Here is a 57,671-nt window from a genome sequence, read left to right as displayed (position 1 = left end):
TGATCGGCGGCCCCTGACGCGGGAAGGAGTGCAGGCGCTTTTCGACTACGCCGACGATCAGGTGGAGAGGGCCGTCCGTCTTGGGCGCAAGGGAGCTCTGCCTGCCTACCGCGACGCGACCGTGCTCAAGACGATCTATGCGTGGGGACTGCGGGTTCGGGAGGCTTCTCGCCTGGACGTTGCGGACTTCTATCAGAACGCGAAGGCACCGGAGTTGGGGAGTCTGGCGCTGGTCCATGTGCGTTATGGCAAGGGCAGCAGAGGGTCAGGACCACGACGGCGCATGGTCGCGAGCGTGATGCCGTGGGCCGTGGAGTCCCTGGATGACTACCTGCGCAACATCCGTCCCCGCTTTCCCGATCGATCGGCACGGCAGGCCGTTTGGCTCACTGAACGTGGTGGCCGACTGCAGCCGCGAGAGATCGAGGAGCGCTTCGCCACCTACCGGGACGCGCTCGGTTTGGACAAGGAATTGGTTCCGCACTGCTTGCGCCACTCGTATGTCACGCACCTGATTGAGGACGGCGCCGACCCGAAGTTCGTGCAGGACCAGGTGGGTCACCGCGTCGCGTCATCGACCGCGATCTACACGGGTGTCAGCACGGACTTCACCAACACGATGATGCGCAAAGCGCTGGATCGAGCCTTCGAGGCAGACGGACAGGAGAAGGTATGACATTGAAGCTGGACTACGAGTGGCACCTGCGCGAGCTCATGGCCTTGCGCGGCATGTACTCCACGACCGATCTGCGCCCACTTCTCATCGAGCGCGACGTCAACCTGTCAGCGAGCCAGGTGTACCGGCTCGTCACCGAGAAGCCAGAGCGGCTGAGCATGAAGACGTTGATGGCACTCATCGACATCTTGGGCTGCCGTATGGAGGAACTCCTCGAGCCGGTGCAGGCCACTGCACCCCTACGCAGGACAGCTGACGCGGCCGACACGGGGGAGGCAGTGGAACGCGGTGTCGGCTCCTTCCGCCCGCGCCGTGCTCGCGTCGCTCGTGATCCACAGTGACCGCCGCTTCGGCCGACGCCCCCAGGTTCCTTCTCGAACCGATGGCCACCATCGTCGATGCCGTGACGACGGTCGAGCCTCAGCTGTCCGCTGCCCTCGTGGAGCAGATCGCTGGCCAGGTCGCTCCGAACCGCATGCACCAGCGCCGACTGGCCCAGGCACTGTCCACCGACCCCACCCTGCTGACCACGGGTCGCGCCGCAGGACCGCGTCACGTGGAGTTGCTGATCAACGCTCTGCTCCCGCATGGAACGCGCCGATTGGTACTGCCCCGATGCGCAGGCTGCGGCAGGGCCACCGCTCTGGAGCACAGGGACGGAACACGTCGGCTCTGCTCCAACTGCAAGCGCAAGGCAACGGGGGGAGAACCTCGGGAGCCCTGCGCGATCTGCGGAAAGACCCGCCAGGTGCACTGTCACGACCAGGAGGGGCACCCTCGATGTCCTCGGCATCCTCCTGCCGAGGACGGAACACATGTCATCCTCGGCGCGCTGGGGCAGCTCGACACCGGCCTCGATGAACAAGCCGCCATAGCCGCCATCAACGAATCGCTGCCGCGTGCACACCAGCGACGCAAGGCCGCATCGGAACTGCGGCGCCGTCCAGACCTGCTCACCGGTGAGGGCGCCCAAGGCTCCCCAGCCGTCATCGCCCTGATCGATGGATTGGTCAACGCCGGAGCTGCGCGTATCGTCCGTCCTCCTTGCGCCATCTGCCGGTCGGTGAAGCCCCTGAAGTTCCGCAGTGAGCAAGGCCGGTGCTGCCGCCGCTGCTACGAGGCGGGGCGCGACCAGCCGTGCAGCCGCTGCGGCCAGACCAAGCACGTCGCGACGCGCACGCACGAGGGAGAACCCCTGTGTTACCCCTGCATGCGCCGCGATCCCATCAACATGAGCACCTGCTTCGTATGCGGTCGCCTGTGGCCATGGACCGTCAAAGACGCTGATGGCCACTCCGTGTGCGGGTCGTGCTGGCGCCCGCCGGTGACAACCTGCTCGATCTGTGGCCGAGAAAAGCCGTGCCACTACTCCAGCTCCGATGCTCCACGGTGCGCGGCCTGCGCCACACGAGCCGCGCATGCCCCATGCTCGCGCTGCGGAGTTGTCAGGGCTGTTTTCGTCCGCCTGGAGAACGGCGACGGATTGTGCGAAGCCTGCGCTCGACGTCGTGAGCCATGCGTCGTATGCGGCTGCACGATGCGCGTCTACGGCCGAAACGCCGCCGGCGCGCTCTGCACAGTCTGCTATCGCAAGCATCCCTCCTCCCAACGTCAGTGCGTCCGATGCGGGCGACGCGATTATCTGCACCACTTCGGGCTCTGTACCTCCTGCGCGGCTCCGCGGCAGTTGCACGCCGCCCTGACCAACCGCGACGGCCAGTTGCGCCCGGACCTTGAACCTGTCTTCTCAGCGCTCGCCGACTCCAAGGCTTCGTCACTGCTGCTCTGGCTTGCCAAGCCGCTGCCGAGGCAGATCCTGCGGACTCTGGCTGAAGGAACAGGCCCTGTCACGCACGCCACCTTGGATGCCCTACCGGAATCCAGGGCCGTCACCTATCTGCGGGCGGCCCTGGTCACCACCGAAGTGTTGCCTGCACGCGACGAACAACTGACCGCGCTAGAACGCTGGCTGAGCACCTACCTCCAGCACGTCATGGATCCGCAGGAACGAGCGCTCATCAACCGTTTCGCCACGTGGTCTCATCTCAGACGCCTCCGACAACATGCCCGGCGGCGCCCCATCACGCGTGGGCAGTGCCAGACCGTACGCCATGACATCCACGCCGCGGTTGCTCTTCAGCGCTGGCTCCAGCAACGCGGGCACAGCCTGTCGACCTGCGATCAAGCTCTGATCGACGAATGGCTGGCGAAGCCAGGGCGAAAGCACAAGCAGGTCAGGAGCTTCCTGATGTGGTGCGCCTCGCGAGGCCACGCCTCCGCGCTGCACATCCCCCCCGCGGGGAACAACCCGTGGTGTGGAAATGCTGACCGAGCAGGACCAGCGCTGGCGCATCAGCAAGCGCCTACTCCACGACGCAAGCCTTGCCCTGTCTGACCGGGTCGCCGGCTGTCTCGTCGTCCTCTACGGACAACCGGTGTCCCGTATCGTCCAACTCACGACGGACAAGATCAGTAGCGGGACAGAAGGCGTGCAGCTCCAGCTCGGTCCGCGCCCCGTGGAGATGCCGGAGCCCCTGGGGTCATTGTTCCTCGAGCTCGCCCGCAGTCGCCAGGGTTTCGCAGTCCTGGGGCAAAAGGAACAAGGACCTTGGCTCTTCCCAGGCGGCCGCGCTGGACAAGCGATGACCGCCAGTCACCTGACGATGCGCCTCAACCGACTTGGCATTCGCACCCGCGCCTGCCGCAATACAGCCCTGCTTGACCTTGCGGCTCAGGTTCCAGCATCGGTCTTGAGCGAGGTGTTGGGCATCTCGATCAGCGCCGCGGTGGCCTGGTCCCACGACGCCGGAAACACGAGGCTCGCCTACGCTGCGGCCGTCGCACGGAGGGATTTCCACAAGTCCGAGTAGCCGCCGCCCTCACCAGGACGCCCCCGGGAAAGTGATGTCACACCCATCATGACAGGTCAGACGGTGTTTTCGTAGGAGGAACGGCACAGGTGACCAGCCTTGTTCGGCCCTCTCCGGGACACCCAGAATCTCCGTTATGAATCACTCGGGGAAAGTCGATCAGGACGACATCGTGCGAGCGCAGAATGTGCTGCTCGCATCGGGACGCCGCACGCCGCGCGAGGAAGTCGACGCGTACCGAGTGCTCGCTCAGGTCAGCCCCGCCTCGTACCTGCCGCTCTTGGCCAGGGCGCTGCAACGGCTGAGTTACGACACCGGCTCCGGCGAAAGGCATGCAGCCTGTCTCGCGCTGCGCGAGGAGGCAGTGGCCGCGGCGCGGTCCATCGATCCGGGCGAAGCTGCCCGCCCGGATGTTCTTTACGAGGCTCTCGACACATGCCAGAGAGAGCTGTACACCCTGGGCCGACGCGCCGAAGGGCTCGCCATGCGCGCCGAGATGCTGGCCATTGCCCGTGCGCAGGCCGAACTATCCGGCGACCCCGTCGTCAAAGGGCTGCATGAGTGGGCTGCCGGTCTTTCCGAGGAGGGCCGGTATGCCGAGGCTGCCGATGCCATGACCGAGTTGGTCACAGCAATCCTGCCCGACGGGGCCGGCAGTGGGGCTCTCGCCTGGTCACTCCTGGAGTGGATCGCCGCTCTCCATGACGCTGGCCGGTCCGGCGAAGCACTCGCGGCGTTCGAGACACTCGTCAGCATGGAAGCGGCCGAAGCCGCGAATGACCGCGGCCCAATGGCCTGCCATCTCTACGCGCTCATCGGGTACGCGCAGATGCTCGACACCCACGGCCAAGGCGAGCAGGCCGCCCTCGTCCGGCAAGAGGCACTCGCTTTGCTGACGGAGTTGGCCGATACCGGGGAGAGGAGGTCCTGGAGTGGCTATCAGGCGTCGTTCTGGGCGGTGCTGCTGTCCTTCTCCGGCGCCGAAAGCGATCGGCCTGCGTCCGATGGACCGCGTCCGCCTTCGGGGGAGGCGCCCATGCAGTGGTCGCCCGATGCCAAGCGGCGCTACTTCGACAGCCGTCATGCCCTCCGTGAAGAGGTGGACACCCTCGCTCCGCGAGCCGCCGAGGATCCTGACCAGCACCTTGCCGAACTGGTCCGGCTGCATCGGGTCCTCACCGTCCGCTCCGCCGTCTACTGGGAGAACCGCACCCATCTGTTCGCGGAGCGAGTGCGCTCTCTGTTCGACGACGGAGTGGGCCTGGCCCGCAGGCTGTCTCAGCACGACCCGGCAGACGGAACGCGAACAATGGCCAGGAGCCTGATCGACCGATCGACCTTCCACACCGCCGCCGGCGAGTTCAGACCTGCCCTCGATGACTTCCGCCAAGCCCTGAGCTACCTGGGGGAGGCCGACTAGGACTTGTCCGGCCGATCATGTCCGGAGCCAGATGGTGAGGGCTGCGGCCGTGGCGGTGCCGAGGTAGACGTAACGGCGCTTGTCGTAGCGGGTAGCCACTGCCCGGTGCTGCTTGAGCCTGTTGATGGCGCGCTCGACGGTGTTGCGCTTCTTGTACCGCTCTTCGTCGAAACTGGGCGGCCTCCCGCCGCGTGAGCCCTTGCGCTGGCGGGCGGCCTGGCTATCGGTCTTCTCCGGGATCGTGTGCCGGATGCCCCGACACCGCAGGTAGATCCGGACGGGCCCGTTGCTGTATGCCTTGTCGGCGGCGACGCTGTCAGGCTTCTTGCGGGGCCGGCCCGGCCCGAGTTTCGGGACGCGGATCTTCTCCAGGACCGGCTTGAACTGGGTGCAATCCGCCCGCTGACCTGATGTGACGATCAGAGACAGCGGGCGACAGAGGCCGTCCGCGCTCAGGTGGAGTTTGGTGGTGAACCCGCCCCGTGAACGGCCCAGGCCCTCACCTCCAGCACCACCTCCACCAGGCGGGCGTACAGACTCTGCCACGGCGCTTCGTCCTGATGTTCTGGCTCCTCGGCCCCCTTTGAGCCGGGCGCCGGCGGTGGGTCGGTGCGAGCGCCCGCCGCATGCTGATGCGCCCGCACGTGGAGTCGACCGAGACGTCCCAGTCGATCTCGCCTGCGGCGTCGGCTGCGGCCTGGACCTGTTGGAGCAGACGCTCCCAAGTCCCGTCGGCTGACCACAGCCGGTGCCGTTCGTAGACGGTCTTCCACGGCCCGAACCCTTCGGGCAGGTCACGCCACTGCACGCCGGTCCGCACCCGGTGCAGAATCCCGTCGATCACCTGCCGGTGATCCCGCCACCGGCCACAACGCCTGTTGCTGACCGGCAGGAACGGCCGCAGCCGTTCCCACTCGGCATCACTCGGATCACCCCGCCCCATGCTCTATTCAACGGCTGGGACACGCCGGCCGTCACGTGGCTGGCGAGACACCTTCATGCCGGCCGCCCTGCGGCCTGGAGAGGAGGACCCGGCGCGTCGGCGGGTCGATCTTTGTGACAACGACGGTGATCTCCTCTCCGACCTCGAAGTCTTCCAGCGGACTTACAACAGGCCGACCGTGGGCTTCTCTGAAGGGGAGCAGCCCTACAATCCCGTCCCCGAGATCGACGAAGGCGCCGCTGGAAACCGTCTTCTCAACCGTCCCACGGAGTTCCTGGCCCACTGCTGTGCGGTCGGCGAAAGCCTGGAGCGGGTCGGGCTCCAGTGCCTTCAAGGACAGTCTGGCCTCCGCGTTGTAGGTGTCGAACTGGAGGAACTCGCACGAGACACGCTGGCCTACCTGAACAACATCGGTGGGAGCGTCGATGTGCCGCCAGGACAGTTCGGGGATGACGATGAACCCGACACCGGGGAAGAGCGGATGGGCAGGCCCGTCATCCAGGGCCACGAAGACCCCGAACCGTTCGATCGCCGCGACGGTGCCGGACAGGATGTCCCCGCGGTGCAGGGACTCCAGAAACGCCCAGAGTTCCGGGCTCTCAGACTGCCAATCCATACCGCCACCCTGGCACACGAGATCGTGGGCCCACCACGCCCTCGACGAGCTGCAGCCCCCGCCATGCCTCAGTAGCCGAGACCATGATCGGCCGGACAAGTCCTAAACTAGGGACCTCTCCAGGACGCGACACGGCGACACATCGACCTCGAGCAGATCGCCGAACACTGGGACGACATTCTGCGTGTGATCGGATCGATCCATCACGGTGCTGTCAGCGCACACGATGCCCTGCGGATCCTCACCCGCAACGGCAAGCCCACCAAGCTCGGAGCAGCGATCGCCTCCTTCGGACGCATCCCGATGACGCGTCACCTGCTCCGCCTCTACGACAACCCCGAGTTTCGGCGCGGGATCGAGGCACAGAGCAGGCTTCACAGAGAGCGTGCCGAACTCGCCAGGCGCATCTGTCACGGAATCCACGGGCCCTTCCCGGTCGGTGACAAGAACCCTGTCGGCGCGAAACCTCCGCCACCCGACGCCTGTTGCTGATAGGCCGCGCCTGTCGTCGCAGCGCGCAGGGCTGCCCCGGTACGCGCCGGTCGGTGTGAAGCAACCACAAAATCCCTGCCCAACAGGGCCTGTTGGGCAGTTCGGCGTCGACGCGGACCAGGCCCCAAAGCGGGCTGGGGGACGTCCGCCGGGGAAATATTGCCGCCGAGTGAACCTCGGCGGCATTTCCACGGTCTGAGATCACGGCAACGTGCCGAAGGGCCAACGACCGTAACAGCCCGGCCCTTTGGCGACCGACCCGGAAATGGAGACCAACCCCCCATGAGAGACTTTCTGCCCCGTCGCCACGCCCGCCGGATAGCCTCCGTCGGACTGGCGTCGAGTGCGGCGCTGGCGCTCGTCGTCACGGCCGCGGCAACGGCCCAGGCGGCGCCTTCCGACGAACGGAGCAAGCCCGGCATCAGGATCATCGGCGGTGTGGAGCAGTCCGACTCCGCCTACCCCTGGATGGCGGCCGTGCTGGTCAAGGGCGCGGAGAGCCCGGTGAAGCGTCAGTTCTGCGGCGCCAGCCTGATCAGCCCCGACGTCGTCATGACCGCCGCCCACTGCGTGACGGGCACCAAGGCGAAGGACATCGAGGTCACCGTCGGCCGCACGGTGCTGTCCAACAAGCGGCAGGGACAACTCCGCAATGTGACCGGCATCGTCTCGCACCCCCGCTACCTCAAGGGCGACGAGGCATATGACCTGGCGCTCCTCGAGCTGGCGAAGCCGGTCAAGGACATCGCTTCCGTCAAGCTGCCGACGGTCGGCACCGACGCCCTCCTGCGCCCCGGCGCCAAGGCCAAGGTCATCGGCTGGGGCAACACGGACACCGAGCTGCCCAACTACCCCGACCGGCTGCGCGGAGTGAACGTGCCGCTGCTCTCGCACCCCGAGTGCACGGCGACGTACCCGGGCTACAACAAGTCCGTCAACGTCTGCGCGGGCGTGGAGGGCAAGGACTCCTGCCAGGGCGACAGCGGCGGTCCGCTGTTCCGCAAGGTCTCCGGCCGTACGTACCAGATCGGCATCGTGTCGTACGGCGAGGGCTGCGGTGAGCAGGGCGCCCCCGGCGTCTACACCTCCACCAGCTCGGCCAAGCTGTGGAAGACCCTCGCGGAGTCCCCCGAGGGCAAGCGGATCAAGAAGAAGATCGGCCGCTGACCCTGGCGGCGTGCCGGTCGCAGTGGCGGCGTGACGCGCTGCCGTTGTGACGGTGCCGGGCCGGTGCGACCGGTCCGGCACCCGGTGCGTCCTCCGGGCGCGGCGTCGTCGCACCTCGTCGTGGCGGCGAGACGGTGATCCGGCACACGGGCGGGATGCAGGCACCTAGCACGCTGCGTAAACTCAAATTCGGACATCAGTTCAGCGATCGTCGAGACCCCCGGTCGCCGCAGAGGCCGGGCGGTCCTGCAATCCGGCGGGGGACACCTCAACGACATGACGACGTCGACGCTTGAACGTGAGGCTTCTCATGACCACGCCGCGGGACCTGTTGATCGTCGCCCTCGATGCGGGGCAACCCAGCCGCCCCGTGGAATCAGGTGACCTGTCGCTCGCGCTCGCGGGAGCCGAACTGATCGATCTCTTGAAGATCCCGGCCGGCCGATTGGACGGCGGTCGCATCGTGCCGGGCCACCTGCCCGCACCGGCGGATCGGCTCCTGGAGGAGGCTGCCGCCTCATTCGTTCGTCGTGAACCCTTCGAATCGGTCAGCGACTGGCTGTGGCGCAGAGGTAACTCCCTGGCCGACAAGTACCTCGCTGCCCTCGAGGCGGAAGGGGCCGTCGTGCGGCAGGGCAAGCATCACTTCCGGGGCGGCCGGAAGGTCCTCGCCGATTCACCCTCCCGAAGCCACGCGGCGGAGCGCTGGGCAGCCGCCGAGCCTGTGCTCGTCGCTCTCGCTGAAAGCCTCGGGTTTCGGGGCGAGCAGCAGACCGGAGACCCACCGGACGATGTGGACCACGTCGTGGCGACGGTGGTGGCAGGAGTCAACGACGCGCTGCAGGAACTGGAGGCAGAGCGGCAACGACGAGGTGTCGAGCAAGCCGCCTTCGACAACATCTGGCGCGGCCTCGAATGATCCGTACACGGGGCAAGTCCCAGGGAGCCGCGCAGAGATGACAACGGGCCCGCAACCGGCCCGCGTTCGTCTGCCGGAAGCCGCACAGCGAAGCCTGTTCGTCGTGATGTGGTGGCACTGAGCCATACCGCCTTTTGCGGCCACGTCCCGTGGAGATCCGCGGCCGCAGAGCAATCCCGTGGCCGCGAAACCGTGAGCCGCGCCGTCACCGTACCCGTGCCGCCCAGGCGAGGGCGAAGCGCTCGTGGGCGGGGAGCGGGACAACTGTGCGCTCGTCCGACGGGGCGGACACGGGTGCGGGGCGGGGGGCTTTGGCCGTGGCGAGCTCCTTGCGGACGGCGCGGTGGTGGTCGAGGGTCCAGGTGTTCCAGCGGCGCACGGTGCGGTCCGCCGGGCGTTCGAGGGCGTGCAGTTGGAGGTGGAGAGCGGCCGCGTCGCGGCCGACTCCGAGGGTCGTCGCGGCCTCGTCCACCAGAGCCGGGACGCTGAACAGCGGGTTCGTCTCGTACTGGCCGGGCGGGACGGGCGTGGTGGTGGACCGGTCCGCCAGTCGGCGCAGGTCGGCCATGAGAGTCGCGGGGGCGTTCGTCAACTGGTCGACGAGCGCCCGGGCGCCGGCCGTGGCCGGGTCGCCGACCGGGCGCTCGGTGAGCGCCCAGGCAATGGCGGTCGCCGCGGCCTGTACCCCGTCGGCGTCGAGGGGCTCGGGGAGCCGGCCGGTGAGCAGGGCCGTGGCCCATGTCTCCGGCAGGCCGCGATCGGCGGCCAGAGACGAAGCGTGGCTGCTGTCGTCGGTGTACGGCTCGGTGCCGAGGAGCCCGGCCCAGGCATCGGCCATCCGGTCCGCAGCAGCGGTCGGGCCGCCGGGCGCCCACAGTTGCGCTGGATCCGCAGGCAGGGCGGCCGCCAGCACGGTGCGCCGGCCGGCCGGGCCGAGGCGTCGCCGGAACTCGTCGTACGCCAATGAAGTGGCCTGGTCCGCCCTGTACGGCTTGGCGCGGAGCAGTTTGCGGTGCGCGTCGTAGTCGGCGCTGCCGGCGAAACCGTCGAGTGCCAGGGCCGCGATCGGCCGCGGCACCCCCGTCCGCCAACGGAACAGATCCACTGCCTCGTCGGGAATCGGCAGCGGACCGTGCGTGGCCAGCACGGCCAGCAGGACGGGGAGCCGGGTGGTGTCGTCGAACGGGATGGTGTGGGTCTCGCATCCCTCGGCGTCGGCGGGCACCGGTTCGGCGGCGCGCTGAAGGAAGGGGGCGAGGCCGCTGCGGACCTGCCCCGAGGCCACCGCGGCAGTCGCGCGCAGTTCGGCGATGTGCTGGTCGGGGGCGCGGCCGGTCCGCCAGGCGCTGCCGGGCTCGGCGAACGGCTGTCGGCTCCACACCTCCAGCAGGGCGGTGAGGGCCTGCCGTTGCCCGTCGGGGGTGGCGGCGACCGCGGCCCGCCAGGCCACGGCATCGATGCGGCCGACCAGCGCTGCCCACTTGGGCGGGGTGGCGGGCAGCGCGAGCACCCGGACCTCGTCGTCGATTTCGCCGCGCAGATACCGGCCGTCGGCGGCGACCGCCGTGAGCAGGGCGGGCTGCGGCTGCGACGGCTTCTCCTCGTAGGCGCGGAGCTGGGGCAGCAGATCGTGCAGTGCCGGGACGAGTTGGGTGTCTGGCACCGGGTCGGGGAGATCGACCACCGGGCCCGACCGCATGACGGCGACGCGGTGGGACAGCTCCCGTCGGCGGCGCAGCACGTCTGCCGCGAGCCGGACGGCGCGGGCGACGCCGGCCCGGATCCGGGGGTCGGTCACGCCGGGCAGGGGATGTGACTCGCTGTCGCAGCTGCTGGTCCTCGGGCCCAGCAGTCGGCGTACCGCGGTGTCGGTGACGGCGCGCAGCGCTTTGGAGGAAGCCTCGTCGCGCGGGGTGAGGAAGTGCCAGTAGGCGGGCGGCGGAACGGGCCCGGACTGCTCGCCTAGAGTCGCGCGCACCGGTGACCCGTCACGGCTGCCTGGGAAGCCACGGACCTGCCAGAGCAGCGAACTGTCCTCGGCGGCGTGGCAGCGAACCGTCGTCTCGCCGGCCAGGACGGCGTCCTCCCCGCCGAATGGCAAGCCGATGATGCCCCAGGGGCGGCGACCCCAACGGCGGCTGCGGTAGGAGGCGGTACGGCCGTCGACGGATTCCAGCACGAACTCGCGGGGCGACGGCCCGGGATACGGGGTGCGGTGGTGAACGCGGCAGCCGGTGAGCCGCCCGTCCTGGCCGAGCGGGGAGTTCACAACCCCTTGCGGCAGCCACGCGAGGATCCGGTGGTCGGCGAAGGGCGCGGTGCCGGGCGGCACTTCGGCGGGCAGGTGGAAGGCGGGCAGGGTGCGTTCACCCGTGGGGGTGCCCGTGTCCGGGTCGAGACGGGCCCAACCGTTACGGCGCTCGCCGAACACCTCGGAGCTCCAGACGGTGCGGCCGTCGCTCATCTGGTAGTCGCGGTGGCCGATGCCCTCGCGGCCGCCTGCACGAAGTATGCGTTCCCCGTCGTACCGGCCCTCGCCGTCAAAGGTGGCGAACTGATAGCCGAGGCCGCCCTGGATGCTGCCGCCGTAGGGGCGGAGTCCGTACGTCTCTTCAGGCGCGAAGATCTCGCCGGGTCGGTCGGACCAGTAGGCGCTTCCGTTCCAGTTGCCCTCGCCGTCCTCGGTCCAAGCGACGAGGAACTGGCCACCGACCCAGTGAACGGTGTGACCGCGGCCCGAATCGGGCAGCTCCAGCGAGTGGTCACCACGCCGACCGGCGTGGTCGACAGCGATGGCACGCGCGTCCCCGTACACGGTGAGCACCGGCCAGGTGCAGGTGACATGCACGGTCTCGTCGGGACGGAACTCGGCCAGAGCCTCCTCCAGCGCGGGCCATCCCAGTTCCTCGGGCAGCCCGGCGCGCAGGGCGCGGACAAGGGGTCCGGTGAGGTCGAGGGTGTCGAGGGCCTCCTCGATGCCGTCGAGTGCGATGGCGGTGGGCCGGTCGAGGAGGTCGTGCAGTTCGTCGACGGCCTCGTCGGCGGCGGCGAGACCGCCGCCGCGCAGAGCCCCGATCAGCTTCTCGACGCGGGTGTGCACCTCGGCGGTGATGCCGGGGTTCCCCTGGAGCCGGCTGATGGCCGTGCCGCCGCCGTTACGGAGCCCGGCGTGCACGGTGCCCTCCAGCCGGGGCCCGAACACGGGGTCCGCAGCCAGCGCCTTGAGATCGCGCTGCGAGTGCTCGTCCCAGAACTCGATGCCGATGGAAGGGCCTGGGTCCTCGACCGGTATGCCCTCGGCGAGGCACACGTCGACCAGGTCGGCGTCCAGGTGCGGCCATCGGTAGCGGTCCTCGTGCAGCCTGACCGGCGTACCGGCCGCACGCAACAGCGGGGCGAACCGGCCCACCAGGGCGAACAGTTCGGCAGGCATGGGCTGGCGCGTCACGCCGCCGCCGGCGACGGTGCGGTGCGAGTAGGCGGCCGAGTAGCGGCGCAGCCAGTCGCCGAGACCGCCCTCGGGGGCGATCCGGCCGTCAGCGGCTGCATCGGCGGCGCCGCATCCGATGAGCAACCGCAGCCAAGCGGCCGCGTTGTTCTTCGACTCGGGGAACATGTCGAGCAGGGCGGTGGCCTGGTCGTCGGTCGGCGGGTGCGTGGTGAGCGGGCCGACGGCCGCCTCGAGCAGCCGGTCCGGAACAGCCTTCCCGCGAGCCGCGGCCAGCAACTCGCCCAGCACCCGCGCCTCCTCCTCGATGCCGAGGCCGGCCGCACGGGCCGAGTCACGGACACGGCGGGCCAGGTCTGCGGGCAGCGCGCCGGGGGACGCCGCCCAGACCGTCAGCATGCGGACGAACTCACGGTGTGCGTCCGCCGGTTCGAGCGCACCGACCAGCCACTTCGAGTGGCCGCTGAGTTCGGTGGCGGGCAAGGCGCCGAAGCGTGCGAACAGCAACACGTTCGCCTGCCGCCAATCGGGGTCGACGCGCAGTCCGTGAGTGCGTTCGGCGGCGCGTGCCTGGCTGTACGCGCGGGCGGCGGAACGGCCATGCGTTTCCAGCAGCCAGTGGCCGATGGTGTCCCAGAACCAGGGCAGATGGGCAGCCGGCAGGTCACGGGCCACGCGCTCCATGCCGTCCACGAACCGACCGGGCTTCTCCCAGGCCCGCCCCCGGTGCCGGTCCGCCTCTTCGAGGACGGCGCGGGCGCCGGGCTCCGCGTGCGGAGCCCGGATGCGTGCCCAGTCGGCATAAGTCTCGGAGATCCGGTGGTTGGCCGGGAGCGGGACGGGAGTACCGGTGCTGCTGGTCATGACTCCGATCTTGCCAGGCGGCACTGACAGCGGGCGCCGCCCGCCCAGGCTGCGGCCCGGGGCAGAGGAGGCGAGTGGCGACTTGGTGCCCGCTGCGTCATTCGTTCGGCCCGCACCGAGGCACTCGACCGCACCGAGAATGCGACCTTCCTGGTGCGTGCGCGGCCACTGAACCACGCTGGGGCAGCGGGGGTAAGGGTCCGTGCAGGGCAGAACCAGGCTCTCTTTCGGGTCGTGGGGCGGCGGCCTTCGTGGATGTCGTCGCGGACCTCCCAGCGGATCCGCTGGCGGCGCAACCGGTATTGACGGGCGAACGCGCCTTCCACCAACCACCGTTGGGCGGGCAGTCGGTGCCGTGCTCGATGCCGCGGCGGGCGTTCAGCGACTTCACGCCGATCCCCTTGACGAGGCGGCGGTAGTTGTCGTGGTCGTAGCCCCGGTCGCCGCGTACGGGCCCTTCCCCCGAGTTGCTCGAACCGCTGATCGCGGTCGCTGACACCCACATTGCCGCAGAGCCGGCCGGTCGCGCGGGCCTCAGTCACGCGCAGGCGCTCGCGTTGGTCTCACGAGTCGCGGACAGCGCAGGGCGGCTACAAGCTCGCGGCGTGAGCGCTTGCCGACCCCTTGGCGGTCATCCTCGGCGCACTGGAGCTCGCGACTCGGTGGTCGGGGCGAGTTCGGGGTGGTGCTCGTAGGCGATGGGGCATGGACGAGGGCCGCCTGCAGCCGGCGTGAGTTCGCCCAGGCGTACCCGGGTCCGCGGACACCGCGGCGCCGGCGTACGTCGAGCAGCAGGCGGACGTCCGCGTGCCGCAGTCGTTCAGGAACGACTCGCGTCGAAGCCATGGACGCCGATCGTCACCATCCGGGCACCGTAAATCACCCACCTGCCTGCTGCTCGTGCCGGTTCAACCGGCACGAGCAGCGGAGGGCGGCGAGGTCACATCACGCGACGGCGGTCCCTTCGAGCTCGACCATCAGGGTGGGTATCGCCAGCCGTGTCACCCCGAGCATCGTGGTGGTCGGCGCCACCCCGGCGGCGCCCAACCGCGCCGCCAGCCCGCCGTAGTGCTGGAAGAGCAGATCGACGTCGGTCGTGTGGACGTTGAGTCGGACGAGGTTCACGAGAGTCATGCCGGCCTCGCCGAGCACGGCCTCCAGGTTGTCGAGGCTCAGCGCCAACTGCGCTGCCATGTCACCGGCATGCTGGGGCTTGCCGTCGCCGCTCATCGCGGTCTGCCCCGAGATGTAGAGGGTCCGTGTGTGTCCGGAGACGACCTCGCCCTGGTTGAACCCCATCTCCACCGACCACGTCACCGGGTTGACCGCCGTTCGTTCCACAGCCACATCAGCTCCATTCGATTCATTGGGAGTACGTACGTCCATCGGCTGGGCAGCCGCCCATCGTTGACGTCGTGTTGAAAGCCTCCCAACGAATCACGACACCCTTGGTCATGTATTGGGTTAACGTTCTCGCATGCGCGCGGACCGGCTCGTCTCGCTGGTGCTCCTGCTGCGCCGGCGCGGTCGGCTGTCCGCGGCCACGCTGGCCCGCGAGCTGGAGGTATCCACCCGCACCGTGCTGCGCGACATGGAGGCGCTGTCCGCAGCCGGTGTCCCGGTCTACGCCGAACGGGGCCGGCACGGCGGGTTCGCGTTGTTGCCCGGTTTCCAGACAGAGCTCACCGGGCTGAACCACGACGAGGCGCTAGCCCTGCTGGTCGCCGGATCACGGCGCGGCGCGCAAGTATTCGGCCTCGGCTCGGCGCTCGCTTCCGCCATGCTCAAGGTGGTTGACGCGCTACCCGAAAGCCATCGGGACACCGCGGCCGGCGTGGCGGAGCGATTGCTCATCGACCCGGAGACCGACCTCCTCTCGCGCCGCGTGGTCGCTGAGGAGGTGCCCGACGCCATAGTGGCCGAGGTCCGGCGCGCAGTGTTCGCCGGACACAAGCTGCGCATCCATTACGCCGCCACAGGCCAGACGCCACAGTGGCGCACGGTGGACCCGATCGGCCTGGTCACGGTACGAGACCAGGGCTACCTGATGGCCACGAGGTCTGGCGCGGACCGCACCTACCGGCTGTCCCGGATGTTGGCCGCCGAGGAGCTCGCCGAACCCGCACAGCGAGCAGACCGGGTCGATCTGGACCGGGCCTGGCAGGAACGCGGCACACAGTTTCGGACCGGCGGCGACCAAGTCACCGTGCTGGTACGGGTGGACCCGGCGCGGCGGGAGGACCTGGTGGGCACCGCACTGGCCGTCTGCGCCGAAGAAGCCGACGCAGACGGCCGGCTGCGGCTGGAGGTGACCTACCAAGATTCACGACACGCCGAATGGGCGCTGTGGCAGCTCGCCACGGACGCGGAAGCCCTGGCCCCGCAGTGGTTGCGCACCTCCCTGCGCAACCGCGCCGCTGCGATCGCCACCTGCTACGGAGCGTCACCCTGAGAGTCTTCACGCCTGGCGCGCGGACGAGGCGGCGGTACTTGTCGTGCAGCATGCGAACCCGGTGGGCCTTCACCGTCACCGACCGCAAGGTCAGCCGCTTCGAGACCGGCCAAGCCTGAACCACATCAGCGGGGCCGGCACGTGAGCCGCTCCCCGCACCGCAGGGAGCACACCTCCATGAGCCAGCCACCCTCTACCGTCGCTGCAGCCGTGTTCACGGTGTCCCGGCCGGCGAACAGGGCAGCGTGCGTGTTCACGGTGGCGGAGATGCGGAGCGGCGGAGCCGATCGAGGTGGCGGATTACCGGGGTGGCGGCGGCGCCATGCAGGAAGACGGACAGCAGTACGGTGAAGGCGACGACGGACCACAGCTGCTTTGCATGGCCGGTGAGTTGGTCGCTGTGGCCCAGCGCGTAGGCGAGGTAGTACAGCGATCCGATGCCGCGGATCCCGAACACGGCCGTGACCAGGCGTTCGCGCGAGCCGGTGTCCGCACCGAGCAGACCCACCCATCCGGCAACGGGCCGGACGAGCAGGACGAGGAGCAGCCCGACGAGGGCTCCCTGCCAGGTCAGGGACGGCAAGCCGTACACCACGAGGTACCCCCCGAGGAGGAACAGCAGGAAGACCGTCAGCAGCCGCTCGATCTGCTCGGTGAACTCGTGCAGCACCTTGTGATATCCATGGCTCCGCTCGGCGGCCCTGATCGTGCAGGCGGTGACGAAGACGGCGAGGAACCCGTAGCCGTGCAGCAGCTCGGCGGCACCATACGCCAGGAACGTGGCGCCCAGCGCGACGAACCCCTCCATGTGCTCGGAGAGCCGCAGCGATGACGGCCGCGCCCGGAAGAACATCCGGCCCAACAGCCATCCCGTGACAACGCCGACTGTGACACCGACGGCGGTCCGGGCCAACACGTCCACGACGAACCAGTCCCCGATCCAGCCCGCCCCCGGCTCCTGGCCCGCCGTCGCGATGGCGAGGGCGGCCAGCACGAAGGGGAAAGCGAGCCCGTCGTTCAGGCCCGCCTCGGCGGTCAGAGCGAACCGGACCTCGTCCTCGTCGTCCTCGGCGTCCGTGGGCTCACCCACCCGCACCTCCGCCGCCAGCACCGGATCGGTGGGCGACAGTACGGCCGCCAGCAACAAGGCCGGCGCGAGCGGCCACTCCAGCAGCAACGCCGCGACCCCGACCATCGCCGCGATGGTCAGCGGCAGACTGACGCCCACGAGCCGCCAAGGCCCCGCCCACGTGCGCCCACCGACCGGGCGGTTGAGGGCGAGTCCGGCGCCCATCAAGGACACGATGACGCACAGTTCGGTCCCGTGCTCCACCCAGAGCCGGTGTCGCTCCGGCTCGACAACCGGCACCGACAGCGGCAGCACGGCGGCAAATCCCCACGGCCAGGTACACGGCATCGGAAAGCGTCACTCGGCCCATCCTGTCCGATTCTTCCGCCCCGACACCTGACCGGACCGACCGGCCGACCGCGTTGCGCAACGGCCCAGACCATGGCCTGGGCCATAGCGCCGCGCCCCTAATGGCAGACGGTCACGGTCCATTCGTCCGTCGGCGGTCTTGATCGAGTGGAGCACGTCGAACGTGTCGGCGTCGTCTGTCCCACAGCGTGCTTTGGCGGAGTCCAACCCGGTGCTCGCCGTGCCCGGCCGCCGCCACCTCGCTGCTTCGCGCGTCGGCCAGGGCAGGTCGACGTCACGAACGTCCCGCCCCCGCAACATCCAGTGACCGGTATGTTTTCGAGTCGTTCTTCCGCCGTGTACCCCAACGGCTTCCGCACCTTGTCGCCATGCTCCAACCAGGCCAGATCGGAGTCCGAGACCTCTGGCGGGGAACCCCAGCCCGCAGGACCTGTTTCCACCAATGACTCGGGCATCGCGGATCCGTGAGACAAGCCATGGAAGCCCTCGACCACAGCCACCGACCACCGACCACCGACCACGAGAGTGGAGCCCGCCCGGCTCAGATCGGTGATATCCATCTACGCCGTTCACACGGTGCTCCCATTGCCCGGCGCCCGCTCCGCGAACACCACGAGCGCGGAATGGGGTGATCCTACGGCGCTGGTGTGCTCACGTCCGGCACGATGCGGAGGCGCTCGGCGCCGGGGTCGTAGGCGATCGCGTCGCCGGGCAGCTGGAAGTGGACCGCGAGCCGTGTACCCGCCCCGTAAGCGTCCAGCCCGGCACGGCAGTACGCCACCATCCCGGCGGGCAGAGCAGCGAGGCGCATCCAGTCCATCGCGTCGCAGAGGTCCGGCTCTGCGATCCGAGGCTCGCCCTTCCACCGTCGGACCTCGAAGAAGACGCCGGTGCGGGAGGAACCGCTCGGTGCGCGGTGGTGCACAGTGACGGCGGCCCGCACGTCCGGCGGGGCGATGACGACGCCGGTCTCCTCCAGTGCCTCGCGCACCAGGGCGGTGACGACGTCCTCGTGCGGGCCGTCCAAGTGCCCGGACGGCAGGTGCCACAGCCCCGCGGCGTAGACGGCGCCGGCTCGACGTGACAGCAGGACCTCCGGCCCGTCGCGGCTGTCTCTGCGCAGGATCAGATGGACGTCCAGCGGCTCGGTGTCTCCTTGAACACGGGCCCTGCCGTACCCGCCCGGCCATCCGGAGTTGCGTCGTGAGCGGAACGAAGCGGCATGGTCGCCACGGGTCGGCACCACGGGTGCGAGTTCGACCTGCTGTGGTACGTCTCGCTCGACGCCGACTACGCGGAGTTCCTGACGCTTCCCGCGTACGAGCAGCTGACCGGCTGACCGCCCGGAGACCTCGTCGGTCACGGCCCGCCGCCCCCGGTACCGCACGGCACCGGCGGCGGCGGGCCGTCGGCGTCGGCGGGCGCGGAAGGGGCGCGGCTTCACGGGTCGGGAGTCCCGCCACCGGCTCCGGACCGGCTCCGGGAACGTGACCGGAACCACGCCTTCCGCCGGGTGCCCCCTAGGAACAAACCCCCATGGTCGACCGTTCATCCATGCGTGGCCGCGGAGGGGGCAGGGTCCCCGAGCCTCACCCATTGCCCATGGGGATGAAGCCCCATGGAGCCTTTCGCCGAGAGGCGACCGCCCTCCGCAGTCCCTCCGAACGGCCCCGGTCGGTCCCCCCGCCGACCGGGGTCTTCCCTTGCCCGCCGACGGCGGTCGATCTGCCGGGCCGCGGACGTCACGCGTCGCCCCGCCCGGCGAGGCGGGCGGCGAACGTCCATCATCGGCAAGATAATTCCGCTGTGCTCCCTTCCCTCTCCGCGCCGGCCCCGGAACGGGTGGTCCGGCCCTTCCGCCTGCTCTTCGTCTGTACGGGAAATCTGCACCGCTCACCGTTGGCCGAGCGCCTGCTGAGAGCCCGGCTCGCCGCCTTCCCCGGAAGGTTCGAGGTGAGCAGCGCAGGCACCGTCGGCACGACCGGAACCCCGATGGACCCCCTCGCCGCATCCCTCCTGGTCGAGCTGGGCGGTGATCCCCGCGGCGCCCTCGCCCGCCGGCTGACCGCAGTCCACGTGGAGGACTCCGACCTCCTCCTGGGCGCTGCGGCGGAACACCGCGAGGCGGCCGTGCGGCTCTCCCCGCTGTGGGCACTCCGGCGGGCCTTCACGCTGCGTGAGTTCGCCCGACTGCTGAGGCCGGAGGACGCCGCAGGTGTGACGGACCCCGCCGAGAGAGCCGCGGCGCTGGTAAGGGGCGCGGCAGCGCGACGGGGAAGCGCGAACGGGGCGGACGACGACGACGTGGCCGATCCGCACGGCGCGCCTGCGGAGGCGGCCCGGGAGGTCGCCCTGCGGATCGCCGAGTCGGTGGAGCACATCGCCGCCGCCGTTACGGCCCCTCCGCACGACAGTCGCGGATGACGCCGCGGGGGCCCCGGACACGAGGCCCCGGCCAGCACACGGGGACCGGGCGAAACGCGAGAACGCGACGCCGGAACGGGCGAGGCACGGGAACGGGGCAGACTCGGGGACCGGCATGGTTCCGGAGGCCCAGCGGTCAGGCGTTGCACGGCCGGGGCGGCCGTGCCATGGCCTGCAAAGGCTGCACGAGCTGCTGGTGGAAAAGGACTGGCGGGCTTTCCGAGGGGCGCTCCACCAGGTTCAGCACCAGAGTGCGCGTGGCGCCGTGAGGCAGCTCCATGTCAAAGGTGAAGACCGGGTGGCCGCGTTCGGTCAACTGGTTCAGCAGGGCCGGTCGTCCGTCCACGGTCGCTTCGGTCAGCCGCGCTCCCCTGGTCGCGTAGTACGAGACCAGCAGGCGGTTGTCACCGGGCCGGATCGTGTAGGGCGGATGGTCCACTCGCTGCGTGACGTAGGCGGGGAGACCGGAGCCCGGCGCCCTGTTCGTCAGGCGTACGGTCACGGTCACCTCACGTCCGGCCGCCGTGCACCGCCCGGATGCCCAGTCCATGCGGCGGTCCAGGTAGTAGTCGAGTTTGGTGCCGGCCGCGTTGTTGACGACCAGTCCGGCGAAGGGACCGGGACCGTCGGGCAGCACCCCACCGAAGGGGTGCGATCTCAGCTCACGCTGCTCGGACGGATGCGCGCTCCACACCTTGACCCGGCCCTCCCGCAGTTGCCCGCGCAGGGCGGCGAACAACGCCGAGCGTCGCGTCGGATCGTCGGCACTTTCCAGCAGCACCTCCGATGTGGCACGGGCGACGTCGAGGAAGAACCGCTTTCGTTCGACGGTGTCCGGGTAGGCCGCGTAACTGGTGCGCTCGGTCAGGTCCACCACATTGCCGGCGGTGATCGAGGTTCCACCGGGAAGTCGGGCAGGGCCGGCGGCGATCAGCAGGCCCGCAAGCGCACTGGGATCGAGGGCGAACGCGCCGTCCAGCTTCTGGCCCATGCGCTCCCGCCACATGGTGGTCCAGATGCGGGCCGCGTACGGGAAATGCGGACTGACATTGGAGTTCTCCCAGACACGGGTGGGGGCGTGACGGCCGTACAGTGCGGCGTACTCGGCTCCCAGATCGACAGGCGCGCGGAGGTTCGACAGTTCGGTGTCGTTGCCGAAGCGTTCGAACCCCAGCCGGCCCCGGTCCGCGGTGAGGATCGCGAACGCACCGGGCAGCCCACCGGTGCCGCGCGCCTCCGCGGTGTTCTCGAAGACCACCAGATACCGTCGCGGACCGTTCTCCCCGAGCATGGAGGGCATCACACGTGCCGCCGCGGCGGCGTCGACGGTCGCCGGGACGATGCGGTCGAGCTGTTTGGCGAGCCGGGCCCGCGCCCGGTCGACGGCCGGCAGCCAGGTTCTGCGGGGCAGGCCGGCCACCTCGTTGCGCACGTCGGAGGCGCTGCGGGAGGCCTCGAGCAGGGCGGGGCCGGCACGGCGCAGCGCGGAGAGGTCCAGGTGGCCGCCGTCCTCCCCGGCGCCGGCGACGAGTTCGCCGGCTGTGCCCGCCAGGGGCGAGAGCACGTCGCGGGTCAACCGGTCGGCCGCCTCCGCGGCACCGCGCACGGTACGGACGGGACCACCGAGGACGGGCATGTGCGCGGCGGGATACCAGGCCGGTCCGGTCGTGAGGCGATGTGCTCTGGCCGCATGCGTCGCCGCCTGGTGCACGGCGTCCTCGGGTGTTCGCGTCACCGGCGCGGCATCCGCCGCGGGCGCCCCTGCTGCGGCATGGTGCCGCAGCGAGTCGAGGCTGCGCTGAGCGGCCAGCAGTTCCTGGCGGGCGAGCATGCCGGTGACGACGATCCAGGCGGCGCCGGCCAGGATCATTCCCGCGGCGGCGCACATCAGGGTCAGGGCAGGGCGGCGACGGCACCATCGCCCCGCTCTGCCCGCCGTGCGAAGCGCGAAGCCCTTTTCCGGACGCGGCATTGGCGTCTCCCTTCGTCGGGCAGCGTGCGGCTCACGCCGCTTCAGTACGCGCCGTCGCCGCGCGCGACTGCGGGCAGCGTCCGGACGAGGATGTTCAGGTCCGTACGGATCGACCAGGCGTGCACGTACTCCAGGTCCAGGCGGAGCGCCTCCTCCCAGCCGAGGTCGGACCGGCCGCCGATCTGCCACGGCCCGGTGAGGCCAGGCCGTACCAGCAGACGCCGACGGGCGTCCTCGCCGAACAAGGAGTCGTGCACCGGAAGCGGCCGTGGCCCGACCAGCGACATGTGTCCCATCAGCACATTGACCAGCTGTGGGAGTTCGTCCAGCGACCAGCGGCGCAGCCAGCGGCCGGCCGTGGTGACACGGGGGTCCTCCCGGATCTTGAACAGATGCCCGTCGGCTTCGTTGCGGGCGTCGAGCGCCGCCCTCATCTCCTCCGAGCTGACATGCATGGTGCGGAGCTTCAGTATGTTGAACTCCCTGCCGTACCAGCCCGTGCGCTTCTGCCAGAACAGGACGGGCCCCGGTGAGTCCACCTTCACCGCAATGGCCGCCACGAGCAGCAACGGCGCGAGCAGCAGGAGCAGGACGGCGGCGCCCACCACGTCGATGGTCCGTTTGGCGGCCAGACGTCCGCCTCGCGCCCGTCCGTGCGAAGGGGGACAGCGATCGACCGTCACTGCGACGGGTGCAGCCACCTCACCCTCTTCTTCAACTGAACGAGGGAAACATGCCCATCGCAGCGGCATATTCGCGCACCTCACGTATCGAATAGTCCATAACCGACCAATAGATGCAAACACGATGTCGGGGCAGGCCTCGGCAATGACACATCACCTTGCCGCCGCCGACCCGCGGGCGTGGCAGTCGAGAGGACCTTCATGCGTGCTGTAGTGACGGGTGGGGCCGGATTCATCGGCTCCCACCTGTGCGAGCGCCTGCTCGCCGCAGACCACTCCGTGCAGTGCGTGGACAATCTCGTGACGTCCAGCGCGGAATCCATTGCCCATCTGATGGGCAACCCGCGCTTCCAGTTCGACCGCCGGGACATCACCGGGGCACTGAGCGTGCCCGGACCGGTGGACGCCGTGTTCCACCTGGCCTCGCCCGCCTCCCCCGCGGACTACCTGAGGCTGCCCCTGGAGACGTTGCGTGTGGGTTCGACCGGCACGTGGCACGCTCTGGACCTGGCCGTCGCCAAGGGCGCCCGCTTCCTGATGACCTCCACCTCGGAGTCGTACGGAGACCCCCAGGTGCACCCGCAACCGGAGAGCTACTGGGGGCACGTCAATCCTGTGGGGCCGCGTTCCGTGTACGACGAGGCGAAGCGCTTCGGCGAGGCACTGACGATGGCGTACCGCAGGGAGCGCGGCGTGGACGCCAAGGTCGTGCGCATCTTCAACACCTTCGGCCCCAGGATGCGTCCGGACGACGGGCGGGCCATCCCCACCTTCATCCGCCAGGCGCTGCAGGGGGAGCCGATCACGGTCACCGGGGACGGAAGCCAGACCCGGTCCCTGTGCTACGTCGACGACATCGTCGACGGGCTGATGCGGATGATCGAGAGCAGCCACGGCGGGCCGGTCAACCTCGGCAATCCGCACGAGATCACCATGCTCGAGCTGGCCCAGTGGATCAGCAAGCTCACCGAGTCCCCGTCCGAGATCGTGCTGATCCCCCGCCCCCAGGACGATCCCGAGAAACGCCGCCCGAGCATCACGCTGGCTCGCGAACTGCTGGACTGGAATCCCACGACACCGGTGGAGCACGGCCTGCGCGAGACCATCGGGGACTTCCGCCGTCGCGCGGCCTTCGGCGAAGCCGCCGAGCCGAAGCGCGACCGGCTCGACCCCGGTCTGAATGCCGCAACCCGTTCCCGCCGAGCCCGATGAGCGCGCAACCCCTCACGGAAGCGGTAACGGTCCCGGTGGTCGGGTGCCTGGGCGTCCCCATCTCCGCACACACCCGAGAGAGCGCGGCCCGCAGCGTCGTGAGCCTTGCCCAACGGATCCGTGACGCGCGCCGCGCGGACCGGGTGCGGCACACGGACCGAGGACGCGACTTCGACGCCCTTCGCGGCAGTGACGTGCATCTGTGCAATGCCTACACCCTCGCCCTTGCGGACCAGGACCCGGAACTTCGCGAGATCCTTCGCTCGGCGGCGCTCAACCTCCCCGACGGGCAGCCGGTCGTCTGGGCCAACCGCCTGCTCCAGCGCACCACCGCATTGCCGAAAACGCGCGTCTACGGCCCGGATCTCCTCCTGGACGTCTTCGCCCTGAGCCAGAACACCGAGCTGAGCCATTATCTGCTCGGCTCCACGCCCCAGGTGCTGGACGCTCTCCACGGGGAACTGCGACGCCGCTACCCCGGGGCACGGATCGCCGGCACCTGCTCACCGCCCTTCCGCCCGCTGACCGACCAGGAACTGCGGCAACAGGCCGAGGAGATCCGCTCCGCCGGGGCCGACATCGTCTGGGTCGGACTCGGGACCCCCAAGCAGGACCGCTGGGCGGCCGAACTGTGCCGGACAATGCCCGTCGCGGCCGTGGCTGTGGGCGCGGCCTTCGATTTCATCGCCGGTACAAAGCCGCAGGCACCGCCGTGGATGCAGCACAGCGGTCTGGAATGGGTGTTCCGCCTGGGCTGCGAGCCACGCCGACTGTGGCGCCGGTACCTCTTCGGCAACACGCGATTCGTACGCGGGGTGGTACGCCAGGCGACTCGTCCCGTACGAGTCGACGACGGTATTGCGCTCCGTGCCGCGGCCGATCGCCTGAACTCGGGCCGACTCGTCGGCCGGGGTCCGGAAAATCCCGGCGGAGTTCCTAAGGTACGGCCATGACGAACACTGCGGTGACGCCCTCGATGGGGGAGTTGCAGGAGCGCGAACACGGAGTCGGGCACGACTACGCAAAGGGCTCACCACACATTCGGCACCACACGATTCGGGACCGGCTGATCGGGGACCTTCACTCACTGGTGCAAGAAGTCATCGGCCGGAACGGCAAATGCCACGTCCTCGAACTCGGCGCCGGGCACGGCAATTTCACCGATCATCTTCTTGCCGCCGGCGCCCAGGTCACGGTGACGGAGATGAGCGAGCCGAGCGTGCACTTCCTCCGGAGCCGCTTCCGTCACAACCCGAACGTGACCGTGCTTCACGACGACGACGGCACCGTGGCCCGCCAAGCCGAGTCGCTCGACGCCGTGGTGTGCATCTCAGTCCTGCACCACATCCCGGACTACCTGGGAGCCGTGAAGGAACTCGTGGAGCACATCGTTCCTGGCGGTGCGTTCCTCAGCGCTCAGGATCCCCTGTGGTATCCGCGCCGGTCCCGGCTGTCGCTGAGCCTCGACCGCAACGCGTACTTCCTCTGGCGACTCGGTCAGGGCCAACTCCGCCGCGGCCTCTCCACCCGCCTGCGCCGGCTCCGCGGCGTCTACGACGACACGAACGAGGCCGACATGGTCGAGTACCACGTCGTCCGCGACGGCGTGGACGAGGAGGCACTTCGGGAGTTGCTCGCGTCCCACTTCGCTGAGGTGGACGTCCAGCGCTACTGGTCCACCCAGTCGGGACTCCTCCAGGAAGTCGGCCAACGGTTCTGCCCGCCGTCGACCTTCGGCCTCGTCGCCAGGCAACGCCGCTGACTCCCGCCCACCCGTCGACAGCACCGGAGCCGCATGCACGACGTGCACCTGGACAGCGCGTACACGATGTCCCTGAGCGACAGGACAAGATCCTCCGGGTGGGGCTCGGCAGTGCGCCTGGTCACGACCGGTCTGCGAGCCGCGCCGGCTCCGGCGGCGCTGTCGGATCGGCAACGCCCGGTTCGTAGGAGGCGTCGTGCCCTGCGGACGGCCCCGAAGACGACCGCCGCGCCGTCGAGACCGTCAGGTGTCGAGGCGGCGCTCATCGTACGTACAGGAGAGGACGCGTTGACGGCTCCGACCGGCGAGGCCCCGGACACAGGCCACCGACACGAATCTCCGCGGGCCGCCCGGGATGCGCGGGCACTGCGCATCGTCCTGGCCTCGTACGCGTGCGACCCGATCCGCGGCACGGAGCCGGGCATGGGCTGGGCTTGGGCCGAAGCACTGGCGCGGCGCGGACACACGGTCGAGCTGCTGACCTGCCCTCGTGGCGACAACACGCAGCACATCGCCGAGCGCATCGGGACCCTCGGAACAGTGGGGCGGCGGATCAGGACCCACGTCGTACCCACGCCGCCGCGTCCCTGGTGGGTTCGCCTGGTACCAGGCTTCCTGCGGGGCCAGGCCCTGGAGTTCGTGCACTACGACGCATGGCAGCTGCGCGCCCTGGAGCACGCGCGCCGCCACGGGCTCGACGGAGCCGATCTGGTGCACCACGTCTCATACGGCTCTCTCGTGGGTGGCAGCGCGCTGCGCCGTCTCGGACCGCCGCTGGTTTTCGGCCCCGTGGGCGGCGGGCAGACCGCTCCGCGCAGCCACCGGCGCTGGCTGGGACCGGCGTACCTCCAGGAGAGAATGCGGGAGTTGCTGTGGGTGCGCGGCATGAGTCTGCGTCCCTCGTGCCGTGCGACGGTGCGGGACGCCGCTCTGGTCCTGACCACCAATCGCGACACGGCCCTACGAGCACGCCGCCTGGGTCGCGCCGATCCCCGGATGGTCCTCAGCGACGGCGTGCCCGACCAGTTGCTGAAAGAGCCTCCACCGGAGGCGGCGGAGCGGCCGGGACGCCCGCCGACCGTCCTGTGGGTCGGGAAGCTCACTGCCATCAAGGCTCCGGAGCTGGCCCTGCGCGCCTTCGCGCTCCTGCTGGCCGATGTTCCCGATGCCCGCCTCGAGGTGCTCGGGGACGGCCCGCTCCGCGCGGATCTGGAGCGGCTCACCGCACGGTTGGGTGTGGCCGGATCCGTGCGCTTCCGAGGCCACCTGCCCTGGAAGCAGACGCTCGGGGCCTACGACGATGCGGATGTTCTGCTCTTCACCAGCCTGCGCGATTCCTTCGGAGTGCAGAACCTGGAGGCTTGGGCCCGCGGTGTGCCGGTGGTGCATCTCGACCACCAAGGGGTCGGGGACTTCTCCGCACCGGGCGGCGCGCCGCCCGTGCCGCTCGGCGACCCCGCGGATCTGCCGCAGCGCCTCGCCCGCGCGCTCGGCGGAGTGCTCACCGACGAGGAGGCCCGCCACCGGATGTCGGAGGCCGGGCTGCGGTGGGCACGGCAGCACACATGGGCTTCGAAAGCCGAACTAGCCGAGCAGTTGTACGAGACCGTTCTGAACCGCCGCTGAATCGGCGACAGTCCCGCGCGTCCGCTCCAGGGGCCGCCTCTCCGCCCACCGCCAACCCCGCAACCGGAAAGAGCAGCAGACCGCATGCCAGCACCTGATCCGCTCGTCCTGGACTCGTCACGCCACGGGACGCCCGGTCCGACGCACAGACCGGGTACGGACGCGGGTTTCTCGCACCCCGCCATGAGGCCAGGGGCGGCGGCATGAACGAGGCACCCCGTCTCCGGACGGGCAGTACTCCGACGATCCGGGCGGCCTACCGTGTGGCGCTGGTGCACAGCTTCTACTCCTCGCGCCAGCCGAGTGGGGAGAACGCCGCGGTGCTCGACCAGGCGGAGGCGCTGCGTGCCGCGGGGCACGAGGTCACCCTGATCGCCGCCCACACCGACACCTTGGAGACGGAGCGCGGCTACGCTTTGCGCGCGGTGGTCCGGGTCGCCACGGGCCTGGGCCGGTCGCCGCTGGCCGACCTCCGCCGGTTCCGCCCCGACGTGGTGCACGTGCACAATCTCTTTCCCAATTTCGGCACCGACTGGCTGCGCCGCTGGCCCGGTGCGCTGGTGGCCACGCTGCACAACTACCGGCCGGCCTGCGCGGCCGCGACGCTCTTCCGCGAGGGGAAGATGTGCACCGCGTGCCCTGACGGAGCCCGGTGGACGGCGCTGCGGCATGGTTGCTACCGGGCCAGCCGCGGCGCGACGCTCCCCCTCGCCTGGGCAGGCCGCCGTGGAGCGGCCGCCCACCCCCTTCTGCACCGCAGCGAACGGCTGGTGACGCTCTCCGAGCGCAGCCGCGACCTGTACCTGCGGTTCGGCGTGCCGTCGCAGAAGCTGGCCCTGGTCCCCAACTTCGTCGACCCCGGGAGGCCGGCCGGACCGGAGGACCCGACCTCGGTGACACCGGGAGCGGCCGCGCGGTGGGTGTACGCCGGGCGGCTGAGCGAGGAGAAGGGCATTCTGGCCCTGCTCCGGAGCTGGCCGGAGAGCGAACTCCTCGATGTGATCGGCTCGGGACCGCTGGAGTCGGCCTGCAGGGCGGTCGCGCCCGGCGGAGTCAGTTTGCTCGGCACCCTCTCGCGCCAGGAGATCGCCGCCCGGCTGCCCGGATACACGGGTCTGGTCTTCCCCAGCGTCTGGCCCGAGCCCGCCACCGCTCTCGTCTGCCAGGAAGCGCTGGCGGCAGGAGTGCCCGTGCTCGCCCTCGAGGGATCGGCGGCGGCGGACAGTGTGCGCAGGGACGCCACGGGTGCGGTCTACGGCGGCGCCGCCGAACTGCCGCACGCCCTTGCGGCGGCACGCGAGCGCTTTCCCCTGCTGCGTGAGCGCTGCCGCCGGGTGCACGCCGAGCGGTACAGCGTACGGTCCTGGACGGTCGGCATCGAGGCCGTGTACGCACAGGCTCTGGCGCAGGCGGCTCGGAGGCCGGCCGCGGGCGTCGCGGAGCCGTCGTGCTGACCGCCGCGCGCGCCCGGCGCCGCGTCGTCGTGGTGCAGCCCTACGTCCCGGGCTACCGCACGTCCTTCTTCGACCATCTGCAGGTGCGCCTGGCCGCCGAGGATGTCGATCTGGAGGTGCTGCACGGGCCCGCACCGCCGCACCAGGCCGCTCGCCGGGACGCCGCGTCGTGTGCCTGTGCGACGCAGGTCCCCACCCGGCGCCTGCCGGCGCCCGGCGGAAGGTCGCTGCTCTGGCGCCGGGTGCAACGTCGGGCGGCCTCCGCCGACCTGGTCGTACTTGAGCAGGCGCTGCACAACCTGGAGGCGTACCCCCTGCTGCTGCGGCAGCCGATGGGGCGGCTGTCCGGGGGCGCTCCCAGGGTGACCTTCTGGGGCCACGGCCGGACCTACACCAAGCCACCGAGTCGTCTCGAAGCCGTCGCCAAGGTCGGGCTGACCCGGCTGGGTTCGTGGTTCTTCGCGTACACCGAAGGCGGAGCGGCGCATGTCGCCTCCCGAGGATTCCCCCGTGACCGGATCACCGTGGTTCGCAACTCCGTCGACACCAGGGAACTGGTCGCCGCGCGCGCCCGGGCCATGAGGCCGGGAACGGCGGAGTTCACCGAGGCAGCACTACTGCGGAAGCGGTACGGCTTGGTCGAGGGGCGCACCGCCTTGTTCCTCGGCGGGCTGGACTCGCCCAAGAGGATCCCTTTCCTGTTGGACAGTGCCAACCGCGTCGCCGCCGGACTTCCCGGATTCAGGCTGCTGGTGGCCGGCGACGGCGCGGACCGGCGCCTGGTCGAGGACGCGGCGTCGCGGCCGGGTAGCCCGGTGGTCGCGGTGGGCCACGTGGGCGGGCCGAGCGCCGCGCTGCTCGGCGCGGTCAGCGACGTGATGCTGATGCCGGGGCGGGTCGGCCTCTGCGCGGTGGACTCCTTCGCCCTGCGCACTCCCGTCGTGACGACGGACTGGCCATGGCACGCCCCTGAGTTCGAGTACCTGTCGGACGGCCGCAACGCGGTGGTCACGCCCGACGATCCGGCTGCCTACGCCACGGCGGTGATGACGCTGCTGCGCGACCCCGCACGACTGCGGGCCCTCCGTACGGCCTGTCGGGACGACGCCTCCGAGTACACGACGGAGGGGATGGCGGCGCGTTTCTGCAAGGGCCTGCTCCAGGCGATGGAACGAGACCAAGGGAATCCGAATGCAGGTACATGAAGCAGGCGTTCTCGGCAGGGCCGCCAAGGCCGCAGCGCCACGACTGTGTCGGCTGGCGAGCGGACGCCGGATTCGGCAGGGGACTCGGCTGCTCGAGATCTATCTGGAGATCCTCCAGGGGCGAGGCGCCGGAACCGGCTGGGATCTCCAGGGCGAGATCATCGCTGCGCAACGCTTCCTTCGAGATGTCGACGCCCCGGTGATCTTCGACGTGGGCGCCAACTCCGGGCAGTGGTCGAGCGGACTGCACACTGCCCTCGGAACGCGTACCGGTCGATTCTTCATGTTCGAACCACAGCCGGCCTGCCAGTCGGCGCTGGCCGGTACGCCGGTCCCGAATCAGGTGATCATCCCTGCGGCCGTGAGCAACGAGGAGGGGTCCGTGACGATCTTTGCCGACGCCCCGGGCTCGGGGGTGGCGTCCGTCCACAAGCGCCGGGACTCCTATTTCGGCGACATGACGGCTCACCAGGAGACCGTAGCGGTCACCACCATCGACCGAGAGGTCGAGAGGTGGGGACTCCAGCGCATCGACCTGTTGAAACTCGACATTGAAGGCGCCGAGTTCGAGGCACTGAGAGGAGCGGCCGACACTCTCGAAGCGCGAAGAGTCAAGACCATCGCCTTCGAGTTCGGCTCGGCCAACGTCTACTCGCGCACCTTCTTCCGAGACTTCTGGGATCTTCTCACCCCGCTGGGCTATCGCTTGTGGAGGATCTGCCCCGGAGGAGCGCTGTTTCCCGTGCCGGCGTACACCGAAGAGCTCGAGCACTTCCGCGGTGTGAGCAACTACGTCGCGTCCCTGAGAACACCGGAGCACGGCATGACGCGGATGCCCGTGAGCAGGAAACCGTCGGAATACGTCATCGGATGACGCTCCGGGCGGACGCCCGCGGAGAAGCCCCTGCGTAACCTGGTCAATGGTGCCGAGGAGTGAAGCGCCCGCGGAGATCACCGACACTTCGGCGTTGGCGACGGATCTCCACGGCTCCTGCCGTACGTTGATGTCCGTGACTGTGCACGAGAACTTGCGGAGTGCCCGCGATTCACTGTTCCGACTCCCCGGTGTGCAGCGGGCGGTCCGGCTCGCCACGATGCGCGGCTGCGTGCCGAATGCCGTCTGGAAGCGCCTGCACCCCACGGGTGTGTGGACGTTGCGCACTCCGGACGGCAGTGGTTTTCGCTATGCCAGCGACGCCGACGACATTCTGGCCCGTAGCCTCGTCTGGACGAACATGCGCCACTGGGAGGAGACCACGCACCCAGTCTTCTTCGATCTCGCCCGCCACGCCAGGGGGTTCCTCGACGTCGGCGCGTTCTCCGGCATCTACACCTTGCTGGCCTGCCGAGCCAATGCGCGTCTCCGCGCGGTCGCTGTCGAGCCCAACCCGGCTGCGATGCGCAAGCTGCGCCGCAACGTCGAAGTGAACCGTCTCCAGGACCGGGTCGTCCTCGTCGAGAAGGCGCTGTCCAGCGCCCCCGGCAGGGCAGTCCTCGGGATCCCGGCCGACACCACCGCCGCCTCCCTTCTCACCACGGAGCCCGCGGTCGACAGGGTGGAAGTCGATGTCACCACCGGGGACCACGCGGTCGGGGACCTTCCGATCGATCTGGTGAAGATCGATGTGGAAGGGCTGGAACCCGAGGTGCTGAGCGGCATGAGCCGCACCATCGCGGACCACCGTCCGACGATCATCGCCGAGTGCCTTGACAGCGCCGCCCTGGACAGACTCCGTGAAACCGTCGTCGAGCTCGGATACCGGCAGATCCGTCACCTCGGGAAGGAAGGAGTGGTAGCGGCCCCGCCGGGTTTCGTTCCTCCGCCCCGTTACGCCAACTTCCTGGTCGACTGACGTTTCTCTATCGGCCCGCAATGCCGCAAGGCCCCGCTGGGACGGCAACATGGGAGGCGAGGAGCAGCAGTGAGTCCACCGGTGGTACTGCACCTCAACAACGAAAACGCGTTGACGCGACGCAGCCGGTTCACCGGTGCCTTCCGCAGACTTCAGGCGGACCGACACCTCAGCCACGTACCGGTCGCGCCACGCGCCGAAGCGCTCCGCGGCGGATGCCGGGCCGCACTCGCAGCGTTGGAAAGCGCAGTCCTCGACTCCCGCCCCGACGTCATCTTCGTTCAGTCCCCGCACGGTTTTCCCTTCTCCTACGAGGACGTCACCCGGCTGCTGCGGCTGGCGGGCTCGCCCCTGGTCGTGTACCAGGAGGGTGACGCATGGGGCGGCAACAAGCGGCTCCCCGTGTCCAGCCGCTCCTGGCTCCGTGTGGCGGATGCCGTTTTCAGTGTCGCGGGAGGCGCGCAGCTGGCCATGCTCCGGGGCATCGCGCGCAAGCCGGTGCGATACGTGCCCCACACACTGCCCCTGGACTGCTTTCCTGAACAGGACCGGCCGGCTCCCCCGGGCGACGGCGCCGTGTTCGACGTGGTGACGATCGGCAACAGCGTGGTGCGGGCGCGCGTCCTCCCCCGTCTGCCGGGTGCCGGTGAGCGGGCCCGGGTCGTTCGCGGGCTTGGGCGACTGGGCTGTCGCCTCGGTGTGTTCGGATCGGGCTGGCACGGGCCACATGCCCGCGGCCCGGTGCCCTTCGAGCGGCAGATCGCCGTCCTCCACTCCGCACGGATGAGTGTGGGGTGGGACCATTACGGGCGGTATCCGGGATACTTCTCCGACCGACTGCCGATCTCCGGGGCCGCGGGCCGTGTCCACGTCGGGCAGGCCCGACCCGGCATGGGATGGCTCCCCGGCCCCGGGGACGGACTCCATCTCATGCGCAGGCCACGGGACGTCGTGGACCGAGTCGGCGACTTGCTGCGTTCGGAACAGCACGAGCTGGACTGGGCCGGGGAACGGCTGCGCCGCTGGGTGCGCTCACGCCTGACCGATCTGCAGTCGGTACAGTTCATGCTGGGGGAGTTCCTGGCACTGCCTTCGCCGCCCGCCGACCCGTGGCAGCAGATCGCGGCCTGGGAGGAGCGCCCGGGGTGACTGCCGGCACCGATTCGGCGGGGGGAGAACAGGCAGGGAAGGAGCCCGACCGCCCGGCTGGGGAGCGCCCGCACGCACAAGTTGTGCTCACCGGAACGCTGTGGAACTACGCGGCGGCGATTGTGGCGGCCTTCCTCCAGCTCGGTTACACGGCGTACACCGGACGCGCCGTCAGTGCTGCAGCCTTCGGCGCCTTCGCCTCCGCTCTGTCCATCACTCAACTGCTGGGCTACTTCGCCAATGCCGGTCTCGCGACGACGGTGCTGCGTTCGCGTGAGCTCACTCACCACCTGCTGGTGGCCACGGTACGCCTGGGCATGCTCAGCGGCCTCGTCTGCTTGGCCGTAGTGGAATCAACGGCTCCGCTGTGGGCCTCGCTGTGGAACGCCCCGGAGGCCACGGGGCTGCTGCGTGTGCTGGGCCTCCAATTCCTCTTTCTGCCCGTGGGGGCGGTGTGCACGGCCGGCTTGCGGCGGCTTCTTGCTCAGCGCACCGCGGTCCTGGTCGAGACGGGTTCGCAGGCCGCCGGACTACTGACCGGGACCTTGCTCCTGGAAGGCGGATGGAACCCGATGGGGCTGGCTGTCACCTCCGTGACCACGCAGTTGGGCATTGCTCTTCTCGCCGGTTTCCTGGTCGCCGGACGACTGCCACTGCTGTCCGGCCAGTCCAAGGGGCGGCCGATCCGGTTCCGCGAACTCGCGGGGAGCTCGGGGTTCCTCTCCGGTCATCAGCTCGCCCAGTACGCAACGAACACCGTTCCGTTGTGGGCGGCCGCCACACTGCTCGGCCCCGTACCGGCCGGGTACTACTCGCGGGCGGCGCTGTTCACGGGGTTGCTCCTCACCATGCTCGCGGCCGGCCTGTCCCGTGTTGCGATCCCCGCGCTGACCAGGGTTCGTGGGCAGGCCCTCGGTCACGACGATCCGTCGGACGCCCGCATCCCCGACGGCCGGGAGCCGCCCGCCGTCCGCCGTGCGGCAACAGACGTACTGCTCGTCGCCTCCGCCCTGTCCTTCCTACCGTTCGCGTTCCTTGCCGGAACCGGACCCCGCGCGCTGGAACTGCTTCTGGGGCCGGGCTGGACGGAGGCCGCCCGGCTGGTGCCGTTGCTCAGCGTCTTCTCCGCCGTCGCCGTGCTGTACGCGGTCGGGCTCTCCGTGGACACGGTGTGCGGAGCCGCCCGCCGGATGACGGTCGCCCAGGCGGCTGCGGCTGCCGCTACCCTCATCGGGGCAGTGGTGGCCACCGCCGGACACAGCCTCACGCTGTTGGTCGTGTCCGCACTGGCAGGTCAGTTGAGCGGTCTCACGGTACAGCTGTGGGCGTGGCGGGGCGGCCGCGTCATCGAGGCACGTCGCTTGTGGACCGGTTACGCGGTGCACGCAGTCCTGGCACTCGTGGTGTACGCGGCGGGAGTCGCCGTCTCCCGGATCGCCGTCGGTCGTTCGTCCGCGGCCACCGTGCTCGTGCTGCTCGCCGTCGCGCTCGTCGCGGCCGCCTGCCATCCGCTGCGCAAGCGCCTTCCGCTGTACCAGGTGGCGGCTGCCCGTGGTCTGCTCGGCCTAGAGCTGCCGTTGCCGGGATCCGGCCGTCAGCGCGGTCGGATCACACGGCCTCAGGCACGCTGAGCATTGCCCGGGTGTCTCACGCCCGGTCGGATCGCAGCTCCTGATCGCGGAGGAACACCACGTCGCACTGGAGCATCTGGCCGGTCCGGTGATCGGTGAACCCCGGCACGACCGCCATGAGGGTCAGTCCGTATCGCCGTTGGGCCATGTCCACCACCTGCGGCAGCAGGGGACCGCCCTCGTACAACGGGACGCAGGACGCCTCCAGCTGAAGGCCGCAGCAGCGTCGCGCGAGATCCTCCGCTCCTCGCAGCACGGCTTCCTCGTACCCCTGGACGTCCAGCTTGAGGAAGACGCGGTCCCTCGGACCGACCACCTGCGGCCACAGGTCGTCCAGACGGTACTGCTCGGCCTCCTGACGCCCCACGTAACGGGAGTCCGGACATGCCTCGGCATGGCGGGGAAGCATGGGCAGCACGGAACTGCTCAGCCCGCTGTTGCCGGCCACATTGAGGGTGACGGCGGTTCGCTCGTCGCCCAGGGCGTGGGGAAACACAGTCCACAGCGGGTCATCCGCCGCTCGGCGGCACAGCGCTTCGAACGGTCCGCGCAACGGCTCGAAGGACGCGATGCGCCCTCGGTACCCGAATCGCCGCAGGTTGTGCCCGTACTGGCCGCGGTTCGCCCCCACGTCGAGCACCACATCGGTGCCGGCATGACGTAGCAGCTGCACCGCGCGGTAGTCGAAGGAGCACTCCGGAAACCGATTCACATCGAAACCGAAGCGCTGGACGACTTGCCGGGCCCGGTGGAGAAAAGTCACGTACCCATTGTGATCAACAGATCTGGAATTTGTCACTGATTGCGGCATTTACACGCCGGATCCCTTTCTGTTTCCGCCGGCGCTCAACAGAGCTGTGCGGACCGGGTCCTTGACGCCGGGGCGAGCGGACGGCGCCGGACGGGGCATCAGGCCCGTGGGATCGGCGGTGCCGGGAGACGGCTCCCGCCCGAGTTCGTCGGCCGTCCGGACGCGCGCCTGCCACAGGCAGAACCCCAGCAGCACCGCCTGCTCGGGAAAGGCCGAGTAGGACACGAAGAGCACCAGCTGGCCGATCATCACCACCCGAAGGGCCAGGGTCGCGGGGCCCCCGCGGGCCAACCCTCTCCATGTCTGGATGTAGACGACCAGCAGCGCCAGCAGCCCTACGATTCCGAGACGCAGCATGATGTGCACGTAGTAGTCGTGCGGGGAGACCGTGACGAGCCCGCCCCCGATGAATCGCTCGTAGCCGGAGCCGAACGGCGCACCGATCAACCACTGGGTGAAGGTACGGGGGGCATCCAGCAGATCCTGCCAGCCGAGCACCCGCCAGGCGAAGGTGCTGTGCGTACCCTGTGTCTCCTTGAGCGAGTCCGTGAGGGCGCCGCCGATCGCGCCGAACGCGCCGGCGGTGTAGAGCAGTGCCGTCAGGGAGAGCGCCAGCACTCCCGCGCCCGCGGACACGAAGCGCTGTCCGCCGCGCCCGGGACGCAGCATCCACCAGGCCAGAGCCATGGCCGCGGTGGCCACCCAGACGGTGCGGTGCTGGAGCAGGACCACAAGAACGAAGGAGAGGAAGGCCAGCAGGTGCCTGCCGCTGACTCGCCATGCGACCGCCGCACCACCGTGGTCCGCAAGACCGGGAGCTTGCGGGCCGGCGGTCGAGGGAGCGGGGGCCCGCGCGGGCAGCAGCAGAACTGCGGCCTGAGCCAGTACGAGCGCCGCGGCGGCGGGCACCGGCCGGGAGTCCACCGCCACGCCGCCGGCCGCCAGATGGGCGTTGGCCGCATGCAGTCCGCGATCCGCCCAGCCGGCCACGCTGAGCAGTGCGTAAACGGCCGCGGTGGCCAGCCAGGCGCGTGTGACGGCGCGGCCCAGTGAGGCGCTCAGCGGTGCGGTGGCCAGGTACAGGGTGACGGCGAGGAAGTGCCAGAAGTAGACCCGGGAGTCGTTGCCCGCGGCCTGCAGACCGAAGCTGGCCGTTCCCCGGAGGGTGGACCAGGCGGTGAGGGCGACCATGGCCAGCAGGGCCGGCAACCCCGTGCGTGCGATCAGGCCCAGACGTGGCACACGCGCCATCGCGACACACATCGCGCAGGCGTCCAGGATGTCGGTGGGGTACACGCGCACGCCGATGTCGAGAGCGGCTGTCTGCCCGCCGGCGGCGACGACCCAGAGCTGGGTGCCCAGGAGCAGTCCGATGGCGATCCCGCAGTGCCGGGCGAACACCCATAGCAGCATCGCGACGAGCGGAAGCGCCGTGAGCAGCAACAGCAGGGTCTGCGGGTCAACGGGAAGGTGTCGCACCGTGATCCGTTCTGGGGTATGGGAATGCGCTTGAGGGATCCGGGTTCCCGCAGCCGGCCGCACGGTCAGTATCCGCCCGGCGGCGTTCGAGGTCGCTCAGGGATCCGCGGGGAGGGACGTGTGCCGATGGCGCGGCGGGGCTCCTGTGCGGCGCACGGTGGACCGTACGACGGTCTTCACGTACGGGGAGCAGAAGACCAGCGGGGCCCAGGGGCCTAGGTGACGGCGGCAGTACCGCCACCAGGGCGCCGGTGGCTGCTCCCGTACGGAGACCAGACGCCGCAGCGCGGTACGCGCGTCGATGCCCGGCTCGGCCGAAGTGCCCCGGGCTGCGGCCGAGTTGTCGTCGCAGGTGCCTACGTGTCCCGGTGCGAGTAGCAGCGGGATGCCCGCCCGGCGGGCCCGGAGGCCGTAGTCGTGGTCCCCCATGCGGTGAGGGAAGGCGGGATCCAGGTCGCCGAGGATGCGTCGGGCGGGGGCCGTGACCAGCACCGCGTTGCCGTTGCAGGTGTCGCACGGCTTCGAGTGCCGGGCGTCCGGATCGATGCGTTCCAGCGCCGGAGGGCGCAGGCGGGCCCGGACGAGGCGGTAGCCGCTGTAAGTGGTGCGGCTACCGTCGCCGGAGCGCATGGCGCCGATGGCGACGGCCGGGCGGTCCAGGGGGGCGGCGGTCCGCAGCAGTGCGGCGAGCGCACCCCGGTCGAGGATCACGTCGTCGTTGAGCCACAGCACATGGGCCGCGGGGTCCGCCCGGGCCGCGGCGATCCTGGTGCCGGTGCCCCAGTGGACGTCCGCGCCGACAGTCGCCAGATCGGTGTCGGGGAAGGCGGCCCGCACCGCGTCGGCCGTACCGTCGGCACTGCCGGCGTCGACGAGATGGACGGTGCAGCGGGTGCCGGCCGGAAGACCGGTCTGGGCGTGCACCGAGGAGATGGCCGCAAGTGTCCTGTCACGCCGGTTGTGACAGGTCATCAGGACGGCGATACCGCACGGAGCGCCGCCGGGCGGGATGCGGTCGGCGAGCACCGGGTCACCGCGCGGCCGGAGCGGGGACGGCGGGCGCAGCGGCCTGGTCCCCGGGGCGGATGCCGTGCTCGAGAACGCCGAGCTCCGCGTCGACCATCAGTCGGGCCAGTTCCGGCGCGCGCACCGTCGCACGCCATCCGAGCCGTGTCTCCGCTTTGGAGGCGTCGCCGATCAGGTGGTCGACCTCGGTCGGGCGCAGGTACCGCTCGTCGAACCGTACGTGCTCGCGCCAGTCGAGGCCGACGTGGGCGAAGCACTGGTCGACGAACTCGCGCACGCTGTGGCTGGCGCCCGTCGCGATCACGTAGTCCTCAGGATCGTCCTGCTGCAGCATCAGCCACATGGCCTCGACGTACTCGGCGGCGTAGCCCCAGTCCCGGCGGGCGTCGAGGTTGCCGAGGTGGACCACGTCCTGGAGGCCGGCCTTGATCCGGGCGGCGGCCACGGCCACCTTCCGGGTCACGAACGTGGGGCCGCGGCGCGGCGACTCGTGATTGAACAGGATGCCGTTGACGGCGTGGAGACCGTACGCCTCACGGTAGTTGCGAGTGACCCAGTACGCGTACACCTTCGCCGCCCCGTAGGGCGAGCGGGGATGGAAGGGAGTCGTCTCGTCCTGGGGCGGCGGGGCGGCGCCGAACATCTCCGAGCTGGAAGCCTGGTAGAAGCGGCAGGGCAGGTCCGTCCTCCTGATCGCCTCCAACAGCCGTGTGGTGCCCAGCCCCGTGGTGTCCCCGGTGAACTCGGGCTCGTCGAACGAAACCCGCACATGCGACTGGGCGGCGAGGTGGTAGACCTCGTCCGGCTGCACCTGCTCCAGCAGACCCGTCATGCGCGTCCCGTCGGTGAGGTCCCCGTAGTGTAGGAAGAGCCGCGCATCCGGGTCGTGCGGATCGCGGTAGAGGTGCTCGATGCGCTCGGTGTTGAAGGTGGAGGCGCGGCGGACGATTCCGTGCACCTGGTACCCCTTCTCCAACAGCAGCTCGGCGAGGTAGGAACCGTCCTGGCCCGTGATGCCGGTGATGAGTGCCGTTTTGGCGGTCACACACACTCCTTGGCTGATGAGGTTTCAAGTGGCGACGGAAGGCTCCATTGCAGGTGGGCGCCCCGGCACTTCACCAGTGTAGGGAACAATTACTGCATTTCTTATGCAATGTGGCGTTATGTCTTCCTTCGGCCCTTTCGTCGTAAGGTGGGGTACCGCCCCACCCATCACCACTCACCCCTCACTGGATCCGATCGGGGACGGACACCTTGGACCTCCGCGACTACGTACGAGTTCTCTCTCGCCGCTGGCGCGCCATCATCGTGCTGACCCTGCTCGGCGCGGCGGTCGGCGCAGTCGTCACATACACGGCCACCCCTGAATACCGGGCCACCGCCAAACTTTTCGTCTCCCTGCAGGGCGGCACCGACGCCGACACCGCGCAGCTCGCGCAGGGAAACCTCTTCACCCAGGCCCGCGTGCGGTCGTACGCCGAGGTGGCGGCAAGCCCCCTGGTGACCCGTCACGTCGTGAAGGAGCTACGGCTGGACATGTCGCCGACCGAGCTGAGCAGCAAGATCAGCGCGACCGCCCAGCCCGACACCGTACTTCTCCAGCTCACCGTCACCGACACCCGGGCGGCCAGGGCCGCCCGGATGAGCAACGCCGTCGCCGAACGCTTCACGGAGGTGATCCGCGGGCTCGAACGTCCGGTGGGCGCCGAGACGTCCCCGGTGAGGCTGAGCGTCACCGAGCCGGCTGCCGTACCCGCCGCGCCCTTCTCCCCGCGGCCCGCCGTGCACCTCGCCCTCGGACTGCTGGGCGGGCTGATCCTCGGGGCCTGCTTCGCCCTGGCGAGGGAGACGCTCGACACCTCGGTACGCACGTCCCAGGCTCTGACCGAGGTCATGGCCGGCTTCGCCGGGCCCCCCGTACTCGGCAGCATCGTGTACGACCCCCAGGCCGGCAGCCAACCGCTGGCACTGCGCGACGACATGCACGGGCTGCGCGCCGAGGGCTTCCGGCGGCTGCGCACCTGCCTGCAGTTCGTGGACGTGGACCGGCCTCCGAAAGTGATCGCCGTCACCAGTCCCCTGTCCGGTGAAGGGAAGACCAGCGTCGCGGTCAACCTCGCCGCGACCCTGGCGGAGACCGGTGCCTCCGTATGCCTGGTCGACACCGATCTGCGCCGCCCTTCGACCGCCCGTACGCTCGGCCTGATCCGGGACGCCGGGCTCACCACCGCGCTGATCAGCCGGGCCGAGGTGCAGGAGGTGCTGCAGTCCGCGGGCTCCTTCTCCGTGCTGACCAGCGGCGCGGTGCCGCCGAACCCCACCGAACTGCTGGGCAGCGCTCAACTGCGGGCCGTGCTGCGCGGTCTCGCCGAGAAGTTCGACCATGTCGTGGTGGACACCGCCCCGGTCCTCCCCGTGGCGGACGCGTCCGTCATCGCCTCCGAGGTCGACGGTTACCTCCTGGTGGTACGGGCATCACAGACCAGCCGCGATCAGATCGGCGAGGCCCTTCGCGCACTGCGGCACGTCGGTGCTTCCGTGGTCGGCACGGTCCTGAACATGGCGTCATCGAAGGAGGAGCGCGGCGCTCACGGGTACGCCTACGAGTACCGGCCGCAGAGCCACACGACCGGCCGCTTCTCCAGACTCGCAAAGATCATTCGCTGCTCCGGCCTGGCTGGACTCGTGCGGCTCGTCAGAACCACACGGTCCACCGTTCCGGCCCCGGCCCTGCCGACTCCGGGCGGAGATCCGGACACCCGCATCACCGTCCCGGGGAAGGCGCTCGACGGCGAGACGCCGCGCCCCGTGGCCGCGGAGCGGAGCGTTCAGTCATGAGCGTGATGACCTCGGAGGCGTACGGACGGACTCACCGTCCCCTGGACCGCTCGGCACGCGTGCTGGTGGCGGGAAGCCGTGGCCTCGTCGGTTCGGCCGTGTGGCGGCACCTGACGCGAGAGGGTTTCACCGACCTGGTGGGGCCGGGCTCGGCGGAACTCGACCTGCGTGAGCGCCGTGCCGTCTTCGACTGGTTCGCCGCCACCAGGCCTGATGTGGTGGTGCTCGCCGCCGCACGAGTGGGCGGGATCAAGGCCAACGCCACCCGGCCCGTCGATTTCATCTCCGACAATCTCCGTATCCAGGTCAATGTGCTGGATGCGGCACTGGAGCAGGGAGTCGAGCGTCTGCTGTTCCTGGGTTCCAGTTGCATCTACCCCAGGTTCGCCGACCAGCCCATTCGGGAGGAAGCCCTCCTGACGGGTGCCCTGGAGCCCACCAACGACGCCTATGCCATCGCCAAGATCGCCGGGATCCAGCAGGTGCAGGCGGTACGGCGACAGCACGGCCTGCCGTGGCTCTGCGCCATGCCGACCAACCTGTACGGCCCCAGGGACAACTTCCACCCGGACCATTCCCATGTGCTCCCGTCGTTGATCCGGCGCCTCGACGAAGCCCGAAGGGCGGGAGCACCTCGGGTGGTGAACTGGGGCACCGGGACGCCGCGCAGAGAGTTCCTCCACGTGGACGACCTGGCCCGGGCCTGCCTCCACCTGCTGGAGCACTACGACGCGGACGGCCCGGTCAACGTCGGCACCGGCACCGACGTGACCATCCGGGAGGCCGCGGAGCAGGTGGCGGAGGTCGTCGGCTACCGGGGGACCCTCGAGTGGGACGCGGAGCAGCCGGACGGGACCCCTCGCAAGCTCCTCGACATCTCCCGCATCACCGCGCTGGGCTGGGCGCCGCGCATCGGCCTGCGAGAAGGCCTCGCCCACACGTACGCGTGGTACGCGGAGCACCTCGAATCCGACGCCCTGCGGCAGTGACCCGCGGTACGCCCCGTCGCAGGGGGACCCACCGGGACAGACCCGGGCCGCCCGGAGGCCGGCATCGGCCTCCGTCCAGGGTCGTGGCACCGGGGAACCGAACCGCATTCCGGGTGAAGGGCCGTGCCCCGGTTGCCGGCGGCCGGCCCGTGAGATCCGGTCCAGAGGAGCATCCGGCCGAGCGAGACCGGGTGCCCTCCGGGTGGCCGCCCGGTGTTCCGGCAAATCTCAGGGCCACACGAGTGCAGCTCGTACGCCGTCCTGCCGAACACCGTGGTGCGCCTGTTTTGGACGAGCCCGTTCATGTCTATGGATCGCAGCGGTTGATGCTCATTCGATCTCTGCGGCCCGCCGAACCGCCCGGTGCACGGCAGCCACCTCCGCACCTCCGGTGGCCGGGGTGGTGCGGCTGCGCGGCTGAGTCTGACGGAGTGACGACCACGAGTGTCGGTGGAGGCGGTGCGGAGGGCGCGCCAATGTCTGCTTTTGAATACCTATGCGAACGAGGGATGGAGGGCGATAGCCGCCGGCCCCGGAGCTGCCGATCAGTTCGGCCGGGTGCCGCTCGTGGCCCGGCCGCCCAAAGGGGCCCGGCCGTCGGTCTCGTAGCCCTCGGTGCCGCCGCGGGGCCACGGCCTGCACTGGGTGCGGCAAGCAACCTGTCCTGCCAAGCGGTTCGAACCTCTACATCGACAAACAAAGATCACCACTCGTCAAGCGTCTTCCACTAAGGAGCCCGAAACCATGCCCAGACGCTCCGTAAGGCGACTCGCGGTGGCTGCCACTGCCGCAAGTCTTGTTGCCGCAGCTCCGTTGATCGCCGCCGAACCGGCGTTCGCGCAGTATCCGCCGGCCCCCAGTATCTCCATCGACGACCTCACCTTGGAGCCAGGTCAGGTCGTCGACGTCACAGCAACAGGCTTCCAGCTGGGCGAGCTGGTCCTCGCGCGTCTCGTCCCGGTGGGGCCCGCCGCCGCCGGACCGGCGGGTACGGCCGCGCTGGGCAGATCGGCGATCCCGCCGGCCTTCACGGCAGCCCGTCCCAGTGCCAGTCCCAAGCCGAGCCCCACCTCGACCTCGTCCCCCGACGGCGGTAAGCGGCGCATCGTGACGCTCGGGCAGTGGGCCGCCGACACGAACGGCGTCGTGAGCAGAAGCATCACCATCCCGGAGCGCACGCCGTCGGGCACCTATGACTTCCAGCTCATCGGCCAGACGTCGGGGCTCACTCTCTCCACTCAAGTGACCGTGGACGGGGACGGGGACGGGGACGGGGACGGGGACGACGACCACGGGCGTCCCGGCAACGGTGACGACGACGACAACGGGCGTCCCGGCAACGGTGACGACGACGACAACGGGCGTCCCGGCAACGGTGACGACGACGACAACGGACGTCCCGGCAACGACGACGACCACTCCCGTGACGACAACGGGAACGGTGGCGGTCGCGACAGTTCCTCGGACGACGGTTCCTCGAGGCCCTCGCTGGCTGACACCGGCTCGTCCGACGGAACGAAGGTGCTGCTGACGGCAACCGGCGGCCTGCTGCTCCTGGGCGGGGGAACACTGGTACTCGTCAAGCGTCGGCGTACCGCCGCTCGGCAAGGCTGAGCGGGCCGACCGCCGCACGGAAGTGCCCCGGCGAGCTCTCGGACAGCGCATGCCGTCCGAGAGCTCGCGCGCTTCCACGGCATGCGTGGGGAGCCGGCGCCGGGTGCGTGGGAACGTCCCAAGCCGTGTGCCACTGCCGGGAGCCGGCCTTGCCGCCCACCCTGCGTGAGCCGACGCGGCGACGCAGGTGACGGTGCTCGCGTCCGCCTCCCCGCGGCGGCCGCCGCGGGGAGGCGGACTGCGTCATGGGGGCGAATTCGTCGGCGAGCCGGTGGAGGGCAGCCGTCCAGGACCTGACCCCGGTGCGAGCGTGGACCCATGCGCGTCGCGTTCGTGGCCCCGGTGCTGATAGCTGCTCTGACCGTTGGGGCCCTCGTCCGTTCCTGCGAGCCGGGCGGTGGCCCCGTGGACCACGGGGAGGGCATGCACGGAGAGGCCAGGGCAGGGGTCGAGCGCTTGCGGGTCGAGGTCGTGGAGACTCTGCCCCATGATCCGCAGGCCTTCACCCAAGGTCTGGAAATGGCCCACGGCTCCCTTTACGAGAGCACGGGCGTGACCGGCCGGTCGACGATCAGATCGGGGCGTCCGGGCACCCCGCCGGCACTTCGTGCGGAACTGCCGGCGCCGTTGTTCGGTGAGGGGATCGCCGTCATGGGTCCGACCCTCTGGCAGCTCACCTGGCGCGACGGCATCGCGATCGAACGGGACGCGAGAACGCTCGCCGAGATTCGCCGCGTTCCCTACGACGGTGAGGGCTGGGGGATGTGCCATCAGCGGCATCGCGACCGGATCGTGACGAGTGACGGATCCTCCCGGCTCGCCTTCCGGGATCCCGAAACGCTCAGGAAGAAGAGCGAGATCGTCGTCACCCTGGAGGGGCAGCGGGTGGAGCGGCTCAACGAACTGGAATGCGTCGGCGACCTCGTGTACGCCAATGTCTGGCCCACTGACCGGATCGTACGAGTCGACGCCGTCACCGGCCGGGTGACGGGGGAAATCACCGTGCCCCCCTTGATCAGCGCGGCCGAGAGACGGCGCGCGGACGTCCTGAACGGGATCGCCAAGGTACCGGGAACCGATCAGTTCCTGTTGACTGGCAAGTGGTGGCCCAAGATGTTCCGTGTGAGGTTCGTGCCGGTCCGCCAGCCCCGGACTGTCACGCCGTCAAGGGGCGCGCGAGGCGTTCATGATGTCCGGCATGACCCGTCCCGGGCCCGCGGGCCGGTGTCGGCCCCCTAGGTCCTCTCTTTCGGATCTTGCCGGGCTCGCGTGCCCTGGCACCGCACCTCGCTGCGTTGTCGTCAGTCGCCGACGCTCCGCGTGGACTCCTTCCTCCGCCTTGCGATGCACGGCACCAGACCCCGCTCACTGATCCGGCCTGATCCAAAAGAGAGGACCTAGCCCCAACGCCGTTCAGTTAGGGCTTGCAGATCATTAACCCGTAGCTTCCTGCTCGGCGGCTCGTTGGTGCGCCATGGGCATTGGGTTGGAGCAACGGACTGTGCTGGCAGTGAAGTTCGAGACGATCGTGCCGCACCTCGATGAACGTCAGCGTCGTCTGCTGCTGGGGGCGGAGGCGCGATCGTTCGGCCACGGCGGGATACGGCTGGTCGCACAGGCCGCCGACGTGCGGTCGGTGGAATGCCGCAGATACAGATGGTCCGTCACGTATAGTCCCCCTCTTCGCTCCCCGACGGGTGCCGGATCGCGACCGTAAGGGGGCGGAATGGGGAGGCGCGAATGCGGAGCGGAGTGGATTGGATCGGCACCCCGAAACATCCCGGCATGCCCGTCTCTCGTCAATGGATCGGAGCGTGGGGGCGCAATCGACCGATTCCGCCCCTGGCTGTCATTCGACCGGCACCCAGACGATCACTTGCCATGGCGGCACGGGGCGGCAGGGGTGTCAAATCATGTGACACCAAACTGCACTCTCTGCGCGGTTCCTACTCAATCCCCGTCCGCCAGGGCCGGTCCGAGGTCGAGCACCTCGTCGACGAGGTCGGCGACGAACCGCGCCAGATGGCCCGCGGGCAGCCAGTCGTCCAGCGATGGCGGCAGCAGCAGGACCTGATGCGGGTCGAAGGCCCGAAACGTCTTGTCCACCACCGCCGGACGACCTTGTGGCCGCTTCTTCCCGACCGGCTCGACCTCGAAAAGCCCATCCCCGCGACTCAACCAGCATCATCCCGCACGAACGATCACGAAACGCAGGCGGGTTGCCTCTTACTGAGACACGCTCCTAGCCGGTGACTTTTCCGGTGGCGACCAGGGCGAAGTCGGCGTCGGTCGCGGGGGTCTCCACGTGTCCGTCCGCTGCCCGGCGAAATGCTCCACCTTCCCCGGCGGCACCCTCTGAAGCCACGTAGCCGTGTTCCCCAGCGCTTCCAGCCTGTCCAGGTGGGCCAGATGCTCGTGCAGATGGGAGACCGTCGGCGCCTTCGCCGGCCGCTTCAGCTCGTCGAACCTGCTGCGACCACCCGCGGGCACCCGCAACAACCCCAGCAACCGGGCGTGCTCGACCTCATCCATCCGCGACACGATCACCGCGAAGAAGTCCTCGTTCACCTCGGTCCTGATCACCGAGGCCATCTCGTCCAGCGTGGAGTATCCGGGCAGCTCCATCCTCGCCTTGACCAGCTTCTCCAGCGCCACGTTGATCAGGTCGGCCGGATTGTCCTTGGTCTGCACGGCCTCGTAGATCGCCGCTGCGGCGGCCTGCCACACCGGCCCCAACTCGGCCACCAGATCAGCGATCACGGACGTCGAAAGTCCCGTGACGCGACGCTCCGACATGATCGACCTGCGTGCTTCAACCCCCACCACACACAGACCAACGACACAGGTCAGCCGTCGTCACCGCTAATCACGCGCGAGGTCGTTAGTGGGTGGGTGGTGGGGTGGGGGTGTGTTGGTGGGGGTGGTTGAGGGCGTTGGTGAGGGTGGTGAGGTGGGGTTGGAGGGTGGTGTGGAGGTGGTTGGTGGTGGTGGGGATTTGGTTGTGGTGGTGGGGGGTGAGGTGGTGGTGGGTGAGGAGGTCGCCGGTGTGGGGGGTGAGTTGGTTGAGGAGGTAGAGGTTGGTGAGGTGTTTGAGGTGGGTGTGAGTGGTGGGGTGGGTGGTGTGGTTGAGGGTGGTGAGGAGGGCGTTGGTGGTGTGGATGAGGGTGGTGATGTGGGTCATGGTGAGGGCGGGGTTGGTGGCGTTGTTGAAGCGGGTGTGGGGGTTGGTGGTGTGGGGGGTGGTGCGGAGGGCGTGTTTGGCGCGGGTGTGCCAGATGTGTTGGAGGTGGTGGAGGAGGGTTTTGAGGTGGTTGAGGTTGGTGAGGGGGTTGGGGGGGGTGGGGGTGGTGGGGGGTGGGGGTGGGGGGGTGAGGAGGAGTTCGGCGGCGGTTTTGAGGGTGATGAGGAGGTTGTCGCCTTCGGCGGTGATGGTGCCTTCGAGGTGTTGGGTGTAGTGGGCGAGGGGGTTGTGGGGGTGGAGGGCCCAGGCGCCGCAGCGTTCGCGGCTGGTGGTGGTGATGGTGCGGGCGTGGTGGGTGGTGAAGGCTTTGGTGAGGGCGGTGAGTTGGTGGGTTTGGTTTTTGGTGGGGGGTGGGTCGGTGTGGTAGCGGGGGTTGGGGGGTGTGGGGGGTGGGGTGGGTCCGTTGTGGTGGTGGTGGGTGTGGTGGGTGAGGGTGTGGCGGTGGAGGAGGGTGAGGGCGTAGGTGGTGGCGAGGTTGTCGAGGAGGGGGGCGTGGTGGGCGCGGTGGGTGGTGAGGGGGGTGGGGGTGTGGTGGTGGGTGGTGTGGCGGTGGGTGGCGTAGTGGACGGCGATGGTGATGGCGGCGCGGGCGGTGCCGGTGGCGGCGGCGCTCATGCAGAGTTTGCCGAGGGTGACGCGGTCGATGGTGGTGAGGAAGCGTTTTCTGGGGTTGCCGTGGGTGGTGGTGTGGGTGCCGTCGGGGTTGAGGCGGTTGTGGGGGGCTTGGAGGAGGGCGGTGGGGGGGAGGCGGACGTGGGTGAAGGTGGTGATGGCGTGGTCGACGGGGTGGGGGAGGTGGCGGGGTGGGAGGGGGGTGATGTGGATGCCGGGGTGGGGGCCGTTTTCGTCGTGGAGGGGGGTGAGGAAGAGGTGGATGCCGTGGTCGTGGCCGTCGTGGGTGATGAGGCGGGCGGCGACGAGGGCGGTTTTGGGTCCGCCGGTGGTGGTGGTGTTGGGCATGAATTTGGCGGCGCCGGGGGTGGGGGTGTGGAGGGTGAATTCGCCGGTGTCGGGGTGGTGGTGGGCGGTGGTTTTGAGGTTGGCGGCGTCGTTGCCGTGGGCGAGTTCGGTGACGAGGAAGGTGCCGGTGTGTCTCAGGGTGGTGTAGGGGGTGAGGTCGCGTTGTTCGGGGTGGTCGTGGTCGAGGATGGTGCCGAGGAAGAGGTTGTAGTGGATGCCGGCGAGGGTGCCGAGGGCGCTGTCGGCGATGCCGGTCCATTCGTGGAGGGCGGCCAGGCGGCGGGGGTCGGTGGCGAGGGTGAGGGGGTCGCCGGCGGCGGTGGCGTTGAGGAGGCGCAGGCGCTGGTAGGAGCGGGCGGTGCGTTGGGTGGGGGTGAGGTCGTCGTCGTGGGTGAGGAAGTCGTCGTGGGTGATGAGGGTGCGCCAGGGGGTGTGGAGGGTGTCTTCTTCGTCGCCGTCGAAGAGCAGGTGGCGCAGTTCGCGGGTGACGGCGGCGGCGGTGGCGGCGTCGTCGGGTGCGGGTGAGGGGTCGGTCGCGGCGGGGGGTGTGGTGGGGGTGGTGGGTGGGGCGGGGAAGGCGGTGGTGGGGGCGGGGGCGGTGACCGGGGTGCCGAGGGCTTGGCCGGCCCGCATCCCCGCCGTACCCGCCGCACCTGTCGTCCCCGTCGTGCCGGCGGCGGGAGTTGCGCCGCCGGCCGCACCCGTGCTCGCGCCGGCGGGGGTGCCTGCCGCGGTGCCCGCGGCGGCGGCCGGGGCGGCACCGGGGGCGGCACCGGTGGTGGTGGGGGTGGTGGCGTGCTTGGTGAACGTCAGCAGGGTCATGGCCTCTCCGCGGAATGGTCGGTCCGGGTGAATCTGGGAAGCGCAGGGCCCCAAAGATACGTACCCACCGGTTTTATTTTCAAGGCGTATGGCGGGTTACTCCGTGATGTGCGTCACACTCACGGGCCGGGGAAGCGGCTTTCAGGGGAGGGAACCCCTGGTCGGTAGCGATCATTCCGCTTGAAAGGGACCATTGGGTACCGGTTGTGAAACCGGCAAGACGGTTTGATAGATGGGGGGTTACGGGCCGGGGTGCGGTGACCTGGGTCCCGTGCGGCCGCGGGGCTGGCCGCAGCCCGGTGGGCTGCTAAGATACGAACCCGCCGGTTTCTTTTGGGGTGGGTTCGGGTGCCGCACCGGCCGGCCCGGGCCGGCCGGTGCGGCATGTGCGGCCGGCACGTGCGGGTACGTGTGGCGTGTGCGTGCGCCACGGTGTGGTGTGTGGTCGGGTGCGGATGGATGTCGGAGGTGGTGGGTGATGGCGCGGCAGGAGCGGGCCGTGAGGACGCGGCGGGCGATTTTGGTGGCGGCGGCCGAGGTGTTCGACGAGGTCGGCTACGAGGCGGCGACCATTTCCGAGATCCTCAAGCGGTCGGGGCTGACGAAGGGCGCGTTGTATTTTCATTTCGCGTCGAAGGAGGAGCTGGCGCAGGGGGTGCTGGCGGAGCAGGTGCATGCGCTGCCGGAGCTGGTGGAGGGGGAGTTGCGGCTGCAGACGGCGGTGGACCGGGCGTTGATGCTGGCGTATCTGCTGCGCCGGGACACCGGGGATCCGATCGTGCGGGGCAGTGTGCGGCTGACGGTGGAGCAGGGGGCGTTGCGCGACGGGCTGGACCGGCGGGTGCCGATGCAGGCGTGGATGCAGCAGACGCTGGAGCTGTTCGAGCAGGCGCGGGCGGGCGGGGAGATCGGCCCGCACGTGGATCTCGAGGGGGCGGCGAAGACGTTCGTGGGCGCGTTCACCGGGGTGCAGGTGCTGTCGAACATCATGACCGGCCGCGCGGACATGACCGAACGGGTCGCGGATCTGTACCGGTTCTTGATGAGCGCGATCGCGGTGCCCGCGGTGCTGGTGCGCCTGGACTTCTCCGCGGACCGCGGGGCCCGCACCTATGAGCAGGCGATACGCCACCGCGAGGACGCCGCCCAGCCCGCCACCCGCTGACCCCCCCCGGGGCCGTCGGGCCCGGGCGCGGTGTGTGCCCGCTCTCGCCCGCCGGGTCGGCTGGGCCGCCGGGGCCGGGCGCCGGGCGTGCCCGCCCGGGGGCCCGCTTTCTGCGCCCGGTGCGCAACCGGCCGCAGTGCGTTCCGTGTTGCCCGCGGTGCTGGTGCGCCCGGGCTTCTCCGCGGACCGCGGGCCCCGCACCTATGAGCAGGCGATACGCCACCTATGAGCAGGTGGTACGCCACCGCGAGGACGCCGCCCGGCCCGCGACCCGCTGACCCACCCCCCGCCCCCCCGAGCCGCCGAGCCGCCGGGCCGCCGGACCGCCGGGCTGCCGGTCGGCCGGGCCTCGCGTATGCCGCACCCGCCTGCCCCCGGGCCGCCCTGTGCCGGGCAACCGGCCACGGCCCGTGGCGTGTTGCCCGGGTTGTGCCGGGCGTCAACCGGCCGTACCTCGTCCGGCGTGTGCGGGTGCCGTCAACCGGCTTCGGCTCGTGGCGTGTTGCCCGGGTTGTGCCGGGCGTCAACCGGCCGTACCTCCTCCGGCGTGTGCGGGTGCCGTCAATCGGCTTCGGCTCGTGGCGTGTTGTCCGGGTTGTGCGTGGGTCGCATTGGCCGCCGGGTGCGTCAGGGGGTGTGTGCCGCCCCGCCGGCTCGTGCCGGCCGTATCGCATCGCGCGCGTGGTGCGCGATCGGCTGCCCTCCGTCGTGCGGCCGGGCGGTGTCCCGGCTTCGGGTCGTCTTCTGTGCTGTGCAGTCGGCCGCTTCCCGTGCGGCTTGTGCCGGTGTCGTGCCTCTGGCCGCATCCGCCCCGGGCCGGCATCTGGCCGCGGCTGCTGTGCCGGGCCGGGCCTGGCGCGCGGGTCGTGCCGGTGACTGGTGTGTGGACGGCGTCTGTCCGCCGCGGTCGGCATCTGACGTTGGGTCCCTGGGCGCCGGCGAGGCCTTCGCAACGGGCCGTGCTGCGAGGGCCCGTCACGGTCGTTCGGTGCTCGGCTCGCGGCGCCGGGAGCCGTTCGGCGCCGCGATCACCCGGCGTGTCATCGGTGTTGCTCCGCTGCGGCGCCTTCGGTGGGCTCGGGTCCGGTCGGTGCGGGTTGCCGGCCCGACCGGCCCGAGGCTCACCGAACGCCGGGTGTCGGCCTGGTGGTGGGCGATCACCGGGGGCGTGCTGTGGTCAGGGTGTTGAGCGCAGTGGGTCCAGTTCGCTGCCGATCGCTTCCCGTAGCACGTCGTGCTGTGGCCCGGGTGCGAACTGTTCGTCGTGCCACCGTTCTCGCGGTTAGCGCCCCACCGGGGCGCCTGCCGCACCGGATGGTTGTCACGCGTATCGCGGCCAGATGCGGGCGTGCAGGAACGGGTCGGCGTTTCCCGGGATCTCCCGGTTGATCCGCCGGAAAGCCGGGTCCAGTCGCCGGCAGGCCCGCTCGGCGGCTTCGCCGAGCTGGTCCATGTCCGTCAGGAACGAGCGCCGTTTTGCCTTCGGCAGGTCCGACAGCCGCTCAACCTGCGGTTCGTCCACGAGCAGGACCGAGTGTCCCGGCAGGAGGACATCCGGCGATCACCGCGAACGCGGAACGTCAACCGCCGTATCACGGTCGGGTGCTCGCCCCGCAGAGCAGCTGCGATCCGGTCCCTGCACCAGTTGCCGGTCATGGCGGGAACCTACCTGCCGGTGAGCCAGGCCGCTCCTGGCTTCCTGGCACGGTTCAACGGCCGCGGCGTGTGCGCGGGGCGCGGCCCCGGCCTTTCGACGACCCCCCTCGGGCAGGTCCCCCTGGGGCAGGTCCCCCTCGGGCAGGTCCCCCTGGGGCGGGTTCCGGTTGGTGGTGGGGTGTTTGCTGCGGGGTTGGTGGTTCGTGGGGTGTGGGGCGGGTGGGGAGGGCAGGGTGGCGGTGTGCCGGGCGGCGTGGGTCCGTGCGGTGGGAGGGGAGTTGCTGATGGAGACGGTGGGGTGTCCGTATGCGCTGGATGTCACGGGGCGTGATCTGGCGGGGGAGGCGGCGATGCTGCGGGAGCAGGGTCCGGCGGCACGGGTGGTGCTGCCGGGCGGCATCGAGGCGTGGGCGGTGACGGGGCACGGTCCGCTCAGACGGCTGCTGACCGATCCGCGGGTGTCCAAGGACGCGCGGCGGCACTGGCCGGCGTTCGCGGCGGGGGAGATCACCCCGCAGTGGCCCTTGTATCACTGGGTGTCGGCGCCGACGATGCTGTTCGCCTACGGGACGGAGCACGCGCGGCTGCGCCGGCTGGTGGCGGGGGCGTTCACCGCGCGGCGCAGCCGGGCGCTGGCGCCGCGCATCGAGGAGATCACGGCCGGGCTGCTGGAGGAGCTGGCGGCGGCGGGGCAGGGGGTGGTGGATCTGCGGGCCTCGTTCGCGAAGCTGCTGCCGATGCGGGTGATCTGTGAGCTGTTCGGGATCCAGGGGCCCGACCGGCAGGCGCTGTGCGCGGCGATCGACACGACGCTGGGCACCTCGGTGCCGGCCCAGGAGATGGCGGCGGCGCAGGAGCGGGTGTTCGAGCTGCTGGCCGCGCTGGTCGCCGAACGGCGCCGGTCCCCGGGCCCGGACCTGACGTCCGCGCTGATCGCGGCACGCGACGGCGGTGAGCGGCTGAGCGAGCAGGAACTCATCTCGACGCTGAACCTGATGATCGGCGCCGGGCAGGAGACCACGAGCAACCTGATCAGCAACGCGGCGGCCGCGCTGCTGTCGCTGCCCGGGCAGCTGGAGCACGTGCGCGCCGGCCGGGCCGGCTGGCCGGAGGTGATCGACGAGACCCTGCGCACCCACAACCCGGCCGCCTACATCCCGCTGCGGTTCGCCGTCCAGGACATCGACCTGGACGGCGTCCGCATCCGCCGCGGCGACGTGATCATCGTGTCGTTCGCCGCCGCCGGCCTGGACCCCGCCCAGCACGGCAAGGACGCCGACACCTTCGACCTGCTGCGCCCGCGCGGGGAGAGCGTGGCCTTCGGGCACGGCGTCCACTACTGCCTGGGCGCCCCGCTGGCCCGGCTGGAGGCCACCACCGCCCTGTCCGCGCTCTTCACCCGCTTCCCCCGCATCCGCCTGGAGGGCCCGGTGAACGAACTCGACGTACTGGAATCGTTCATCGTCAGCGGCTACCGCACCCTGCCCGTCCACCTCACCGCCTGACCCGACCCCGGTGGCCGGAGGCGCCAGTTCCGGCCCTCCGGCCACCGGGCCGGGGGCCATCTGTAACCCCGGCCCCGGGCCGCGGCCCGCGGGTGACGGACCGGCACGGGCCCGGCCGGGCCTGCCAAGGGGGCGCGCAAGCCCCCGGTCCATCCCGCTGCCCTTACCCGACCAGCCGCCCCCGACCAGCCGCCCCCGGCCCCGGCCCCGGCTGCCCGGCCCCCGGCTGCCAGTCGCGCGGGCGCGTGGGCGGGGGAGCGGGGGAGCGGGCTGGACCGTCCCCGGCCCTGGCACGGGGAACAGGTGCGGCGCCCGCGGGGGCAGGGCGCGCTGGGGTCCTGTAGGCGGCGCCGCCGCCCGCCGCCCGCCACGGCCCCACCCCCCGCCCGCACGGGCGCGCCCGCGGGGGCCGCCCTGCACCGGAGCACCGGCATCCGGGGGCGCGGACGGCCGACCCCGTCCCCGCCGGCCGACCCCGGGGGAGGGCCGGTGCGGCGGAGCCCGCAAGCCACCCCCTCTCCTTCGCCCACGCCCGCCGGTTGCCTGCTGCCCGGGTGCGGGCGCACGGCGTTTGTCCCCTTGCTCCTGCCTCCGCTCCCGGCCCGGCCGCTCACCGGCCTCCTGCTCCCCGCCCTGCGCCTGCGCCTGCGTTCCGCCTGCCGGCCCGGCGTGCTCTGCCCCGGGGGCGTAACCGGTGAGGGTGGGCGGGGGTTGGTCGGTGCGGGGCCGGGGTGGGCTCTGCCCTGGTCCGGCCGGGGGCGGGGCTGCGGAATACCCCCACCCACTTACAAACCGCGTAAGCGGTTTGTTAATCTGAGGTGTCGTCCCGTGGGCGGTGGGGTGCGGGGCGGCGTTGGCTGCCGTCTGCCCGCCGGGTGCCGGACGGGGGTGGAAGGGCGCGCCGTGTGTGCGGTGTCCCTCGGAGCGAGGAGAGCTGATGGTCAAGCAGGAGCGTGCGGCCCGCACGCGGCAGGCGCTGATGCGGGCCGCGGCCGAGGTGTTCGCGCGGGAGGGGTTCGCGCCCGCTTCGCTGGCTGCCATCAGTGCCCGGGCCGGTGTCAGCAACGGTGCGCTGCACTTCCACTTCGAGAACAAGAACGCGCTGGCCCGGGCGGTGGAGCGGGAGGCGGCGGCGGTGCTGGCGAAGATCACCGCCGTGCCGGACGCCGTGCCGGACGCCGTGCCGGACGCCGTGCCGGGCGATGCGCCGGGCGGGGTGCCGGGCGGGTCGTTGCAGGTGCTGGTGGATGCCACTCATGCGCTGATGGGCGCGCTCGCCGACGATCCGGTGGTGCGGGCGGGGTTCGACCTGAGTGCGGACGCCTCGCGGCAGGGCGGGCCGTGTCTGCGCGGAGTGTGGCGGGGCTGGGTGGAGGAGATGCTGCAGCGTGCCGAGCGGGAGGGGGATCTGGCCGAGGGGGTCTCCTCGCGCGGCGCGGCGCCCGCCGTGGTGGCGGCCACCGTGGGTTTCGAGGTGCTGGGTGCGGTGGACCGCGAATGGCTGTCCGCACCCAAGATCACCGGTTTCTGGGAGCTGATGCTGCCCCGGCTGGCCCCCGGCCGGCCGCTGACCCCCGCCGGCCCCCGCACCACCCCACCGTAAAACGACCACGACCGCTGTTCACCGGGTGCTCATCGCTCTCGGCTGCCCGCCCCGCCCGCCCCGTCCGCGCCCCCTGTGGCCTCCCCGTTTTCCCTGCTCCGGCCCGGTCCGCCGGTCCCGGCCACCAGAGGCACACGCGCCCCGCACCCCAAAAACAGCGCAAGCGGTCTGGTATTGACAAACCGTCCGCCCTGTTTTTTACTCGGTGGTGTCCGGGTCTGCGCGGGCCGGAAGGAATCCGGCCGCGGGCCGCTCGATCAGATGCGCATCAAACAGGGGAGACGGCGTGGATATCGATGTGCTGGGGGCGTTGGCCGTGAGGGAGAACGGGGTGTCGGTGACGCCCACGGCGCCCAAACCGCGCCAGGTGCTGGCCCTGCTGGCGCTGCACGCCGACCGGGTGGTTCCGGTGGCGTCGTTGATGGAGGAGCTGTGGGGGCAGCGGCCGCCGCGCAGTGCGCGCACCACGCTGCAGACCTACGTCCTGCAGCTGCGGGAGCTGATCTCGGCGGCGCTGGTCCACGACGCGCCGGGTGCGGCCCCGCGCAGCGCCAAGGACGTGCTGGTCACCTCGCCGGGCGGCTATCTGCTCAACACCTCGGGCGGCGCCAGCGACGTGCGCGAGTTCGAGCTGCTGGCCGGCCGCGGCTACCGGGCGATGGACGCCGGCGACTTCACCGGTGCGGCCCGCCAGCTGCGCGAGGCACTGGCCCTGTGGACCGGTTCGGCGCTGGCCGACGTGCACGCCGGGGTGCAGCTGGAGATGCACCAGCGGCGCCTGGAGGAGACCCGGCTGTGCGCGCTCGACCAGCGCATCGAGGCCGACCTGCGCCTGGGCCGGCACCGCGAACTGCTGGGCGAGCTGACCGTCCTGGTCAGCCGCTACCGCACCCACGAGAACCTGCACGGCCAGTTCATGCTCGCCCTGCACCGCTCCGGACGGCGCAGCGAGGCCCTGGAGGTGTACCAGCGGCTGCGCAGCGCACTGGTACGCGAACTGGGCCTGGAGCCCTCGGCCGGCCTGCGCCGGCTGCAGCGCTCGATCCTGATGGCCCACCCCGAACCGCAGCTGGAAGCCCCCCGCGCCGGCGGCGAGCGCCTGAGCCGGGTCGGCTGAGCTGCGCCGCCGGCCGCCGGCACCGGAAGGGGAGAGGAAGCCACCATGCAGGCCAGATCGGAGCGCACCCGCCGCGCGCTGGTGCACGCGGGCGCCCAGATGTTCGACCGGCACGGCTACGCCAGCGCCACGCTGGGCCAGATCGCCGGCGCCGCCGGCATGACGAAAGGGGCGCTGTACTTCCACTTCGCCTCCAAGGACGGACTGGCCGACGCCGTCCAAGAACGCGGCCGACAACTGCTGTGCGACTTCGTCCAGCACCAGTGGGAGGCCGGCGCCGCCCCCCTGCAGGCACTGATCGACCTCACCCACTGGCTGGCCCGCGCCCTGCGCGAGGACCCCGTCATCCGCGCCGGCCTGCGCATCACCAACGAATGCGCCGGACGCCGCCCCGCCGCAACCGACTTCCACCAGGCATGGATCACCGAGGTACTGCGCCTGCACGGCCAGGCCCGCGCCGCCGGCGACCTGCGCGCAGGCGACGGCGCCGACGACGGCCAGACCCTCCTGCTCGCCGCCGTCTGCGGCATCGGCGTCCTGGCCGCCACCGGCATGCCCCACCCCGAACTCGCCCACCGCATCCACGCCCTGTGGCAGCCACTGCTGCCCGCCCTCGTCCCACCCGGCCACACCACCCGCTACCGCACCCACCCACCCGCCCCCGCCCAGGACAGAACCGGCCACCCCGCCCGCGCCGCCTGACCCACCGGCACACCCCCTGCCCCGCCCCGGCCCGGCCGAGGCGGGCCGAGGGGCCCCCTTGGCCCGCCCCCGATCCGGCGGACCGGCCGCCGCTGCGGCAACCGGCGCTGCGTCAACGCCCCCGCCGCTGCGCGCCGTTGCCCCAAGGAGAGCGCGGAGCACGCACCCGCGCGGCGCGCGTGCACCAGCACCCGAAGTACCCGAGGGGTTCGAGGGGTTCGAGGGGTTCGAGTGCTCGAGGGTGAACTGAACTCGGGCAGGGCGCAGGGGCCGGCCCTGGGGGCGCGGCCGGATCGGCCGGCAGGCCTGCGCCGCTGCCGGCATGGAGATCCGCGTCGTCGACGGGCGCGTATGCCGCCACCCTGCGGGTCGGGAAGCTCCCCCAACCGGGTGTCGGCGCCGACGGCGTACACCGCCGCGAACCGCGTGCAGAGCGGGGCGTACACCGCGGCTCGTCCGCCGCCGAACACCCCAGCCCGGCTCGCCCATCGGCCCGCCGATCCTCCCACCAGGCGCTGCACACCCCGATGTGACGCATCGCCAGGACAAAGAGGCGCGGTTGTGCGCAGCCGGCACCCGCCGCAGCCCCTGTTGCAACCGCCCGCCCGCCCGTAGGCGAACGCGCCCGGCGCACCGGCCCGTCGACGAGCACCGCCCCGCCCGCCCGCGCGTACCTGCGCCGGCCGTACACACCACCGCACGCCCGCCCACCCGTACCCCCGCCCACCCGCACGCCCGGACGGCGGGTGGCGGCCGGCCCGGGCCGGGCTGCGAGTGAAGGTCGACCGGTTCTCGAGCGGGGGGCGGTGGGCTGGGCGCACCGGCCCGCCCACCGGACGGGGGCGCACGGGGCAACCACCGGCGTGCCGCCCCGCCGTTCGACAAGCCCTAAACGGAGGCATCCATGACCGATACGCCCGAGCGCAACGAGGCCCAGCAGGAGGCCAAGCGCCGCTTCCGGCAGGCGCTGGAGCGCAAGGAGCACGCCTCCTTGGCCAGGGCCGCCCAGGAGGAGGGCCGCACGAAGGCCCGCGCCGCCGGCGGCCCGGCCGCCCCCAAGAGGTTCCACCGGCGCAAGACCGGCTGACCGCCACCCCTCCACCGGCCCCCGCCGGCCCTCTTTCGCCGGCCCTCCTGCACCCCCTGCCGGCGCCCCCCTGCCGGCAGCCCCCTGTCCGCCGGGCACCGGACGCCGGCGCCACCGGCCCGGTGCCCGGCGGCGTATCCGAGCGGTCCTGGCACCGCGGGAAGGAACGACATGCCCCAGGCCGAACCCCCCTTGCACACCGTGCTGCGCATCGAACGCGGAGCGGCCAGCACGGAAGAACTCGCCGCCGTCACCGCGACCCTGCTCACCTGGCTCGCCGCCGGGCCCGCCGCCGGCGCGCCGAAGCCGGAGGCGACGCGCAGCCGCGCGCTCTGGCGCCGGGAGCCGGCCGACGCCTTCCGCGCCCCGCACAGCTGGCGGTGACCTGCCGCACACACGTTCACGGGCGCGGACCGGCCATCCCCACCCCGACCCAGCAAAAACCGCCCACGCGGTTTGTTAAGGTGTGGGGGTGGCCAGGCCGGTCACGCCCCCGGTGTCGTACGAGAGGAAGGCAAGGGTCGTGGTGATGGTGAACAGCGTCCCCCGCGCCGGCGAGCCGACCGGCGCCCGGGGCCGGGTGGCCGAGCTGCGGGCGCTGCGCGAGCAGGCCGTGCGCGGGCCGAGTGAGAAGGCGACCGAGGCGCAGCATGCCAAGGGGAAGCTGACGGCGCGTGAGCGGATTGCTCTGCTGCTGGACGAGGGCTCGTTCCGTGAGGTGGAGCAGCTGCGCCGGCATCGTGCGCAGGGTTTCGGGCTGGAGGCGAAGAAGCCGTACAC

The 57,671-nt window shown here is 70.6% G+C and carries 43 protein-coding genes and 4 pseudogenes (1 of these 47 running past the window's edge); 31 read left to right on the top strand and 16 right to left on the bottom strand.

Annotation, left to right across the window (positions count from 1 at the left end; translation table 11 throughout):
• The 4 genes from ACIQ7Q_RS20460 to ACIQ7Q_RS20445 all read left to right on the top strand — a co-directional run.
• Window positions 1–676, top strand: partial view of a tyrosine-type recombinase/integrase gene (locus tag ACIQ7Q_RS20460; protein WP_403864765.1) — the 3' portion only. The gene continues 440 nt to the left of window position 1, outside the view; only the last 676 of its 1,116 coding nucleotides appear in the window; the start codon falls outside the window, past its left edge; its stop codon occupies window positions 674–676.
• Window positions 673–1,017 carry a helix-turn-helix domain-containing protein gene (locus tag ACIQ7Q_RS20455; RefSeq protein ID WP_403863742.1) on the top strand — a complete coding sequence of 115 codons (345 nt, stop codon included), beginning with the start codon at window positions 673–675 and terminating at the stop codon, window positions 1,015–1,017. Before ACIQ7Q_RS20460 ends, ACIQ7Q_RS20455 begins: the two co-directional genes overlap by 4 nt.
• 1,980 nt (window positions 1,018–2,997) lie before the next feature.
• Window positions 2,998–3,546: a hypothetical protein gene (locus ACIQ7Q_RS20450; RefSeq protein WP_403863739.1), complete on the top strand. Its 549-nt coding sequence runs from the start codon at window positions 2,998–3,000 to the stop codon at window positions 3,544–3,546.
• Between the two features lie 136 nt (window positions 3,547–3,682).
• Window positions 3,683–4,966, top strand: coding sequence for a hypothetical protein (locus ACIQ7Q_RS20445; protein WP_403863736.1), 1,284 nt, complete (start codon window positions 3,683–3,685; stop codon window positions 4,964–4,966).
• A 15-nt stretch (window positions 4,967–4,981) separates the two neighbouring features.
• On the opposite strand, the pseudogene ACIQ7Q_RS20440 reads toward ACIQ7Q_RS20445, so the two are convergent.
• Window positions 4,982–5,909 (bottom strand): annotated as a pseudogene (locus ACIQ7Q_RS20440) (IS5 family transposase).
• Between the two features lie 31 nt (window positions 5,910–5,940).
• Entirely contained in the window at window positions 5,941–6,525 is a 585-nt protein-coding gene (locus ACIQ7Q_RS20435) for a S1 RNA-binding domain-containing protein (RefSeq protein ID WP_403863733.1), read from the bottom strand.
• A 129-nt stretch (window positions 6,526–6,654) separates the two neighbouring features.
• On the opposite strand from ACIQ7Q_RS20435, the pseudogene ACIQ7Q_RS20430 reads away from it, so the two are divergent.
• The 3 genes and pseudogenes from ACIQ7Q_RS20430 to ACIQ7Q_RS20420 all read left to right on the top strand — a co-directional run.
• Window positions 6,655–7,017, top strand: a pseudogene (locus ACIQ7Q_RS20430) (Tn3 family transposase); the annotation flags it as partial.
• Between the two features lie 282 nt (window positions 7,018–7,299).
• Window positions 7,300–8,184 (top strand): S1 family peptidase, encoded by an 885-nt coding sequence (locus ACIQ7Q_RS20425; RefSeq protein WP_403863730.1) that lies wholly within the window; start codon window positions 7,300–7,302, stop codon window positions 8,182–8,184.
• 310 nt (window positions 8,185–8,494) lie between these two features.
• Window positions 8,495–9,103: a GPP34 family phosphoprotein gene (locus ACIQ7Q_RS20420; protein WP_403863727.1), complete on the top strand. Its 609-nt coding sequence runs from the start codon at window positions 8,495–8,497 to the stop codon at window positions 9,101–9,103.
• Between the two features lie 205 nt (window positions 9,104–9,308).
• Here ACIQ7Q_RS20420 and ACIQ7Q_RS20415 read toward each other — a convergent pair whose 3' ends face one another.
• Together ACIQ7Q_RS20415 and ACIQ7Q_RS20410 are read right to left on the bottom strand one after the other, a co-directional pair.
• Window positions 9,309–13,415 carry a hypothetical protein gene (locus ACIQ7Q_RS20415; protein ID WP_403863724.1) on the bottom strand — a complete coding sequence of 1,369 codons (4,107 nt, stop codon included), beginning with the start codon at window positions 13,413–13,415 and terminating at the stop codon, window positions 9,309–9,311.
• 945 nt (window positions 13,416–14,360) lie between these two features.
• Window positions 14,361–14,756 (bottom strand): RidA family protein, encoded by a 396-nt coding sequence (locus ACIQ7Q_RS20410; RefSeq protein ID WP_403864762.1) that lies wholly within the window; start codon window positions 14,754–14,756, stop codon window positions 14,361–14,363.
• A gap of 136 nt (window positions 14,757–14,892) precedes the next feature.
• On the opposite strand from ACIQ7Q_RS20410, the gene ACIQ7Q_RS20405 reads away from it, so the two are divergent.
• Complete coding sequence (locus tag ACIQ7Q_RS20405; RefSeq protein WP_403863721.1) at window positions 14,893–15,867, top strand: helix-turn-helix transcriptional regulator; 975 nt, start codon at window positions 14,893–14,895, stop codon at window positions 15,865–15,867.
• 253 nt (window positions 15,868–16,120) lie between these two features.
• Here ACIQ7Q_RS20405 and ACIQ7Q_RS20400 read toward each other — a convergent pair whose 3' ends face one another.
• Complete coding sequence (locus tag ACIQ7Q_RS20400) at window positions 16,121–17,284, bottom strand: cation:proton antiporter (protein ID WP_403863718.1); 1,164 nt, start codon at window positions 17,282–17,284, stop codon at window positions 16,121–16,123.
• Window positions 17,285–17,939: 655 nt separating this feature from the next.
• Window positions 17,940–18,551: an NUDIX domain-containing protein gene (locus ACIQ7Q_RS20395; protein WP_403863715.1), complete on the bottom strand. Its 612-nt coding sequence runs from the start codon at window positions 18,549–18,551 to the stop codon at window positions 17,940–17,942.
• Between the two features lie 560 nt (window positions 18,552–19,111).
• Between ACIQ7Q_RS20395 and ACIQ7Q_RS20390 the strand changes: the two genes are divergently transcribed.
• Entirely contained in the window at window positions 19,112–19,729 is a 618-nt protein-coding gene (locus ACIQ7Q_RS20390; protein ID WP_403863712.1) for a low molecular weight phosphatase family protein, read from the top strand.
• A 136-nt stretch (window positions 19,730–19,865) separates the two neighbouring features.
• On the opposite strand, the gene ACIQ7Q_RS20385 is transcribed toward ACIQ7Q_RS20390, so the two are convergent.
• Window positions 19,866–21,701, bottom strand: coding sequence for a DUF4012 domain-containing protein (locus tag ACIQ7Q_RS20385; protein WP_403863709.1), 1,836 nt, complete (start codon window positions 21,699–21,701; stop codon window positions 19,866–19,868).
• 41 nt (window positions 21,702–21,742) lie between these two features.
• Window positions 21,743–22,402, bottom strand: a complete 660-nt coding sequence (locus ACIQ7Q_RS20380) for a sugar transferase (RefSeq protein WP_403863706.1) — start codon at window positions 22,400–22,402, stop codon at window positions 21,743–21,745.
• Between the two features lie 183 nt (window positions 22,403–22,585).
• On the opposite strand from ACIQ7Q_RS20380, the gene ACIQ7Q_RS20375 reads away from it, so the two are divergent.
• The 10 genes from ACIQ7Q_RS20375 (at window position 22,586) to ACIQ7Q_RS20330 (ending at window position 34,276) form a co-directional block, all read left to right on the top strand.
• Window positions 22,586–23,596: a UDP-glucuronic acid decarboxylase family protein gene (locus ACIQ7Q_RS20375; protein WP_403863703.1), complete on the top strand. Its 1,011-nt coding sequence runs from the start codon at window positions 22,586–22,588 to the stop codon at window positions 23,594–23,596.
• The gene (locus tag ACIQ7Q_RS20370) at window positions 23,593–24,549 is read left to right on the top strand and encodes a WecB/TagA/CpsF family glycosyltransferase (protein WP_403863699.1); all 957 of its coding nucleotides are present in this window, start codon (window positions 23,593–23,595) and stop codon (window positions 24,547–24,549) included. The genes ACIQ7Q_RS20375 and ACIQ7Q_RS20370 overlap by 4 nt, the downstream gene beginning before the upstream one ends.
• Window positions 24,546–25,358, top strand: coding sequence for a class I SAM-dependent methyltransferase (locus ACIQ7Q_RS20365; protein ID WP_403863696.1), 813 nt, complete (start codon window positions 24,546–24,548; stop codon window positions 25,356–25,358). The genes ACIQ7Q_RS20370 and ACIQ7Q_RS20365 overlap by 4 nt, the downstream gene beginning before the upstream one ends.
• A gap of 288 nt (window positions 25,359–25,646) precedes the next feature.
• Window positions 25,647–26,984: a glycosyltransferase family 4 protein gene (locus ACIQ7Q_RS20360; protein ID WP_403863693.1), complete on the top strand. Its 1,338-nt coding sequence runs from the start codon at window positions 25,647–25,649 to the stop codon at window positions 26,982–26,984.
• A 203-nt stretch (window positions 26,985–27,187) separates the two neighbouring features.
• Window positions 27,188–28,438, top strand: a complete 1,251-nt coding sequence (locus ACIQ7Q_RS20355) for a glycosyltransferase family 4 protein (protein WP_403863690.1) — start codon at window positions 27,188–27,190, stop codon at window positions 28,436–28,438.
• On the top strand, window positions 28,432–29,643 hold the full coding sequence (locus tag ACIQ7Q_RS20350; RefSeq protein WP_403863687.1) for a glycosyltransferase family 4 protein: 1,212 nt from the start codon (window positions 28,432–28,434) through the stop codon (window positions 29,641–29,643). The genes ACIQ7Q_RS20355 and ACIQ7Q_RS20350 overlap by 7 nt, the downstream gene beginning before the upstream one ends.
• Window positions 29,630–30,517, top strand: coding sequence for an FkbM family methyltransferase (locus ACIQ7Q_RS20345; protein ID WP_403863684.1), 888 nt, complete (start codon window positions 29,630–29,632; stop codon window positions 30,515–30,517). The genes ACIQ7Q_RS20350 and ACIQ7Q_RS20345 overlap by 14 nt, the downstream gene beginning before the upstream one ends.
• A 136-nt stretch (window positions 30,518–30,653) precedes the next feature.
• Window positions 30,654–31,496, top strand: a complete 843-nt coding sequence (locus ACIQ7Q_RS20340; protein ID WP_403863680.1) for an FkbM family methyltransferase — start codon at window positions 30,654–30,656, stop codon at window positions 31,494–31,496.
• 237 nt (window positions 31,497–31,733) lie between these two features.
• The gene (locus tag ACIQ7Q_RS20335) at window positions 31,734–32,645 is read left to right on the top strand and encodes a hypothetical protein (protein WP_403863677.1); all 912 of its coding nucleotides are present in this window, start codon (window positions 31,734–31,736) and stop codon (window positions 32,643–32,645) included.
• Window positions 32,646–32,728: 83 nt separating this feature from the next.
• Window positions 32,729–34,276, top strand: a complete 1,548-nt coding sequence (locus tag ACIQ7Q_RS20330) for an oligosaccharide flippase family protein (RefSeq protein WP_403863674.1) — start codon at window positions 32,729–32,731, stop codon at window positions 34,274–34,276.
• Between the two features lie 16 nt (window positions 34,277–34,292).
• Here ACIQ7Q_RS20330 and ACIQ7Q_RS20325 read toward each other — a convergent pair whose 3' ends face one another.
• The 4 genes from ACIQ7Q_RS20325 to gmd all read right to left on the bottom strand — a co-directional run bounded on the left by ACIQ7Q_RS20325 (window position 34,293) and on the right by gmd (window position 38,637).
• On the bottom strand, window positions 34,293–35,039 hold the full coding sequence (locus ACIQ7Q_RS20325) for an FkbM family methyltransferase (RefSeq protein WP_403863671.1): 747 nt from the start codon (window positions 35,037–35,039) through the stop codon (window positions 34,293–34,295).
• 48 nt (window positions 35,040–35,087) lie between these two features.
• Complete coding sequence (locus tag ACIQ7Q_RS20320) at window positions 35,088–36,566, bottom strand: O-antigen ligase family protein (protein WP_403863668.1); 1,479 nt, start codon at window positions 36,564–36,566, stop codon at window positions 35,088–35,090.
• Between the two features lie 96 nt (window positions 36,567–36,662).
• The gene (locus tag ACIQ7Q_RS20315) at window positions 36,663–37,592 is read right to left on the bottom strand and encodes a glycosyltransferase family 2 protein (protein ID WP_403863665.1); all 930 of its coding nucleotides are present in this window, start codon (window positions 37,590–37,592) and stop codon (window positions 36,663–36,665) included.
• A 4-nt stretch (window positions 37,593–37,596) separates the two neighbouring features.
• Window positions 37,597–38,637: a GDP-mannose 4,6-dehydratase gene (gene gmd, locus ACIQ7Q_RS20310; protein ID WP_403863662.1), complete on the bottom strand. Its 1,041-nt coding sequence runs from the start codon at window positions 38,635–38,637 to the stop codon at window positions 37,597–37,599.
• Between the two features lie 209 nt (window positions 38,638–38,846).
• Here gmd and ACIQ7Q_RS20305 point away from each other — a divergent pair, with 209 nt between their 5' ends.
• From ACIQ7Q_RS20305 to ACIQ7Q_RS20290, 4 genes are all read left to right on the top strand, one after another.
• Complete coding sequence (locus tag ACIQ7Q_RS20305; protein WP_403863659.1) at window positions 38,847–40,430, top strand: polysaccharide biosynthesis tyrosine autokinase; 1,584 nt, start codon at window positions 38,847–38,849, stop codon at window positions 40,428–40,430.
• Window positions 40,427–41,419, top strand: coding sequence for a GDP-L-fucose synthase family protein (locus ACIQ7Q_RS20300; protein ID WP_403863656.1), 993 nt, complete (start codon window positions 40,427–40,429; stop codon window positions 41,417–41,419). Before ACIQ7Q_RS20305 ends, ACIQ7Q_RS20300 begins: the two co-directional genes overlap by 4 nt.
• A 744-nt stretch (window positions 41,420–42,163) precedes the next feature.
• Window positions 42,164–43,033, top strand: a complete 870-nt coding sequence (locus tag ACIQ7Q_RS20295) for an LPXTG cell wall anchor domain-containing protein (RefSeq protein ID WP_403863653.1) — start codon at window positions 42,164–42,166, stop codon at window positions 43,031–43,033.
• A 423-nt stretch (window positions 43,034–43,456) separates the two neighbouring features.
• Window positions 43,457–44,272, top strand: a complete 816-nt coding sequence (locus tag ACIQ7Q_RS20290; RefSeq protein WP_403863650.1) for a glutaminyl-peptide cyclotransferase — start codon at window positions 43,457–43,459, stop codon at window positions 44,270–44,272.
• Between the two features lie 720 nt (window positions 44,273–44,992).
• Here ACIQ7Q_RS20290 and ACIQ7Q_RS20285 read toward each other — a convergent pair.
• The 3 genes and pseudogenes from ACIQ7Q_RS20285 to ACIQ7Q_RS20275 form a co-directional block, all read right to left on the bottom strand.
• Window positions 44,993–45,211, bottom strand: a pseudogene (locus ACIQ7Q_RS20285) (IS1182 family transposase); the annotation flags it as partial.
• Window positions 45,212–45,259: 48 nt separating this feature from the next.
• A complete protein-coding gene (locus ACIQ7Q_RS20280; RefSeq protein WP_403863647.1) occupies window positions 45,260–45,793 on the bottom strand; it encodes a DUF4158 domain-containing protein in 534 nt (177 codons plus the stop codon).
• A 121-nt stretch (window positions 45,794–45,914) separates the two neighbouring features.
• Window positions 45,915–48,056 (bottom strand): acyl-CoA dehydrogenase, encoded by a 2,142-nt coding sequence (locus tag ACIQ7Q_RS20275; protein WP_403863644.1) that lies wholly within the window; start codon window positions 48,054–48,056, stop codon window positions 45,915–45,917.
• Between the two features lie 478 nt (window positions 48,057–48,534).
• Here ACIQ7Q_RS20275 and ACIQ7Q_RS20270 point away from each other — a divergent pair, with 478 nt between their 5' ends.
• Window positions 48,535–49,221 (top strand): ScbR family autoregulator-binding transcription factor, encoded by a 687-nt coding sequence (locus ACIQ7Q_RS20270; RefSeq protein WP_403863642.1) that lies wholly within the window; start codon window positions 48,535–48,537, stop codon window positions 49,219–49,221.
• Between the two features lie 1,177 nt (window positions 49,222–50,398).
• On the opposite strand, the pseudogene ACIQ7Q_RS20265 reads toward ACIQ7Q_RS20270, so the two are convergent.
• Window positions 50,399–50,877, bottom strand: a pseudogene (locus ACIQ7Q_RS20265) (diadenosine tetraphosphate hydrolase).
• A 284-nt stretch (window positions 50,878–51,161) separates the two neighbouring features.
• On the opposite strand from ACIQ7Q_RS20265, the gene ACIQ7Q_RS20260 reads away from it, so the two are divergent.
• From ACIQ7Q_RS20260 to ACIQ7Q_RS20230, 7 genes are all read left to right on the top strand, one after another.
• A complete protein-coding gene (locus ACIQ7Q_RS20260; protein WP_403863639.1) occupies window positions 51,162–52,382 on the top strand; it encodes a cytochrome P450 in 1,221 nt (406 codons plus the stop codon).
• A 937-nt stretch (window positions 52,383–53,319) separates the two neighbouring features.
• The gene (locus tag ACIQ7Q_RS20255; RefSeq protein ID WP_403863637.1) at window positions 53,320–53,985 is read left to right on the top strand and encodes a ScbR family autoregulator-binding transcription factor; all 666 of its coding nucleotides are present in this window, start codon (window positions 53,320–53,322) and stop codon (window positions 53,983–53,985) included.
• Between the two features lie 286 nt (window positions 53,986–54,271).
• The gene (locus tag ACIQ7Q_RS20250; RefSeq protein WP_403863634.1) at window positions 54,272–55,102 is read left to right on the top strand and encodes a BTAD domain-containing putative transcriptional regulator; all 831 of its coding nucleotides are present in this window, start codon (window positions 54,272–54,274) and stop codon (window positions 55,100–55,102) included.
• Between the two features lie 45 nt (window positions 55,103–55,147).
• Window positions 55,148–55,804 (top strand): ScbR family autoregulator-binding transcription factor, encoded by a 657-nt coding sequence (locus ACIQ7Q_RS20245; protein WP_403863631.1) that lies wholly within the window; start codon window positions 55,148–55,150, stop codon window positions 55,802–55,804.
• A gap of 904 nt (window positions 55,805–56,708) precedes the next feature.
• A complete protein-coding gene (locus ACIQ7Q_RS20240) occupies window positions 56,709–56,891 on the top strand; it encodes a DUF5302 family protein (protein ID WP_403863629.1) in 183 nt (60 codons plus the stop codon).
• Window positions 56,892–57,062: 171 nt separating this feature from the next.
• Window positions 57,063–57,275, top strand: coding sequence for an acyl-CoA carboxylase subunit epsilon (locus tag ACIQ7Q_RS20235; RefSeq protein WP_403863627.1), 213 nt, complete (start codon window positions 57,063–57,065; stop codon window positions 57,273–57,275).
• Between the two features lie 145 nt (window positions 57,276–57,420).
• Window positions 57,421–57,671: carboxyl transferase domain-containing protein (locus ACIQ7Q_RS20230; RefSeq protein WP_403864759.1), on the top strand; the 251-nt coding region annotated here is incomplete at its 3' end.

This window comes from Streptomyces sp. NPDC096176 (genome assembly GCF_044763255.1).
Lineage (GTDB): Bacteria > Actinomycetota > Actinomycetes > Streptomycetales > Streptomycetaceae > Streptomyces.
Note: the sequence above shows the minus strand (reverse complement) of the source record. Positions and strands in the feature narration are given on the sequence as shown.

What these genes read in the sequence shown, in the direction of transcription:
- ACIQ7Q_RS20435 (WP_403863733.1), bottom strand. Translation starts at nt 6,525, where the DNA reads ATGGATTGGCAGTCTGAGAGCCCGGAACTCTGGGCGTTTCTGGAGTCC.
- ACIQ7Q_RS20295 (WP_403863653.1), top strand. Translation starts at nt 42,164, where the DNA reads ATGCCCAGACGCTCCGTAAGGCGACTCGCGGTGGCTGCCACTGCCGCA.
- ACIQ7Q_RS20415 (WP_403863724.1), bottom strand. Translation starts at nt 13,415, where the DNA reads ATGACCAGCAGCACCGGTACTCCCGTCCCGCTCCCGGCCAACCACCGG.
- ACIQ7Q_RS20290 (WP_403863650.1), top strand. Translation starts at nt 43,457, where the DNA reads ATGCACGGAGAGGCCAGGGCAGGGGTCGAGCGCTTGCGGGTCGAGGTC.
- ACIQ7Q_RS20375 (WP_403863703.1), top strand. Translation starts at nt 22,586, where the DNA reads ATGCGTGCTGTAGTGACGGGTGGGGCCGGATTCATCGGCTCCCACCTG.
- ACIQ7Q_RS20355 (WP_403863690.1), top strand. Translation starts at nt 27,188, where the DNA reads ATGAACGAGGCACCCCGTCTCCGGACGGGCAGTACTCCGACGATCCGG.
- ACIQ7Q_RS20240 (WP_403863629.1), top strand. Translation starts at nt 56,709, where the DNA reads ATGACCGATACGCCCGAGCGCAACGAGGCCCAGCAGGAGGCCAAGCGC.
- ACIQ7Q_RS20260 (WP_403863639.1), top strand. Translation starts at nt 51,162, where the DNA reads ATGGAGACGGTGGGGTGTCCGTATGCGCTGGATGTCACGGGGCGTGAT.
- ACIQ7Q_RS20345 (WP_403863684.1), top strand. Translation starts at nt 29,630, where the DNA reads ATGCAGGTACATGAAGCAGGCGTTCTCGGCAGGGCCGCCAAGGCCGCA.
- ACIQ7Q_RS20275 (WP_403863644.1), bottom strand. Translation starts at nt 48,056, where the DNA reads ATGACCCTGCTGACGTTCACCAAGCACGCCACCACCCCCACCACCACC.
- ACIQ7Q_RS20400 (WP_403863718.1), bottom strand. Translation starts at nt 17,284, where the DNA reads ATGCCGTGTACCTGGCCGTGGGGATTTGCCGCCGTGCTGCCGCTGTCG.
- ACIQ7Q_RS20450 (WP_403863739.1), top strand. Translation starts at nt 2,998, where the DNA reads ATGCTGACCGAGCAGGACCAGCGCTGGCGCATCAGCAAGCGCCTACTC.
- ACIQ7Q_RS20425 (WP_403863730.1), top strand. Translation starts at nt 7,300, where the DNA reads ATGAGAGACTTTCTGCCCCGTCGCCACGCCCGCCGGATAGCCTCCGTC.
- ACIQ7Q_RS20255 (WP_403863637.1), top strand. Translation starts at nt 53,320, where the DNA reads ATGGTCAAGCAGGAGCGTGCGGCCCGCACGCGGCAGGCGCTGATGCGG.
- ACIQ7Q_RS20235 (WP_403863627.1), top strand. Translation starts at nt 57,063, where the DNA reads ATGCCCCAGGCCGAACCCCCCTTGCACACCGTGCTGCGCATCGAACGC.
- ACIQ7Q_RS20445 (WP_403863736.1), top strand. Translation starts at nt 3,683, where the DNA reads ATGAATCACTCGGGGAAAGTCGATCAGGACGACATCGTGCGAGCGCAG.
- ACIQ7Q_RS20365 (WP_403863696.1), top strand. Translation starts at nt 24,546, where the DNA reads ATGACGAACACTGCGGTGACGCCCTCGATGGGGGAGTTGCAGGAGCGC.
- ACIQ7Q_RS20370 (WP_403863699.1), top strand. Translation starts at nt 23,593, where the DNA reads ATGAGCGCGCAACCCCTCACGGAAGCGGTAACGGTCCCGGTGGTCGGG.
- ACIQ7Q_RS20300 (WP_403863656.1), top strand. Translation starts at nt 40,427, where the DNA reads ATGAGCGTGATGACCTCGGAGGCGTACGGACGGACTCACCGTCCCCTG.
- ACIQ7Q_RS20385 (WP_403863709.1), bottom strand. Translation starts at nt 21,701, where the DNA reads ATGCCGCGTCCGGAAAAGGGCTTCGCGCTTCGCACGGCGGGCAGAGCG.
- ACIQ7Q_RS20245 (WP_403863631.1), top strand. Translation starts at nt 55,148, where the DNA reads ATGCAGGCCAGATCGGAGCGCACCCGCCGCGCGCTGGTGCACGCGGGC.
- ACIQ7Q_RS20420 (WP_403863727.1), top strand. Translation starts at nt 8,495, where the DNA reads ATGACCACGCCGCGGGACCTGTTGATCGTCGCCCTCGATGCGGGGCAA.
- ACIQ7Q_RS20455 (WP_403863742.1), top strand. Translation starts at nt 673, where the DNA reads ATGACATTGAAGCTGGACTACGAGTGGCACCTGCGCGAGCTCATGGCC.
- ACIQ7Q_RS20405 (WP_403863721.1), top strand. Translation starts at nt 14,893, where the DNA reads ATGCGCGCGGACCGGCTCGTCTCGCTGGTGCTCCTGCTGCGCCGGCGC.
- ACIQ7Q_RS20270 (WP_403863642.1), top strand. Translation starts at nt 48,535, where the DNA reads ATGGCGCGGCAGGAGCGGGCCGTGAGGACGCGGCGGGCGATTTTGGTG.